The organism is Acinetobacter sp. YH12102, assembly GCF_013419125.1.
Lineage (GTDB): Bacteria > Pseudomonadota > Gammaproteobacteria > Pseudomonadales > Moraxellaceae > Acinetobacter > Acinetobacter pseudolwoffii.
The window spans coordinates 55261-104951 of sequence record NZ_VPAS01000012.1 but is presented as its reverse complement, the minus strand read 5'-3'; the positions used below and the strand labels follow the sequence as shown (position 1 = coordinate 104951).

54 protein-coding genes, 4 tRNA genes and 1 pseudogene (1 of these 59 running past the window's edge) are annotated in these 49691 nt (G+C 43.8%); 18 read left to right on the top strand and 41 right to left on the bottom strand.

The genetic code is table 11. The features are described from left to right. Positions 1–209: 209 nt before the first annotated feature. The 3 genes from FTU42_RS12020 to FTU42_RS12010 are packed head-to-tail and all read right to left on the bottom strand — an operon-like array spanning position 210 to position 3022. A complete protein-coding gene (locus FTU42_RS12020; RefSeq protein WP_180083445.1) occupies positions 210–1286 on the bottom strand; it encodes a DUF6670 family protein in 1077 nt (358 codons plus the stop codon). Positions 1287–1304: 18 nt separating this feature from the next. Beyond that, complete coding sequence (pssA, locus tag FTU42_RS12015; protein ID WP_005094042.1) at positions 1305–2126, bottom strand: CDP-diacylglycerol--serine O-phosphatidyltransferase; 822 nt, start codon at positions 2124–2126, stop codon at positions 1305–1307. A 38-nt stretch (positions 2127–2164) separates the two neighbouring features. Continuing rightward, entirely contained in the window at positions 2165–3022 is an 858-nt protein-coding gene (locus FTU42_RS12010; RefSeq protein WP_180083444.1) for a 23S rRNA (adenine(2030)-N(6))-methyltransferase RlmJ, read from the bottom strand. A gap of 117 nt (positions 3023–3139) precedes the next feature. On the opposite strand from FTU42_RS12010, the gene FTU42_RS12005 reads away from it, so the two are divergent. Then, positions 3140–3742, top strand: coding sequence for a 2OG-Fe(II) oxygenase (locus tag FTU42_RS12005; protein ID WP_180083443.1), 603 nt, complete (start codon positions 3140–3142; stop codon positions 3740–3742). Between the two features lie 70 nt (positions 3743–3812). After that, on the top strand, positions 3813–4340 hold the full coding sequence (locus tag FTU42_RS12000; protein WP_180083442.1) for a hypothetical protein: 528 nt from the start codon (positions 3813–3815) through the stop codon (positions 4338–4340). Between the two features lie 90 nt (positions 4341–4430). Here FTU42_RS12000 and FTU42_RS11995 read toward each other — a convergent pair whose 3' ends face one another. From FTU42_RS11995 to FTU42_RS11970, 6 genes are all read right to left on the bottom strand, one after another. After that, a complete protein-coding gene (locus tag FTU42_RS11995; RefSeq protein ID WP_005094049.1) occupies positions 4431–4688 on the bottom strand; it encodes a DUF2789 family protein in 258 nt (85 codons plus the stop codon). 115 nt (positions 4689–4803) lie between these two features. Continuing rightward, positions 4804–5058 (bottom strand): DUF2789 family protein, encoded by a 255-nt coding sequence (locus tag FTU42_RS11990; RefSeq protein WP_034608346.1) that lies wholly within the window; start codon positions 5056–5058, stop codon positions 4804–4806. 88 nt (positions 5059–5146) lie between these two features. Further along, the gene (locus FTU42_RS11985) at positions 5147–5407 is read right to left on the bottom strand and encodes a DUF2789 family protein (RefSeq protein ID WP_005094053.1); all 261 of its coding nucleotides are present in this window, start codon (positions 5405–5407) and stop codon (positions 5147–5149) included. Positions 5408–5581: 174 nt separating this feature from the next. Next, positions 5582–6568: a malate dehydrogenase gene (locus FTU42_RS11980; protein WP_180083441.1), complete on the bottom strand. Its 987-nt coding sequence runs from the start codon at positions 6566–6568 to the stop codon at positions 5582–5584. A 167-nt stretch (positions 6569–6735) separates the two neighbouring features. Then, a complete protein-coding gene (locus FTU42_RS11975) occupies positions 6736–7374 on the bottom strand; it encodes a ribonuclease I (RefSeq protein ID WP_074383563.1) in 639 nt (212 codons plus the stop codon). Positions 7375–7405: 31 nt separating this feature from the next. Beyond that, the gene (locus FTU42_RS11970) at positions 7406–9340 is read right to left on the bottom strand and encodes a lytic transglycosylase domain-containing protein (protein ID WP_180001741.1); all 1935 of its coding nucleotides are present in this window, start codon (positions 9338–9340) and stop codon (positions 7406–7408) included. A gap of 334 nt (positions 9341–9674) precedes the next feature. Here FTU42_RS11970 and miaB point away from each other — a divergent pair, with 334 nt between their 5' ends. From miaB to ybeY, 3 genes are read left to right on the top strand one after another with little or no spacing between them, the layout of a single operon-like run. Further along, positions 9675–11132, top strand: coding sequence for a tRNA (N6-isopentenyl adenosine(37)-C2)-methylthiotransferase MiaB (gene miaB / locus FTU42_RS11965; protein WP_005094063.1), 1458 nt, complete (start codon positions 9675–9677; stop codon positions 11130–11132). A 38-nt stretch (positions 11133–11170) separates the two neighbouring features. After that, positions 11171–12247 carry a PhoH family protein gene (locus FTU42_RS11960; protein ID WP_005094064.1) on the top strand — a complete coding sequence of 359 codons (1077 nt, stop codon included), beginning with the start codon at positions 11171–11173 and terminating at the stop codon, positions 12245–12247. A gap of 22 nt (positions 12248–12269) precedes the next feature. Further along, positions 12270–12752, top strand: coding sequence for an rRNA maturation RNase YbeY (gene ybeY, locus FTU42_RS11955; RefSeq protein WP_005094076.1), 483 nt, complete (start codon positions 12270–12272; stop codon positions 12750–12752). 178 nt (positions 12753–12930) lie between these two features. Here the strand turns inward: ybeY and FTU42_RS11950 are convergent, their stop codons facing one another. Beyond that, positions 12931–13788, bottom strand: a complete 858-nt coding sequence (locus FTU42_RS11950; RefSeq protein ID WP_005094077.1) for an energy transducer TonB — start codon at positions 13786–13788, stop codon at positions 12931–12933. 261 nt (positions 13789–14049) lie between these two features. Between FTU42_RS11950 and FTU42_RS11945 the strand changes: the two genes are divergently transcribed. The 3 genes from FTU42_RS11945 to FTU42_RS11935 all read left to right on the top strand — a co-directional run bounded on the left by FTU42_RS11945 (position 14050) and on the right by FTU42_RS11935 (position 16274). Further along, entirely contained in the window at positions 14050–14736 is a 687-nt protein-coding gene (locus FTU42_RS11945; protein ID WP_180083440.1) for a hypothetical protein, read from the top strand. Positions 14737–14926: 190 nt separating this feature from the next. Next, the gene (locus FTU42_RS11940; RefSeq protein WP_373686737.1) at positions 14927–15610 is read left to right on the top strand and encodes a DUF3108 domain-containing protein; all 684 of its coding nucleotides are present in this window, start codon (positions 14927–14929) and stop codon (positions 15608–15610) included. A gap of 88 nt (positions 15611–15698) precedes the next feature. Further along, positions 15699–16274 carry a xanthine phosphoribosyltransferase gene (locus FTU42_RS11935; RefSeq protein ID WP_005094083.1) on the top strand — a complete coding sequence of 192 codons (576 nt, stop codon included), beginning with the start codon at positions 15699–15701 and terminating at the stop codon, positions 16272–16274. A 310-nt stretch (positions 16275–16584) separates the two neighbouring features. Here FTU42_RS11935 and FTU42_RS11930 read toward each other — a convergent pair whose 3' ends face one another. The 3 genes from FTU42_RS11930 to FTU42_RS11920 all read right to left on the bottom strand — a co-directional run bounded on the left by FTU42_RS11930 (position 16585) and on the right by FTU42_RS11920 (position 18908). Continuing rightward, positions 16585–17247 carry a hypothetical protein gene (locus tag FTU42_RS11930; protein WP_034608358.1) on the bottom strand — a complete coding sequence of 221 codons (663 nt, stop codon included), beginning with the start codon at positions 17245–17247 and terminating at the stop codon, positions 16585–16587. Positions 17248–17331: 84 nt separating this feature from the next. After that, the gene (locus FTU42_RS11925) at positions 17332–18537 is read right to left on the bottom strand and encodes a CsgG/HfaB family protein (RefSeq protein ID WP_180083438.1); all 1206 of its coding nucleotides are present in this window, start codon (positions 18535–18537) and stop codon (positions 17332–17334) included. Beyond that, positions 18531–18908 carry a hypothetical protein gene (locus FTU42_RS11920; RefSeq protein ID WP_005094089.1) on the bottom strand — a complete coding sequence of 126 codons (378 nt, stop codon included), beginning with the start codon at positions 18906–18908 and terminating at the stop codon, positions 18531–18533. Before FTU42_RS11920 ends, FTU42_RS11925 begins: the two co-directional genes overlap by 7 nt. 868 nt (positions 18909–19776) lie before the next feature. Between FTU42_RS11920 and FTU42_RS11915 the strand changes: the two genes are divergently transcribed. Continuing rightward, positions 19777–20190, top strand: coding sequence for a hypothetical protein (locus tag FTU42_RS11915; protein ID WP_180083437.1), 414 nt, complete (start codon positions 19777–19779; stop codon positions 20188–20190). 53 nt (positions 20191–20243) lie between these two features. Here FTU42_RS11915 and wrbA read toward each other — a convergent pair whose 3' ends face one another. After that, positions 20244–20840, bottom strand: a complete 597-nt coding sequence (wrbA, locus tag FTU42_RS11910; RefSeq protein ID WP_180001125.1) for an NAD(P)H:quinone oxidoreductase — start codon at positions 20838–20840, stop codon at positions 20244–20246. A gap of 114 nt (positions 20841–20954) precedes the next feature. On the opposite strand from wrbA, the gene FTU42_RS11905 reads away from it, so the two are divergent. Continuing rightward, positions 20955–22202, top strand: coding sequence for a YihY family inner membrane protein (locus FTU42_RS11905; RefSeq protein ID WP_005168686.1), 1248 nt, complete (start codon positions 20955–20957; stop codon positions 22200–22202). 30 nt (positions 22203–22232) lie between these two features. Here FTU42_RS11905 and yddG read toward each other — a convergent pair whose 3' ends face one another. From yddG to FTU42_RS11885, 4 genes are all read right to left on the bottom strand, one after another. Further along, positions 22233–23120, bottom strand: coding sequence for an aromatic amino acid DMT transporter YddG (gene yddG / locus FTU42_RS11900; RefSeq protein WP_180083436.1), 888 nt, complete (start codon positions 23118–23120; stop codon positions 22233–22235). Next, complete coding sequence (locus tag FTU42_RS11895) at positions 23117–24055, bottom strand: DMT family transporter (RefSeq protein ID WP_180083435.1); 939 nt, start codon at positions 24053–24055, stop codon at positions 23117–23119. Before FTU42_RS11895 ends, yddG begins: the two co-directional genes overlap by 4 nt. A 155-nt stretch (positions 24056–24210) precedes the next feature. Further along, positions 24211–24852, bottom strand: a complete 642-nt coding sequence (locus FTU42_RS11890) for a fumarylacetoacetate hydrolase family protein (RefSeq protein WP_180083434.1) — start codon at positions 24850–24852, stop codon at positions 24211–24213. Positions 24853–24894: 42 nt separating this feature from the next. Continuing rightward, the gene (locus FTU42_RS11885) at positions 24895–25392 is read right to left on the bottom strand and encodes a YcxB family protein (protein ID WP_005168696.1); all 498 of its coding nucleotides are present in this window, start codon (positions 25390–25392) and stop codon (positions 24895–24897) included. A gap of 160 nt (positions 25393–25552) precedes the next feature. Between FTU42_RS11885 and FTU42_RS11880 the strand changes: the two genes are divergently transcribed. Next, positions 25553–26851 (top strand): hypothetical protein, encoded by a 1299-nt coding sequence (locus FTU42_RS11880; RefSeq protein WP_100357811.1) that lies wholly within the window; start codon positions 25553–25555, stop codon positions 26849–26851. A 105-nt stretch (positions 26852–26956) separates the two neighbouring features. Here FTU42_RS11880 and FTU42_RS11875 read toward each other — a convergent pair. The 4 genes from FTU42_RS11875 to FTU42_RS11860 form a co-directional block, all read right to left on the bottom strand. Then, positions 26957–27033, bottom strand: a tRNA-Arg gene (locus FTU42_RS11875). A 295-nt stretch (positions 27034–27328) separates the two neighbouring features. Beyond that, a tRNA-Arg gene (locus FTU42_RS11870) sits at positions 27329–27405 on the bottom strand. A gap of 48 nt (positions 27406–27453) precedes the next feature. Then, a tRNA-Arg gene (locus tag FTU42_RS11865) sits at positions 27454–27530 on the bottom strand. Between the two features lie 16 nt (positions 27531–27546). Continuing rightward, a tRNA-Ser gene (locus tag FTU42_RS11860) sits at positions 27547–27636 on the bottom strand. Positions 27637–27899: 263 nt separating this feature from the next. Between FTU42_RS11860 and rnr the strand changes: the two genes are divergently transcribed. From rnr to FTU42_RS11830, 6 genes and pseudogenes are all read left to right on the top strand, one after another. Further along, positions 27900–30347: a ribonuclease R gene (gene rnr, locus FTU42_RS11855; protein WP_180083433.1), complete on the top strand. Its 2448-nt coding sequence runs from the start codon at positions 27900–27902 to the stop codon at positions 30345–30347. Between the two features lie 79 nt (positions 30348–30426). Next, the gene (locus tag FTU42_RS11850; protein ID WP_252357268.1) at positions 30427–30897 is read left to right on the top strand and encodes a hypothetical protein; all 471 of its coding nucleotides are present in this window, start codon (positions 30427–30429) and stop codon (positions 30895–30897) included. 139 nt (positions 30898–31036) lie between these two features. Then, positions 31037–33091: a M3 family metallopeptidase gene (locus FTU42_RS11845; protein WP_180083447.1), complete on the top strand. Its 2055-nt coding sequence runs from the start codon at positions 31037–31039 to the stop codon at positions 33089–33091. A 40-nt stretch (positions 33092–33131) separates the two neighbouring features. Beyond that, complete coding sequence (locus FTU42_RS11840) at positions 33132–33341, top strand: YheV family putative zinc ribbon protein (RefSeq protein ID WP_171063315.1); 210 nt, start codon at positions 33132–33134, stop codon at positions 33339–33341. Between the two features lie 18 nt (positions 33342–33359). Continuing rightward, the gene (locus tag FTU42_RS11835; RefSeq protein ID WP_159138624.1) at positions 33360–33794 is read left to right on the top strand and encodes a hypothetical protein; all 435 of its coding nucleotides are present in this window, start codon (positions 33360–33362) and stop codon (positions 33792–33794) included. 53 nt (positions 33795–33847) lie between these two features. Beyond that, a pseudogene (locus FTU42_RS11830) lies at positions 33848–34494 on the top strand (DMT family transporter). A 59-nt stretch (positions 34495–34553) separates the two neighbouring features. Here the strand turns inward: FTU42_RS11830 and FTU42_RS11825 are convergent. From FTU42_RS11825 to FTU42_RS11805, 5 genes are all read right to left on the bottom strand, one after another. After that, positions 34554–36836, bottom strand: coding sequence for a TRAP transporter large permease subunit (locus tag FTU42_RS11825; RefSeq protein ID WP_180083432.1), 2283 nt, complete (start codon positions 36834–36836; stop codon positions 34554–34556). Between the two features lie 197 nt (positions 36837–37033). Continuing rightward, the gene (gene rrtA / locus FTU42_RS11820; protein WP_100329352.1) at positions 37034–37606 is read right to left on the bottom strand and encodes a rhombosortase; all 573 of its coding nucleotides are present in this window, start codon (positions 37604–37606) and stop codon (positions 37034–37036) included. 67 nt (positions 37607–37673) lie between these two features. Continuing rightward, positions 37674–38714, bottom strand: coding sequence for a hypothetical protein (locus FTU42_RS11815; protein WP_180083431.1), 1041 nt, complete (start codon positions 38712–38714; stop codon positions 37674–37676). Between the two features lie 536 nt (positions 38715–39250). Then, positions 39251–39637 (bottom strand): hypothetical protein, encoded by a 387-nt coding sequence (locus tag FTU42_RS11810; protein WP_005094124.1) that lies wholly within the window; start codon positions 39635–39637, stop codon positions 39251–39253. Beyond that, positions 39630–39887, bottom strand: coding sequence for a succinate dehydrogenase assembly factor 2 (locus tag FTU42_RS11805; RefSeq protein WP_005094125.1), 258 nt, complete (start codon positions 39885–39887; stop codon positions 39630–39632). The genes FTU42_RS11810 and FTU42_RS11805 overlap by 8 nt, the downstream gene beginning before the upstream one ends. Positions 39888–40070: 183 nt before the next feature. Here FTU42_RS11805 and FTU42_RS11800 point away from each other — a divergent pair, with 183 nt between their 5' ends. Then, positions 40071–41243, top strand: coding sequence for an acyl-CoA dehydrogenase family protein (locus FTU42_RS11800; RefSeq protein ID WP_100357817.1), 1173 nt, complete (start codon positions 40071–40073; stop codon positions 41241–41243). A 60-nt stretch (positions 41244–41303) separates the two neighbouring features. On the opposite strand, the gene FTU42_RS11795 is transcribed toward FTU42_RS11800, so the two are convergent. From FTU42_RS11795 to rpsH, 14 genes are all read right to left on the bottom strand, one after another. Continuing rightward, on the bottom strand, positions 41304–42794 hold the full coding sequence (locus tag FTU42_RS11795) for an NAD(P)/FAD-dependent oxidoreductase (RefSeq protein WP_074383580.1): 1491 nt from the start codon (positions 42792–42794) through the stop codon (positions 41304–41306). 216 nt (positions 42795–43010) lie between these two features. Further along, complete coding sequence (gene rplQ / locus FTU42_RS11790; protein WP_004281488.1) at positions 43011–43376, bottom strand: 50S ribosomal protein L17; 366 nt, start codon at positions 43374–43376, stop codon at positions 43011–43013. Between the two features lie 18 nt (positions 43377–43394). Then, positions 43395–44402 carry a DNA-directed RNA polymerase subunit alpha gene (locus FTU42_RS11785; RefSeq protein WP_005094131.1) on the bottom strand — a complete coding sequence of 336 codons (1008 nt, stop codon included), beginning with the start codon at positions 44400–44402 and terminating at the stop codon, positions 43395–43397. A 16-nt stretch (positions 44403–44418) separates the two neighbouring features. Beyond that, entirely contained in the window at positions 44419–45045 is a 627-nt protein-coding gene (rpsD, locus tag FTU42_RS11780) for a 30S ribosomal protein S4 (protein WP_005094132.1), read from the bottom strand. A gap of 12 nt (positions 45046–45057) precedes the next feature. After that, the gene (gene rpsK / locus FTU42_RS11775; RefSeq protein ID WP_004281491.1) at positions 45058–45444 is read right to left on the bottom strand and encodes a 30S ribosomal protein S11; all 387 of its coding nucleotides are present in this window, start codon (positions 45442–45444) and stop codon (positions 45058–45060) included. A 19-nt stretch (positions 45445–45463) separates the two neighbouring features. Beyond that, positions 45464–45820: a 30S ribosomal protein S13 gene (gene rpsM / locus FTU42_RS11770; RefSeq protein WP_004281492.1), complete on the bottom strand. Its 357-nt coding sequence runs from the start codon at positions 45818–45820 to the stop codon at positions 45464–45466. Between the two features lie 105 nt (positions 45821–45925). Then, the gene (rpmJ, locus tag FTU42_RS11765) at positions 45926–46042 is read right to left on the bottom strand and encodes a 50S ribosomal protein L36 (RefSeq protein WP_000867907.1); all 117 of its coding nucleotides are present in this window, start codon (positions 46040–46042) and stop codon (positions 45926–45928) included. Positions 46043–46062: 20 nt separating this feature from the next. Next, a complete protein-coding gene (gene secY / locus FTU42_RS11760) occupies positions 46063–47382 on the bottom strand; it encodes a preprotein translocase subunit SecY (RefSeq protein ID WP_171063316.1) in 1320 nt (439 codons plus the stop codon). Between the two features lie 45 nt (positions 47383–47427). Then, the gene (rplO, locus tag FTU42_RS11755; RefSeq protein WP_180001114.1) at positions 47428–47868 is read right to left on the bottom strand and encodes a 50S ribosomal protein L15; all 441 of its coding nucleotides are present in this window, start codon (positions 47866–47868) and stop codon (positions 47428–47430) included. 3 nt (positions 47869–47871) lie between these two features. Then, positions 47872–48048 carry a 50S ribosomal protein L30 gene (gene rpmD, locus FTU42_RS11750; protein ID WP_005094139.1) on the bottom strand — a complete coding sequence of 59 codons (177 nt, stop codon included), beginning with the start codon at positions 48046–48048 and terminating at the stop codon, positions 47872–47874. Between the two features lie 6 nt (positions 48049–48054). Next, positions 48055–48552 (bottom strand): 30S ribosomal protein S5, encoded by a 498-nt coding sequence (gene rpsE / locus FTU42_RS11745; RefSeq protein ID WP_004281496.1) that lies wholly within the window; start codon positions 48550–48552, stop codon positions 48055–48057. Between the two features lie 2 nt (positions 48553–48554). Beyond that, positions 48555–48905 (bottom strand): 50S ribosomal protein L18, encoded by a 351-nt coding sequence (gene rplR / locus FTU42_RS11740; protein ID WP_004281497.1) that lies wholly within the window; start codon positions 48903–48905, stop codon positions 48555–48557. Positions 48906–48919: 14 nt separating this feature from the next. Then, the gene (gene rplF / locus FTU42_RS11735) at positions 48920–49453 is read right to left on the bottom strand and encodes a 50S ribosomal protein L6 (RefSeq protein ID WP_004281498.1); all 534 of its coding nucleotides are present in this window, start codon (positions 49451–49453) and stop codon (positions 48920–48922) included. A gap of 13 nt (positions 49454–49466) precedes the next feature. Further along, positions 49467–49691 carry the 3' portion of a 30S ribosomal protein S8 gene (gene rpsH / locus FTU42_RS11730; RefSeq protein WP_005094144.1) on the bottom strand. It continues 171 nt past the right edge of the window, so 225 of the gene's 396 nt are visible here — the last part of the coding sequence; its start codon lies beyond the right edge, outside the window; its stop codon occupies positions 49467–49469.

Sequence of the window (49691 nt, the reverse complement as noted above, 5' to 3'; positions counted from 1 at the left end):
TCCGTAATTCAAATTAATTTGAACTTAACCAACAAAACCCAATCTTAACACCTCGTGCTAAGTTACTGTTTTATCAGAAGTTTTAATCTTCATCACTGCCGATGGATGTGCATTCTACAGGATTTCACACCCAACACAACCCCTATTTCTAAATAATTCAGCAAAAAACCAACGACTGTTTATTTATTCTACAAAAAGTGCAGGTTTTTCTATTTTTTGAGCATTAAAGGTACAGAATTTGATAAATGAGTTAAAAGTTTGTCGGTTTTATCTTGTTCTTGAAAGCGTAAAGGACGGCAATCAATGTATTCACAGTAGCCACCTTCCCCATTTTCGTTCTCTTCATTTATTTTGACCTGATAACTAAAACTTCCAACATAGCCCGCGGCCAAACCAAATTTGAAATCACCGCGACTTTGCCCTTGTACCCAAATACAGATACCATCTTTAGCTTCGTAACACCATTCAAATTCACGTGGCAAATACATATTTTGCCCATTCGGCGTGGTGACGCGCGGATAGACACGATGAACTTTAAAATACACTTTTTGGTCAAACATCTGAGTCTGCATCTTGTTTAAATCACGCAAATACATCCGAGACTGAACAATACTATTCACTCCATCCCGAATTTGCGCCAACAGTAGCTGCCGGTTTTCACTCAGGTTAATAATTTGATAAGTCAGGAAGGCCAAAGGCAGATAAGGGAAATTGAAACTTCGTGCATATTCAAAACTTCCGAGGCTATCAATATTATATGTCTGTTGTTTATATTTTAATGTGCCCTGGCAATAGCACAGCAAAGACCAGTGCTCGGCAAGTGAAAACCTCACCTGGCTAAAGTGGGAAATGAGCTGAGTGGTATGAATGCTTAAATCGAAACTGAGTTCCGAGTCAAAACGCTGCAAACGAAAATGAGGAAAGGCCCCACTCAGTTGCTCCCGATCTAAAAACTGAAATAAGCCAGCATCAAAGTTACAGTCCTGCTGTACTGAATAACGATGCAGTTGGCCGACCATATGCGAACTCGTGCTGCAAATCACCGTAGCGGTATCCAGTGCGTTGGTTTGAATTGCACTGGGATTGGCCAGCATCGGTGCATTCGGCTGCCCGATAATGCTGAGAAAATTTAGATAGTGCAGCGGCGCCGGAAGTCCAGGAATCATCAAACCTTGATGAATAATCTTATATTTTGAGTTGGGGCCATGATAGGCAGGATAATGCGAAACAGTTGGAGTCTGATTCAGCTGTTTCGAACGATCTAAAAAATCTTGAAGAAACCGCATCTCAGACTCCTTATATTTTTATAATCTACTCGATCTTTTTGCCATAAAGGTGGTCACAAAACCAGATAAGGCATAGAGAATAGAAATTACCAGAATGCCGACAGGAATATTATAAGTCATCGCAGCAAAGACAAATACGGCAATTGGTAATACAAAAAACGGAACGCGTTTACGCTCTACAGTCTTAAATGAATAATATTTGATATTAGAAATCATCAACAAGCCCACCGCAATAATGACAACGGCGTTAATGATCTGAATGGATGCTTCACGAATATCGAAAATTTCAGGAAAATCTAAACCGACCCAGACCAGCGAAACAATCATGAGAGCTGCCAATGGACTGGCCACACCAATAAAATAACGCTTGTCTACCACGCCAATCTGTACGTTAAAGCGGGCCAGACGAAAAGCAGCACAGGCGGTATAGACAAAACAGGCGGCCAAACCAATCCGGCCTAAATCACTCAAACCCCAGCTATACATCAAGATCGCGGGAGCAACACCAAAAGCCAGCATATCGGAAAGCGAATCAAACTGTTCACCAAACGGACTTTGCGCACCAATCGCACGCGCCACACGCCCATCCAAACCATCCAGCAAAGCCGCAATAAAAATTGCATAGATCGCTTGCTGGAAATTGCCATTCATGCTGGCAATAATGGAGTAAAAACCCGCTAACAACGCAGCGGTTGTAATCAGGTTCGGCCATAGATAGATGCCTCGACGCTTAACTTTCTGCCCTTCCTGGGTATGTTCCTCTTCTTCCACCTCAAAGGTGATGCCATCAAAAGGCAAGTCTTTTGAAGAGTCGCGTTCCGGTTTGCTTATATTTGTCATTCTTGTCGATCCTAGCTATGACCTGTGCTTTGAAAAAATTATTCGCCGACTAACCAGCGAACTGCAGCGTGACCACCATTTTCACTCATACGAAGATGTGGGAATAACCATTGTAGTACTTCATCTGCATCTTCAGAGAATTTCCAAGGCGGATTAATCACCAGCAAACCACAACCATTCAAGCCGACTGGGGTGTCATCCGGCCATACACAGACTTCACACACCAGTTGACGGCGGATGCCGGTCTTGAACATTTTTTTCTCGAAGCGTTCAATCATGGCACGGTCTTTAATTGGATACCAAACAGCAAATACACCTGTCGGCCATTTCTTATAAGCGGCAACCAGTAATTCTACCAATTGTGGAAAATCTTTACGCTCAAGCTCATAAGGTGGATCGATCATCACCAGACCACGTTTTTCTTTCGGCGGAATCACCCCCAAAAGACCTTCATAAGCATCACGCTCATGCAAACCGGCACGCTTGTCAAAAATATTATGACGAAGTTGCTGAAACACATCACGCTGCATTTCAAAAATAGTCGCTTTATCAATCTCGCGCATGCCTTCCAGAGCAAACCAAGGTGAACCGGGATAAGCACCCTTACCAAAGTTTTCACGCATTTTCTCAACAACTTTCAAATATTGTTGTACGCCTTCAGGTGCGTTACGCTTGATCGAATCATCCAGTTTAACAAGACGATGAATACCGTTTAAGAACTCACCTGATTTTTGCGCTTCAGCAGTCGATAAATCATATTTACCCGCACCACCATGTGTATCTACATAGCGATAAGGTTTGTCTTTTGCATTCAGTCGAGTCAACAACTGAAGCAATAAAACGTGCTTCATGACATCGGCAAAGTTGCCTGCGTGGTAAGAGTGACGGTAATTCATGTTTCATTAATTCCTAATATCAACAGCTATTTTAACATGAAAAATAGTTTCGTTCAGGCACGATTCTTACACTAAAATAGCGAACCTGTTTTGCCACACTATCGAGAATTGAAAAAAATGGAAGCTGTTATCATCCCAGGGGATTGGAATGTTGATCAAATCTTAGATGATTTAGATCAACATGGCTTTAGTATTGTTGACGATGCTTATTCTAGTGAATATCAACATGCGGTAAGTCAGGAATGCTTAAGCCACTTAAACGAATTTCGTAATGCAGCCATTCAAAATGGCGTCGTCAGCAACATCCGTAGTGATCATATTCTTTGGTTACGACCTGAATTTAAAATTTCCCACCTACACACCCAAACCCTGCAACAGTTTTCTCAAGCTTTAAACCGCGCGTTTTATTTAGGCATTAAAGAAATCGAAGCACATTTTGCCTGCTATCACGCTGGCGAGTTTTATGCGCTGCATCGTGACAATCCTCACGCTAAAAATGGCCGAATGATTTCCAGTGTGTATTATCTGCATGAACAATGGCAGGCAGATTGGGGGGGTGAATTGCGTCTGCAAGATAAAAATGGCCAGTGGCATATTATTCAGCCACAGCCGAACCGGATTGTACTGTTCCAGAGTGATTTGTTACATGAAGTTTTAATTTCCAAACAGCAACGTCTATCCATTACGGCCTGGTTAAGAAGCGATACAGCCTTAATCTAATGCTCGCTCATGCTTTAAATTTATTTTTTTAACCTCATATAGCCATTATTGAGAAATGAGGATTGCGTTGATGCGATTAACAACCAAGCAGATTATTGAGCGACTGGGTGAAACTGACCAATTGTACTTAAAAAGCAATACGCCAGAATTAACGCTTGAACGTGCTGATCTTCGTTTACAGCTGGTGACTTTAAGTGAGCTGCGTCAGGAACAGCGACATTTCCTGCAAGAAGCGATTGTCTTACTTGAACAAGGCCGGGTGGAATTTGAAGAAATGCCGCTGCGCATGTATATCAATTTATCCTTGCATCTGGCCAAGGCTTATATGATGTTTTTTGAACTGACCAAAGAGCAGCATTTTGCCCTGATTACCCAGCAAATTCTTAAGCCGATGGCCAGTTATGAACATGGCGATATTTATTTCTTCCTGGCTTATGCCAGTGCCAGTAAAAATGAGCCAGCCCTGACACGTCACTGGTTAGGTAAATACACCAAAACGGTTGAATGTGAACTGGAATTGTTGCAGCAGCATCATGCCTTTAGTGATTATCGTCAGCAGGAATGGTTTATCAAAATATTAAAAAGTAAAATGCATTAAGCTTAACAGCGTCAAAGAAAACGCCTCATTTGAGGCGTTTTCTTTTGAGCATCACTTTCATTTTTTAAGTAATACCAAGATATAACACAGTTAAGCAGGCTGACGTCTGTAGGCATCCATGTGTAATTGCTGGTTCAGCTCATCCACCCAGATTGCCCAATCATCATCCTGTACCAGATGACTAATCAATAATGAACGCTGGGATTTATTCCAGAATGGTGCCTCATGCAAGGACAGGCCTGCTGGAAGTTGATGAGTCCGGATATACAACTCAATGGCAGCAGCGCTATTGGCCAGACCGAGTTGAGAAAATAACATTTCTAAGGATGGTTGGTTCTTCATGAGCATGTCGCCCTCCTTATATCAGATAAATTGTAATTATTTATAGATCTAACTTATAAGATAAGACAAAAAAAACCTAGTCATTTGACTAGGTTTGTTGTTTCTTTTTGTAGACTATAATTTAAACACCTTGCTTGTCACTTTCGACATGTAACAGCTGGTTCAGTTTATCAATAATCACAATCCATTCATCATCTTGATGCCAGTGCTCGCGTAAGAATGCACTTTGGCCCTCACTCCAGAATTCGGCATCCGGTAAAGCGACTTCAGATGGCAACTGATGGGTATGGGTGAATTCATTAATTGCGGCTTCATCAGAAGGCAAACCCAATTGTTCAAATAATAATTCTAAAGTTGGCTGTTGTTCGAACATGATCCACTTGCTCCTGTTATATGCTCTAAACTAAAAATAAGACCTTTACCATCCCTAAAATAAGAACTGGCATAAATCCTTAAATACTCATTTATAAATCACATGACCCAGAACCTTGGGCTTCGCTATGTAATTGTTCATTCAGGACATCAACTAAAATTGCCCATTCATCATCTTTTTTCCACTGACCAATCAGGAAATCATGCTGGGATTTCGACCAGAACGGCGCCTTGTGCAAAGGCACGTCCATGCCAATTTGATGGGTCTTGATAAACTCATCAATCGCCTCGGGACTCGAGTCCAATCCAAGTTGCTGAAAAAACATTTCTAACGTTGGGTGTTGATCAAACATCTTCTTCACCTCGCCTTTTATTGGATTATTTATGTTTTTTAGCTTAGTCCAAGCTTAAGCAAGATTCAGTTGCTGCTGCATCACAGCATGTTATTTTTTGTTCATCAAAAAAATAGAGAGATAAAAAAAGCACCCCGAATGGAGTGCTCTTTCAACTTAATCTAAACGATCAAATTATTTAAGCATGTCAGCAATCGCTGCGCGCTCTTCTTCAAGTTCGTTCAATGTAACATTGATACGCTCACGGCTGAACTCGTCGATTTCTAGACCTTGAACGATTTTGTATTCACCGTTCTCAGTCGTTACAGGGAAACCGAACATAACGCCTTCAGGAATACCGTAAGAACCGTCAGAAGGAATACCCATGGTTACCCATTCGCCATTTGTGCCAAGAGCCCAATCGCGCATATGATCGATTGCAGCGTTTGCAGCAGAAGCAGCAGAAGACAAACCACGCGCTTCAATGATGGCAGCGCCACGCTTACCAACAGTCGGAAGGAATATGTTTGCATTCCAATCTTGGTCGTTAATCATGTCTTTAACGCTTTCGCCATTAATTGTAGCGAAACGGTAGTCAGCATACATTGTTGGAGAGTGGTTGCCCCAAACTGTAAGATTTTTGATGTCTTTAACCGCTTTACCGGTTTTAGCAGCAATTTGAGATGCAGCACGGTTGTGGTCAAGACGTAACATTGCAGTGAAGTTTTTCGCTGGAAGATCTGAAGCAGATTTCATCGCGATGTAAGCATTCGTGTTCGCAGGGTTACCTACAACAAGAACTTTAACGTCACGGCTCGCAACTTCGTTAAGTGCCTGGCCTTGACCGATAAAGATTTCGCCGTTCACTTTAAGCAGATCAGCACGTTCCATACCTGGACCACGTGGACGTGAACCAACTAATAACGCGTAGTCAGCATCTTTGAATGCAACTTTAGGATCATCAGTACCGATCATGTCTTCTAGTAGCGGGAATGCGCAATCTTGAAGCTCCATCATTACGCCTTTAAGCGCTTGCTGAGCTTTCTCAAAAGGAACTTCGAGCAATTGCAAAATCACTGGTTGATCTTTACCTAGCATTTCGCCGCTTGCGATACGGAATAATAGGCTGTAACCAATTTGACCTGCAGCGCCAGTAACGGCAACACGAACTGCTTGCTTCATCTAATTATCTCCAATTGAGGATATTCAACGCGATTAAATAGTTAGTATTTAATCTAATAATCGTAAACGCGAAAGATTGTACTCCAATCCTTTGCCGGATGCATATAAAAGAGGACGGATTTCATCTAAAGTCTGATAGGAAATATAAATTAAACCGGCAAAAAAGCTCAGTATGTTCCTTTTATTGTGACAGTTTTTGGGCATGTATTAATAATGTTGGCAGGACAGGATTTATAATTGCCATTTTTGTGATAACAGACTTTGATTGAGGTCAACACGCTGCTAGCTTGAGTAAGCTGGCAATTAAATCTCAAAGCATTGGCGGGTAATTGCGGATTAATTCTCACAAATTTCACACGCAGCGCATCGACTGACATGGTGATATTTTCCTGTTCAGTCAGCTCTGCCGGCACTTTAAGCCGGTCTGCATAATTGATAATCGTCCGGAAATATTGGCTGGCATTCATCGGAACGCAACCGCCGATGTTGCGCCACAAAATGGTCCGGGTATTTTCATCCGGCATGATTCTGGCCACCACCTTGGACTGAAGCGGTGAAAGTTTTGCAGAGCTATTGGTTGTACAGTTTTCTGACGTAGCCTGAGGATATAAGCCGGAAATATTCAAGGAATAACCTTCTAGACATTTTCGTTTCTTTGCATATTCAGGGTACAGGCTACACAAAGCCGGCACCATTTCTACATCCATAACATAGTCTGTCGGCATGGCGAATGCTGCCGGACTGCTGCCCAAGAATACAAGCGCTGCCCATTTCCCCCAAACTCGACGATCCTTCATTATTTTCATGAATAAATCACCATCCCCAATAATTTTAATTTTATTGTGTATTACGTAATGGTATCAGTTGCATACGCTTACCCACGGACTGTGCACCCTGTCCCAACAAGAGACCGTAATGTGTGGCATTGGTCATGACATGTTTCACATAATCCCGAGTTTCAAGTAAAGGAATACTTTCAGTATATTGATCTGCTGCCATGCCCTGAAATTCCGGCTGCCAACGGCGGGCACGGTTTGGTCCGGCATTATAGCCTGCGGTTGCCAAGACTGGGCTGTTGCTGAGCTGACGCTGAATGGTCGATAAATAAAAGGTGCCGTAACGAATATTGGTATTCATATCGGTCAAAGCTGCCGGATTATAAGTCTCACCCATTTGACGTGCCACCAGCTTGGCGGTATCTGGCATGATTTGCATCAGGCCACCGGCACCCACATGTGAACGTGCCACGGTATTGAAACGGCTTTCCTGACGCATCAAGCCATAAGCCCAAGCCGGATCGATCCCGGCATTGCGGCTATGACTGACCACGTAATTCTGGTGCGGCATTGGATAACGATAATTGTAGTTATGTTTGTTCACGGTGCGGTCAGCTGCATAAATGGCCCGATCATGCCAGCCCATGTCCATGGCACGCTTTGCTGCGGCCAGCAACAGCTCATCATCTTTCTTCAGATAGGCCTGACGCACTGCCCAGTTCCATTCACGGTTAATGTAGTTATTCGGTGCACTGATATTACGTAGCGTGAACGCACGACGGAAATGAATATCCTGATTCAAACGTTGCATGGCCTGATTCGATGGCTGAATTGGATTGGGTGTGCTCGCAGTCAGCTGTCCCAACTTGTCGCGTGCCAGAAGATTGTGATAATCATCCCCGGCGGCCAATGTACGATAAATACTCTCTGCAGTTTTCTTTGAACTACGATCTGCACGCTGCTCACTGGCACGGGCCAGCCAATATTGCCAGCGATCTTCCTGTTTCTGATTGACGCTCATGGCATCAATCGCACGGATTAGGCTTTCCCACGCACTAAAACGGATGGCCTGACGCGCATAAATCTCAGCTTCTTCCGGACTAAATGGCAGACCATAACTGGCATCAAAGGCATTTAACACTTCCCGGTTAAAGTTGTTCTTCATGACTGTGGTTCCACCGACATAACTCACAGCTCGGTATAAGGCACGTTGTACTTGTACCGGTGTGCCTTCAGCAGTCCGTTTCACAATGGATAACGCCGAGTCCAGATCACTATCTGCCAGACGTCCCAGTGCATATATCAGATAAGCATGTTCTGCCGCACTGTTTTTCGGTGCAGACCATAAATAATTGGTTGGATTGGCCTGAATCGAATTGAGTTGTGCTAAAGACAGATTCAGACCGATTCCTTGCGCAGTAGCAATGGCCTGACCTGACTGACCGGCACGCAATTGTACCCAAAGTCGCTGTTGGCGGTCTTCTGCCGTCATTAAAGGACTAGAAAGCATCATTCGACCAAGTCCAGTACAAGAATCCGGTTGGCTATTGGTGGTTAGCCAGACCTCTTTAAACTCGGCATAAACCAGCTCATCACCGGCTTTGGCACGAACTTGTGCTACGGCACAGGCTTCAGCTGGATCAGCATTGGTCACATAAGGCAATACCGGTTGAGCCGTGGTGAAATCTGCCATTTTGACTTTTTCTTCGACATAGTCCGCTGCCAGCTTTTCAGCCATCGCAGATTGCGGGTAGCGCTGAGCAAAACTGACAATTTGGCTGGCAGGTTGCAAGGCAAGATTCTGGTTTAAAATCCAGTATTCCGGATAATAGCCTAAAGCATCATTCTGCATGGACAGGCGATATTGTTGTAATAATTCAGTATTACCTGCATTGGCCGCACGTAAGGCATCGTTAAATTGCTCTTCAGCTGCATATGTACTTGCTGAACAGATACACGCCACACTTAACGTAATTAATTTATAATATTTATACATATTTTCAGTGTGTTTCAACATCCCTTTGCCTTCTCTCATCGATTCTGTGCCTAGCCTATGTTGCTTATCATAAGAGCTTTGTTGAAATATTATAAGCAACTGTATTGTTCAGTTATGTAACCTTATGATTAAGCAATATTAATCTACAGACAATTTTTACCCATAAATCAATATTTTTCCACGTTTAATTTAAGCTATAAGTTTAAGCGACTTTCCTGCTAAAATATGCGCCTTCCCATATTTCAGTCCGTGAATTGAATTGTTATTCACCTGTTTGATGCGTCAATCAGGCTGTTCGTTCACTCTTTCAACGTATTACCTTGTAGGAGCCTACATGACGGTTCAAACCTTCATTCCGAATGGTGCCCCAGCTGCCTCAGAAAACACTGTTACCCAGCCAGCGCACACCCCTGTCCATGAGATTGCAGTAAAAAAACTGTATATCGAAACGCAAGGGTGTCAGATGAATGAGTACGACAGTCACCGTATGGCAGACCTGTTAGGCGATTCTCATGGCTATGTGCTGACCAACGATCCTAAAGATGCCGATATTCTGCTGATGAATACCTGCTCGATCCGTGAAAAAGCCCAAGAAAAAGTGTTTTCCGAGCTGGGTCGCTGGCGCAAACTGAAAGACAAGAATCCGGATCTGATTATCGGGGTTGGCGGCTGTGTGGCGTCTCAGGAAGGCGACAACATCCAGAAACGTGCCAATTATGTCGACATGATTTTTGGCCCGCAAACCCTGCACCGCTTGCCACAAATGCTGGATCAGCATTTTGACCAGATCGAAAAACCGAAAAAAGAAAAAATCAAACTGGTAGATATCTCCTTCCCGGATATCGAAAAATTCGACTTTCTGCCTGAACCGCGTGTTGAGGGCTATAAAGCCTTTGTTTCGATCATGGAAGGCTGTTCAAAATATTGTTCGTTCTGCGTGGTGCCTTATACCCGTGGTGAAGAAGTGTCTCGCCCACTGGATGATGTATTGGCTGAAATTGCGGGTCTGGCAGAAAAAGGCGTGCGTGAAATTTCCCTGCTGGGTCAAAACGTCAATGGCTATCGTGGTGAAACCTTTGAAGGCAATATCTGTACTTTTGCCGATCTGTTGCGTTTAGTCGCGGATATTCCGGGCATTGGCCGGATTCGTTATACCACTTCGCATCCACTCGAATTTAATGATGACCTGATCCAGTGTTATCGCGACCTGCCACAAATGGTTTCGCATCTGCATTTGCCGGTACAAAGTGGCTCGAATGATGTGCTTCAGGCCATGAAACGTAACCATACCATCGATGTCTATATCGAGAAAATTAAAAAGTTACGCTCAGTTCGTCCCGATATGCATTTATCTTCAGACTTTATTATTGGCTTCCCGGGTGAAACTGATGAGAACTTTGCAGAGACCTATCAATTTATTAAAGATCTGGATTTCGATCATTCTTATAGTTTTATCTATTCAAAACGTCCGGGTACGCCTGCGGCAGAACTGGAAGATACCATTCCGGAAGATGTCAAAAAAGAACGTCTGGCCAAAGTTCAGCAATGGATTAAACGCTCGAGTATTGACAAAACGGATGCCATGCTCGGTAGCATCCAGCGGGTACTGATCGAGAAAGTCTCTGATAAAGATCCGAATATTCTGGTGGGTACGGCGGACAACACCCGTTATGTCAACTTTATTGGTGATCCTGCCTGGGTAGGTCGCTTTGCCGAGATCGAAGTGACCGAAATTAAAACTTTGAATTTAGTTTATGGTGAACTCTTGAATCTTGAGCCTGACGTGGCGTAATGTAGAGCATATAACGTACACTTCATAAGGAATACTCTTTGACTGCAGCGATTCGACGTACAGTAGCTTTTCCTGGGATTTCAATGGACCGTATCCAAGCGATGTTAGGTGCTTATAACGGTCATTTGAAGCAAATTGAACAACGTTTAGATGTCAAAATCTCCCATCGCGGAGAGAGTTTTATTGTGGATGGTGGAATCGATGCCGTTGAAAGAGCCGAAATGCTCTTGCAACGTCTACACGAAGAATCTGAACAGAGCCAGCAGATCAGCGCAGATACCCTGCACCTAATGATTCAGGGCAGTCAGACTGACCGTGAACTCCAGCAAGATCTAGAAGACCAAGAACATACCGGCCTGGACAATGTCTGGTTACAAACCCGTAAAGGCCGGATCAATCCGCGTGGTGCCAACCAGAAACGTTATGTACAGCGTATTCTGCAAAGTGATATTTCTTTTGGTATAGGTCCTGCCGGAACCGGTAAAACTTATCTGGCTGTCGCTGCTGCTGTGGACATGCTGGAACGCAATGAAATCCAGCGCATTCTACTGGTGCGTCCTGCGGTCGAAGCAGGTGAAAAACTGGGTTTCTTGCCAGGGGATTTAAGCCAGAAAATCGATCCTTATTTGCGTCCATTGTATGATGCTTTGTATGAAATGCTCGGCTTTGAAAAAGTGGCCAAGCTGATTGAACGTCAAGTGATTGAGGTGGCGCCACTCGCTTATATGCGTGGCCGTACCTTGAATCATTCTTTCGTCATTCTGGATGAGGCACAGAACACCACCCCAGAACAGATGAAAATGTTCCTGACCCGTTTAGGTTTTGGTTCACGAGCGGTCATTACTGGTGACGTGACGCAGGTGGATTTACCGCGCGGCCAACAGTCTGGTCTTTCACATGCCCTGCGTGTGATTGATAAAATCCCTGAAATTCATATCACCCGTTTTCATTCGCGTGATGTGGTTCGTCATCAACTGGTACAGAAAATTGTTGAAGCCTATGAAGGCTGGGACAGTGATCAGCAGCGTTTAAGTGCAGAAGCACGTGCCGAACGTAAAGCACGTCAGGACGCCCTGATCGCTGAAAATAATGCTGCCGCAGATGCACAGCATTAAGCTTTCAATTTAAGGATTTGTGTTGAAACTTAGTCTTTCCTTACAGCAGGATTTTCAGTCACCTGAACTGGTACTAAAACGTGCCTCTATTAAAAAAGTAGTCGAAACCACTTTAGGTCATATCGGTACGCAAAGTAATTGCGAAATCGGAATTGCCTGTGTCGATCATGATGAAAGTCATAAACTGAATCTGGAATATCGCGGCAAAGACAAATCGACCAATGTCCTGTCTTTTCCGAGCGATCTTCCAGATGAAATGGCGCAATTTCTGGATGCCTTTCCCATTGGCGATCTGGTGATCTGTATTCCTGTGGTACTTGCTGAAGCGCTTGAGCAGCAAAAAGCGCCGTTGACGCATTTCACCCATATGCTGGTGCATGGCACCTTGCATTTAATGGGTTATGATCATGAAACATCAGATGAAGATGCGGAAGAAATGGAAGGCATTGAAATTGAAATTCTGGCCAAGCTGGGTTTTGAAAATCCTTATCTGGAACGAGATTAAGATTTAAAAGAAAATGAAGGAAGCGAGCTGAGGCTCGCTTTTTTAATGCTTTATATTCGCTCTTCCTCTAGGAGATGAGAATCCTCAGAATATATTCTGAGTTCGCAAGGGAGAGGTTCTAATACCTGTTAAAACCCCTCTCTAACTCTCTCCCAAAGGGAGAGAGAACTAGAATGAATTAACGTACTTCAAACTCTGCTTCAGCCGGATCAAAACGCCAGGTTCGGATAATCCGCAATTCAGAAATTTCCTTCATTTTGGCATCAAACGCACCAAATGGCGCCGCTTTACGTACAGAAGATTTCGCAGCCTCATCCAGCATGGCATGTCCTGAACTGTCAATTAATCGGATGGCACGAATCCCTCCATTCTGATTCAGGATCACCATCAGACGAACTTCACCTGCCAGATTCTGCTGCTTGGCAGCTTCCGGATAATACTGATTGCCATAAAACTCTACTTTCTGACGGAACTTTTCCAGATAGGCTGCGGAGACATCCTGCTTGGATTGAATACCATCCACAGTTTTAATTTTTTGCTGACGACTAAAATTTTGCTGACGCTGTAAATATTGCGCTTCCAGACTGGCCACCATGGCTGCTTTGGCCTGAAACTGGCTTTGTAACTGCTCCTGCATTTTTTTACGCTGATTTTCTTCTGCCTGTTTTTGCCAGCTCAAGGTGGTCATCAGCACTTTTTCTTCAAAACTGAGTTCCTGTTTCTGTTGCAGCAGATCCGGACTTTCTTGTTGTTCTTCCCCTGCCTTCTGCTCTAACAAAGGAGATGGCATATCACTCGACATCCGGTGCGCTTCTCGAAACTTGCCAGAACCTTGCTGGTCTGTCTGGGCCAGAAAATCAGCGTGTTCAATTTTTTCATCTGTTTGTCGCAAGCTGACTGCAATTTCTTTGGTGCTGGTCTCCCGATCTTGCGGCATACCAAATTCCAGTGTCAATACGATCAAATGCAGAATGCCTGCGGTGAGCACGGCACTGCTAAACACTGGATCTTTCCACCAGGTTCTGACCAGAGGCATTAATATCATTGCTTATCACATTACCCAAACTCAGTCCTGAGTTCAGTTCCCCAAAAAAGTATTTTAAAGATTAAAAATAAACAAATTGGGCATTTCTATTTTAAAAATGCCAAATCCATCAAATCTTCAACGTTACATAACTAAAACTATAAAAATGGTGCTATTTATTTTGCTAAACTTCAAGCTTGAATACTTGTATTTTTCATACAATTCGACAAGATACACTTCGAGTCAAAAATAAAGTTGCTAGGATGCTTCAATATGCAAACGCTAATTTCCAATATTTCCAACCGAATCCGCCAAGTGTATCAGAGGGCGGAAGGATTTATTGAGGATGAGCGTGAATTCCCTTTATCGCAAGTCTTCTTAAATGCAACTTTTCAACGCTTTGTCACCGACAATGTCGATGCACTGAAAGACTTACACGCAGACCTGCATGAAGACTGGCTGCGTCTCTACGCGACACTAGACTATAAAGGCTTGAATATCACTTTGTCGGTAGACTTGAAGCTGGTTCAGATGGAACTGAATAAGACCACCCAGCTGATTGTATTCGAGCAAATCAGTGATACACAGCTTATTGAAGCCAAATATCCAAATCTGTTGTATAAGCTTGGGGTGCGTTTTGCCCTGTTCTTCTATCAACGCATCTTGAACAAAGATCCATTGGGCATGATTCTGGAAAAACTTGGCGTTATTAAAGTCATTGATGACTTGCTGTATCTGGACTTGAACCGCTGGTTAGGCAAAAACCGTTCGATTATTGATACTCTAGGAAAAGTTCATGTGAATCATGCAGTGCTTCGCGAAGCTGAACTGGTGGTGATTGGTAATGTGAATCTGGCAGCCCTGTTTAGGAAACTTTCTCAAGACAGAGAGGAAAATTGGGATGAAGACGAAATGGATGATAACCTGGTGACCCCGATCAAACAGAAAGATCCGTCTTGAATACTATTCAATCTCGTTTTTTGAACTTTTGTTGAAAAAAACTACATGAAAGATACATTTTTGCTAGAAATATCCCTTAAATTTCCATATTTTGCCTAAAGAATAAAAGCTACAACAAGTAAGATATTTTGCCCGTTTAACCAATATAGGAAAATGACTAATGGTGAAGACTGTATTTAAGACTTTAGCGATGACCACAGGTCTAAGCGGTGCAATACTGTTGACTGGTATTTCTAGCCAGGCTTTTGCCATGACGCCTTTCCAAGCCAATTATCAATTTAGCTATAATGGCAAGAATATGGGTTCTGCCACCCGTACTCTGAGTAAATCCGGCAATAACTGGACTTACGTCTTTGCTGCAAAAGCCGGTGGTATTGCTTCAGCAACTGAAACCAGCCGTTTCACCTTTAATAACGGCAAGATTGGCTCCAGCAGTTTCAGTCGTAGCAGTAAAATCCTGGTACATAACAACACCATGAGTATTAACTTTAATCCTTCCAGCAAAACCATCAATACCAGAAAAGATGATGAAAAGCGTTCTTTTGCCTGGAGAGCCGATGTTCTGGATGAACTGAATGCGGAATTACAAATTCGTGAAGATCTAAAAAATGGTGGCTTAAAATCGAATTATTATCTTGCTGATGCTAAAGAGGTCGAAGGCCGTAAGTTTGTTCGACAAGGTTCAGAAATGGTCAGTACTAAATATGGTTCTTTTAATACCATCAAGGTGGTGATGAAGCATAGCAAGCCGGGTCGTGAAACCATCTTCTGGCTGGCACCGAAACTTGACTATCTGCCAGTCAAAGTTTCGCATGTAGACAAGAAAACCTCTTATGGTTTGCTATTAACTGACTATAAAGGTGCAAGCAACTAAGATTTTGGTGAATTTCACTTGATTTTTTCCGGGTGCTTTTTACAATACGCTTTTGCTTGAAAAAGCACCTGCTCTTGAGGATTCTCCCGTGCATGCACTAGAACAGAAAATCTTGGCCGAAGGCATCGTTCTCTCTGAAGAAGTTTTGAAAGTGGATTCTTTCCTAAACCACCAGATTGACCCAGTCATGATGCAATTAATTGGTCAAGAATTTGCGCGTCTGTTTAAGGATGCTGGTATCACCAAAATTATTACGATTGAAGCATCAGGTATTGCACCTGCAGTGATGGCAGGTTTAGAACTTGGTGTACCTGTCATCTTTGCACGTAAATACCAGTCTTTGACCCTGAAAGATGATTTATACCGCTCTAAAGTGTTTTCATTTACCAAACAGACTGAAAGCACCATCGCAATTTCAAATAAACACATCAGCTCAACCGACAAGGTTTTAGTGATTGATGACTTCCTGGCGAATGGTCAGGCGGCGCTGGGTCTGGCCGATCTGATTCATCAGGCCAATGCAGAAGTGGTCGGGATTGGTATTGTGATTGAAAAATCATTCCAGCCTGGTCGCGACTTGCTGCTTGAAAAAGGCTACCGTGTTGAGTCACTGGCACGCGTAAAATCTTTGGCAAATGGCACAGTTGAATTTGTTCGCGACTAAGCTCGACAATCAATTTTAAAAGAGCGCTTATGCGCTCTTTTTTATTTTGTCTATCTGATGAAATAAATTAAAAATATTCAAAGCTCGACTCTAGTTCAATCTAATGTGTTATTCATGATTCCTGACTTGATCCTAGATGAATGGCTTACTTTTAAATTCGAAGTGATTAAACCTCTAAAATAGATCGTGTCATAAAATAAATAATTTTTCTATCCGATGAATAAACAACCAGTTATAGCAATTTTATTATAAGATAAAGAGGTCTAACTATCTGCAAATAATTAGACCTCTGTTCACCTTGAACAAGAGTTTATTTAACCGTCACAGTAATACTGCCGCTATTTACAGCACCGATAGCGGTAGTTGTGATGCTATTGTTAATAGCAGTTTGAGTTCCTTCTGCAATCGCATTGACAGAGGCATCAATGGTACCCGCATTATAGGCAATGTTCGCTACACTATAATTGCTTAAAGTTTCATTGATCTGCTCACTATAGTTGGTAGACAGTGATGAACTTACAACTTCCGATAGATCTGAACTATCCGCAACCTCGGATAACTCTTCTAAGGTTTCAGAATTATTCGTTGCACTGGTGACTTGACTGAAATCATAGTCATATGTTTCATCTGATACGTCTGATATCACCTGATTGAAGCTACCTTGCTCAATCGTGATACTACCTGTGTTCGCTGCACCAATTGCAGTAGTTTCAATTGTCCCTTCAATTGAACTAATCGCATCTGGTACTTCTCTTACTGCTCCTGCAAGTGCTTCTAAATCAACGCTTGCATCAACATCACCTGTATTCACTGCCAGATTCAGCGCAGAACCATTTTCAACCTGCTGAGAAATAGAATCCAGAGTAGCTTGTAAACCGGTATCTACTTCCACATTGGTTTCTTGAGCATATGCCATCCCCGCACTAGACAGAAAGGCGACGGATAATGCGACTGTTTTGATCGTGTTTTTCATCATTGTTCTTCCTACTGTTATTTTGAAGTACCTCTCGCTAAGTACTTCTTCTGACAATGGGAGCGAGCCCATTTTCAAATCTTTTTAATCACGTTGAGTATTTGACCAGTAATTCTCTACTGCCTCTGGATTGGCATCCCATAAACTGGATGACTTCTCCTCAGCTTGCTCTTTGTCAGCTTGTTCTTGACTATCTTTTTTGTCATTTATTTTGCTTGTCGGGGATGGGCGCTTAGTCTTACTAATATATTTAATCAGTTCCTGTTTGCTCATTTCAGGCTCGGCTTCAGGATTCTGAATCACCTCAGATTCTTTCTGCTTAGGCGGCTTGGTATCTTTGCTGGGTGAATTGGTCGACTTGTTTTTTTCATTGGATGAATCTGCCTGACGTGAGGCCGATTCCTGAACAGGGTTGCTGGAATCGGTACTGATTTGTTGCTGATTTTTCTTATATTTATGCAAGGCAACAGAACTGCGAGTGAGATCTAAGCGACCAAATTCAGGTGGAATTTCCGCACGGCAACTTGCAAACACTGCCGGTGGCACGACCTGACTGAGTAATTCAAAAGTGGCCAGGTTCAACATTTGGCGTAAGGCAAAATTAGTCGCCTCTCGTTCTCCCTTGCCAATTTGAATATTTAACAGTGTACGACCCTCGAACCTGCCCGCACTCAGACCATAATCCTGTGCAGCAATCTGCTTTTGCAAGGAAACATTACCCACCACTTTACTGCTGCGGGTATCGGTCAGAGATAAATCCAAACCGACCATAATACGGGTTTGACTGTAATTCGGGCCGACTCCGGCAATTTGCATGTCAACCCCCCCGCCCGGAATAAAATCCAGACTGTTAATACTGCCGGTGACATAATAATCGGAGGCCTGAATTTGCCTTGGATCACGAATCCCCCACTTGGCTTCACTTTCGATAATCCGGGGATCACGTCGGTTCATTAAACTGACGCCTGCCTGAAACAAGGCAGACTGCACCATATCTCCCGCACCCTGGGTCACCATTTTGCCACTTCCGCCATTGGTGACTACATCTTTACCGGTTTGATCCAGAATCGCGCCAACAGAAAAACTCACATCACTACGTAGTTGCCCTTTGAGGCAGGAGAGCGCCATATCAAAAGGGGTAAAAATATCGGTAATGGGTGGTCCTTGCACCAGACTAACTGCTTTCTTGTTTGAGGGAGCTAAACCTGTACAACCTGTTAGAAACGAGCTAAAAAAAACAGGAATACTCAGAGAAAATATATATTTTCGGGTTAAGGAGAAATTCAGCATAGCGACTCTCCTGATTGAGTACTTAAATTAGGACAGCGCTGAGCGTTTTGATTGGTATTTGAATTGACAGGTGCTTCATTGAGTAATTCACTCGAAATATCGATGTTGTTGTCTGAACCTTCGACATTGATATTGTTGGTGGGTGTATTTACGGTACCTATAGAGGTGGTTGAGGTACTGTAAATAGTGGTTCTACCTAATCCAGAATAATAATCGGACTCCTTGAGCTCGATCAGATTGGCTTGAACTAGATTTTCATTGGAGCGGGCACTTGATGATTTCCAACGCTGCGTCCACTCATCAGATGTGGCATAAGCATTGTTTAAAAAACAAAAACATAATAAACCCAGATTGATGACTAATATTCTCATAATCTTAATATCCTCTGATCTAAGATATTTATTTAATTCTTGGGTTGAGTAAGATTAAATTTATCTGAAAAATATTAAATCACATAAAAAAATGAAAAGTAGAATCCAGCATTATTCACATATTTATTTATATTGATTAAAAACCCATATATTTGTTTTTATTTATAATAATTATTTTTGTTATATTTTGTGATTTGTAAGAAATCATTATATCGAAAATATATGAATATAATAATCATCTAAAAAACTTGATTAAAATAATATATTTTTTATCTTATCAATAATAAATAAATTATCTAATCACGACCCAAATTATTATTTATTTTAATTTTAAAAATCTGTAAATTTTTATTTTATTAGAACTTCTCATTAATAATAATAAATATCACACTTTATTAAAAATACAATTAATCAATGAGAATGAAAACCACTTATAAAAAAATGCCGATTTTAAGCTGTTTTTTTGATAAAAAATGCCAAATAGCTTTAATGATTCCTTTCTGTTTGCAAGCTTTTGAGAGCAGCCAGCAAACCATCAGCTGCTTTGAATATAAAGAAATGACCAATCAGGCCTGTGTATAGATAGAGTACTGAGGAAGAAAAACCTCCAAAATCTTATAGTGTCCTGCATGATCGAAATAATTCAAAAATGACTCAAGCAGATAAAAATAAATATATTTACAGCTGAAATACAATGTTTTAGCATTAATTCAACTAGAATCAGGAAAGTAGGAAATGCTCCTGATCTCAGGATTCAGCATGTATATATGCTGTTGCAGCATATTATGAAGAGCTGCTGATCTAGAGAAAATTGCATCTCCTCCATAAACTTAAAACAAGTGAATACCAATCCTTGATGGAAAAACCTATGCAATGTCCTAAATGTGGTTCCACTGACATCGAACAGCGTGATCACGAACAGAATTTAAAGAAAATTGGTGGCATTCTCATGAGCTCGGCAGGTGCTACTGCGGGTACAGTCGGTGGTGCTGCTTCTGGCGCATCCGTTGGCGCAGCGATTGGTACTGTTGCTGGCCCCTTAGGTGTAATTTTAGGTGGGACAGTGGGTACTTTTGTCGGGGCAATCAGTGTTGGCATTACCGGTGGCGTAATAGGGAATTTCCTCGGCAAAAAAGCCGGGATTTCCGTCGACCGTAATTTATTCTTGGATTATCAATGTTTAAAATGCAAACATAGATTTATTCAAAAAGATCAAAAAGATCAAAAAGATCAAAAAGATCAAAAAGATCAAAAAGATCAAAAAGATCAAAAAGAAGATTAATATCATGAAGGAAATGAAGTGAGTGAGTTCTTCATTTCCTTCTGAGTTAATGCTTAAGACTGATTGAGTTTTAAAGCCACTTCAGCCAGTCGTTTGCCCTGTACTTCGCACAAAACTTTTTCATCTGGGCTTAAACCCTGATCATGCCGTGGGCCACTGACATGACTGGCACCGTACGGCGTACCGCCAGTCTTGGTATTGGACAAGGCAGCTGTAGCATTACTGAGCCCCATAATCATCATACCGTGGTGGAATAATGGTGGCAGCATAGTCAACAAGGTACTTTCCTGTCCGCCATGCATGGAACCCGATGCGGTAAAGACACAGGCCGGCTTACCGTGCAGCGCGCCATTCAGCCATAGACTGGTGGTCTGATCCCAAAAGTATTTCATTTCTGAGGCCATATTGCCAAAACGGGTCGGTGAACCTAAGGCCAAGCCAGAACACTGGGCCAAATCCTCTAAACTGCAATAAATATCTCCTTCTGCCGGAATACTCGGCTCGGCTACGGTTACGACGCTAGAAATATTCGGGACAGTCCGAATTTTTACCGCCATTCCTGTCGATTCAACGCCATTGGCTATCAGATGTGCCATTTCTTTCGTTGAGCCATATTTGCTGTAATATAAAACAAGAACATAAGGTTGCATGAGGCTTCTTATTCATTACTTAAAAAAATAAAACTATACGATATTCTGTAACTTTTTTGGTTAAGCTAATGGATGAAAATTCATGATGATTAAAAAAATTGAGATTGGATGCACATGATTGTTGAGTATTTAAAAAAGTTACCCTTTTATGAGAAACACTGGTTTCAGTTTATTTTATTCGTACTCCGACGCTTTGAAGCAGACCGTTGTCGTGAGCAAGCCGGTTCCCTGACCTATACTACGCTTTTCGCAGTCGTGCCGATGTTGACGGTTTTCTTGGTCATTATTTCATCGATTAAAGCCTTAGAGCCTGCACGACAACAATTGCAACAGCTGATCTACAGTAACTTTCTACCCAAAACCACGATTGCCTTTGATAAAGCGCTGAATGCCTTTACCGATAAATCCAGTAATTTAACCGTGATTGGTATCCTGTTTTTATTTATTACGACCGTATTGATGCTCACCAGTATCGAAACGGCCTTTAACCGAATTTGGCGAGTGACTCAGACCCGAGGTGGAATCATCGGGTTTATGCGCTACTGGACTATCATTTCGCTGGGACCGATTTTACTGGGTAGTGCCTTCGTCATTTCATCAACCGTGGCTTCCATGAGTGTCCTCAGCAATAACTTTGCCGGGTATGAACTTAATGGTGCTTTTGTCCTCTGGGCCATTTCTTTTTCTCTGACCGTACTCGGATTTTTCATTCTAAACTGGACCATCCCCAATCGCAGTGTGCCACTCAAGTCTGCATTTATTGCCGGCCTGTTTAGTGCAGTGGTGTTTGAGCTGCTTAAAAACCTGTTCGGTTTTGTGATGTCAAACTTTACCAGTTATGAGATTGTCTATGGTGCATTCGCCGCTGTGCCGATCTTTCTACTGTGGATTTATTTATCCTGGAATATTGTCTTACTCGGCGTTGAGATCAGTTATGCCCTGACGGCCTTTGAATCTGGCCAGGATCATAAACGTCACCCAATCATCATGCTGCTGGATCTATTAGAGCTGTTTCATAAAAAGCAAAAAACTGGTGAGAGCATTAGTGAAGCAGAAGCATTAGATGCTTTGGGTCGTGATGAAATTGGTCGCTGGCCAAACTATGTGAGCATGTTTGAAAAACAAAATCTGATCAAACGTACCGATGACAATGAATATGTCTTGGTACGTGATCTGGATCAGGTGAGTTTTTGGGACTTTTATCTGCAACTTCCTTATCCATTGCCACGTAAGCATCACTTCACCGAGGCACATACCGAGGAAATCTGGATGCAGAAATTCTCGCCTAAACTACAGGAAACCGATCAATATCTGGAAGAAAAGCTGAGTTTTCCACTTTCTGAATTGTTCCGGAATAAATAATCCTAAATCCTCTCGCTTGAGAGGATTTTTTTAAGTTGTTTGCGTAGACTTCCAGCAGACGATCGCACCTGCGGTCACCAAAGCAGTACCAATCCAAAAACTCAGCTCGGGCCGAATATCCAGAATCAGCATCGACATAACTGAAGACAGAATTGGCATAAAATAGGTGGCCAAAATCAGTACCTTGATATTGCCGTACTGCATGCCCTGATTCCAGTTACTATAAGCAATCCCGATCAGACTGCCTACTATGGCGATTTCCAGCCAGAGCTTCAATGAAGGCATCCTGAAAGGCTCATCCAAGCCCAGATGTAAGCCCCATAACGCAATGACGGCGACCACAAAAAAAATCGGTACGCCGTTTTGTCCACGACCATATTTTCTGGTCAGAATGCAATAACATGGCCATAACAAGGCACCGATAAAAGCAAAGCCATAAGCCCAAGGATTTTCAGCTAAAACCTGCATAAGTTTCGATAGATTGGTAATTTCAGGATTGACCACCAACATCAGACCGACTACAGCAAGCAAAAATCCTGGAATGACCCAAAGACGCGCCTGCAATTGCCGGGCAAATATCGAAAAGACAATCATCAAGGGTGGCCAGAGATAATTGATCATCGCAATCAGCATCACCTGTTCACGGTGATCCGACCAGGCAACTGCAACAAGAAATAGAATTTCATAAGCAACGAACAAAGCCCCACACCCCAATAGATAGCGCTTGGACATTTGCCTGATTTTAGGAAATCCAATCAATGCCAGAATCGCCAGACTACTAAAACTGTAAATCAGGGCAATCCCCTGCACCGGACTGGTAGATTCGGTAATCAATTTGACCCCAGCCACCAGACTGGCCCAGATCAGAATGGAAGACAGGCCAATCCAGGTGGCCAGTTTCATCGACCAGACGTTCATGTTTGCTCTTGAGGATTGTTCGTTGTATTCGGTTTTTTCAGCCATCCCTGCAAGCTCACCAGAATCACGCCCAGCATGACCATACAGGTTCCAACAATAAAATTCAGTTCGATCTGTTCATCCAGAATCAGCACCCCAAACAGCATGCCAAATACAGGCGTTAAAAAAGAAAATACGCCCAAACGTGAAGCCAGATAATGTTTCAGCATCCAGAACCAGATCAAATAACTGGCAAAGGAAATCAGCACGGTATGAAAGATCAGACTGGAAATAGACAGGGTCGTCCATTGAATGGTCGCTTGCCCACTAAAAAAGGCCAAGGGTAGCAATAATATGCCACCCATCAATAATTGATAGAATAAGGTCTGGGTGGCAGGTGCTTCAGCCAGTCGGCTCAGACGTACACTGACAGTGGTGGCTGCCCAGAATATGCCACCAAGTAAGGCCAGAAAATCTCCCCACAAAGCATCGGTTTGTAAAGTAGAGCTTGTCTGTGGTCTGAGTAAAAAACTGACCACAATCCCGCTAAATGCCACGAAGATACCGCCCCATTGCACACGCGACAAACGCTCTGCCGGCAATTTCCAGTACAGACCCAATGCGACAAAAATCGGCGCAGTATAAAGCAAAACAATGGTATGCGAAGCTGAGGTATAGCGTAGTGCTTCCCCAATCAGATAAAACTCGGTTGCGAACAGTATTCCGACCAGCAATCCTGCAGGCAAATAGCGGGTGCTCAAAAGCTGACGGCGCACGCTCTGCTGAATCAGGGGATACACCATGATCGCAGACAAGGCTGAACGCAAGGCAATTTGCATCAAGACTGAAATATCACTGGCCGCCCATTTCAGCACGACCTGTTGTAGCCCCCACAACATACATAATACAAACATGATGGCAGATGCTTTGGCATCTAGCGCCTGACGTTGCTTCACCCCTACTCCTGTGACCGCTTTAAAGTGCCCACTATAATCTTCTCTGCGGTAAAACAATACTTTTCTATTATTTTGCCAGCGCTGTAAATATTTTAAAACTCGATAAAAAAGGACTGCGTTCGCAGTCCTTTCAATCAAAAAATAAACCGTTCAGCTTATTTAACCCAAGTCGTCCAGATATAATCCTGAGACTGGCCTTTCAGGGTCATTTTTAACTGATCGCCTGCATGCAATGCCGCCACACCTGCGGGTGTACCCGTCATCACCACATCACCTTCTTCTAAAGTGAATACCTGGCTGATATCTGCCAGTAAAGTCGCGATATCAAAAATCAATAAAGCGGTATCGCCTTTTTGACGCAGTTCTTCATTCACCTCCAAAGTGTAATGCACATCTTTCCAGTCCGCGACCACATCATTCACAGGAATCCAGTCTGACAACAGACACGAACCATCAAAGGCTTTGGCACGTTCCCAAGGCTGGCCTTTTTTCTTGAGATCATCCTGCAATTCACGCAGGGTCAAGTCCAGACCTAAAGTCACCGCACCCACTGCTTGCAGTGCTTTTACAGGATCATTTTCTTTGCTTAAAGTCCGGTCAATACGCAAACTGAGTTCACATTCATAGTGGCAGTTGCCCCACTCCGGATTCCATTCAATCCCTGCATCGAGCGAGCCTAAGGCACTCGGTGGCTTAATAAATAAGACCGGACGATCAGGGATCGCATTTCCGAGTTCTTTGGCATGATCGGCATAACTGCGACCAACGCAGACAATTTTGGATGGGCGTGTACTCATGATCAAAACTTTCCTTTATTTGTCTTTATATCGATCTCTGGATTATTTTTTAAATGCATTCTCAAAAATGTTTTGCTCAGTCGCATCTTTAAAGGCACGTTTTGGCACAATGATGACGGTACGGTTTTTCAGTTCCAGCATATAGGTCAGTTTGCCGGCAGCAAAATTCTGCACTTCACTATACGCTACCAGCTTGCTACGCTCATTATTAAAAATCTCCGCATAGTCCTGATACAGATCAAGGCCTTGTTCACTCTTACCAAACTGATATTTGACGAACTGGCGTTTAAACATCATCGGCAGAAACCAGTAACGCATGATGCCTTGCAGGATCAGGAAGAATGCCCCCAAAGCCACGTAATAGCGTCCTACCCCGTCAAAGCCCATCGAAAAGCCCCAAAGGATAATCCCGATACTGACCAGAGGCGTCAGAAAACGTGAAATCTGCTTTTTGCCAAAAGTCGCCAAGGCAAAACCATCCTGAGATTCTTCTAAAGTCAGAAAATAACGGGTCGATAAAGTCGGTGCTGACTCAGTCATAGCATCACATCAAAAAAATAAAATCTTGCCCAATACTATAGCAAAATATGCACAATGCTTATGGCCTGACGCATCAATTACATAACTTTGCTTTGGAAAAACGTGTATTTAGTTTTAAATAAACAGCAATTAAAACAAAAAATATGCAACAGGATGTTGAATGAAAGGATTCAAGCAATGTATTGCAATCGGTATCTGTTCGGGTCTGTCTACTCTATCACTGGCCAAGATCATTCCCTGGGATGCAGAATTACCCAGTAGCCTGAGTGCGTATCCCGGCAATGCCCAACAATTGGCAGAATTGACAGGCGAAAGGATTTTGATTTATGCGCATCCGGTGACTAAAACCCAGCTTCCCACCTTAAACAGTAAGGCCACCAGCAAGGCACAATTTTATAGTGCCGCCGTGGTTTTGCCTGTGGCTGAAACACAGGTCGAGAAATTGCTACAGCATTATCCGGATTATGTTGGCCTGTTTCCGACTTTAAAGTCAGCCAAAATTCTAGAACAGCAAGGCTCGATTCAGCAGGTCAAATATCAGGTGCATATCCCCACACCAATTCCGATATTGAACTTCAAAGAAACCGTGGTGATGCAGCATCATCTGGGCAATAACAGCATCAGCACTTTAATTATTGATGCACCCATTCCTTATGGCGCGGGAAAACTGGAATGGTTCGCGCTTGATCCGCACAGAACTCTGGTGACAGTGACCCAGTGGGGCGACCTGAACCAGCCCAAAGGTTTTCTATTCAGTAAGATTCTCAATGCCCTGCCTGAAGCCAAACTTGGCATTCCTCCCGGTACCAACGCATTTCTACTCGAAGCACTGCAACAGCGCTTTAAAACCAGTCATGCCACAACACTCACCGCCCCGACTCCACAACTGAAATTTAATTCACAACAGCTACAGAAGATTGCCCAGCTTAGTCAAAAATCCGGCCAACCGGTCAGTTTTATTTTGCCCAGCTATCAGATTAAAGAAGGAAAAGCGTCAGAAAATTTGAGATTTAGCAGCACCTATCAATACTTTCCGCATTCGGTAGACCAGCTACGACCGTGGTTGGCTGCACAAGCCAGTCAACAGCTTTTCCCGCGCCAGATCAAGAAAGTCGAACTTAACCCGATCAATACCCAAAGTGTAGATGCCAACTATAAAATTTCAGTGGGTTTAGGCGTGATTCAGATTCCATTTAACTTCAAGATGCGTTTTTACCAGCCCGATCCCTTGCAGAATCAGTTCAATGCCAATGGTGGCGACTTAAAGTTTGTCAAAGGCGGCATGAAGCTATTGCCGCAATCACAAGGTAATCTATTCCAAATCACCAGCAGCATGAAGATTCATGATCAGGCACCGTTTTTATTAAGGGCCATGCGCAGTCTGCCCTATCACGATGTATTACCTGCGGTGGGTGGCAATACCGTCTATGCACTCAAGGTACAGCAAAAATTAAGATAATCAACGAATCGGTAGTTATTAGTTTTTTATATGAAAAAGCGTTAAATATCACAGACGTAAAAAAACCGCATCAATGTGCGGTTTTTTTAGAATTCTTATCAAGATTGGTGCGCTCAGAGAGATTCGAACTCCCGACCCCTTAGTTCGTAGCCAAGTGCTCTATCCAGCTGAGCTATGAGCGCGACGTCTTGATGGGGTGCATTATACGGCTTTTTTAAGGCTTGTTAAGTGTTTTTTAATAAAAGCACAACTGAATGTATAGTAATTAAACGATACAGCAGTATTGACAGTTTTCTGTGAGAATTTCTGCACATTTAGAGCTAAAAACAATTAATACCATCCGGACTTTGACGCTGTATTCAATGTGGCGACAAGCTCCATTTCATCCTGATGAAAAGTACACAGCAAATACCAAGAAAGATGTTCCCAAATTTCAGGCACAAAAAAACCGCTATGAAAGCGGTTGATTGTTCAAGTTGGTGCGCTCAGAGAGATTCGAACTCCCGACCCCTTAGTTCGTAGCCAAGTGCTCTATCCAGCTGAGCTATGAGCGCGTAACTTGTGTGCCTAGGTTGGCAATACGTTTTTCTGCTTAACTTACTTGGTGCGCTCAGAGAGATTCGAACTCCCGACCCCTTAGTTCGTAGCCAAGTGCTCTATCCAGCTGAGCTATGAGCGCGCGACATAAGTAAGCGTGGCGGTGAGAGAGGGATTCGAACCCTCGATACAGTTACCCGTATGCGTCCTTAGCAGGGACGTGGTTTCAGCCACTCACCCATCTCACCGTAACGTGCGGCCATAATACAAATTTCGGCATGGCACTGCAAGCGCAGCATCGAAAAAAAGTGCATATTTTTGCTCGTTTAAATACTTTTTAAGCAATTCAGCGATTTTTCGTACATTTTCCTGCTCAAAAAACCGAATAAATTTCCAGTTATCTAAAATGAACAGAAAATTGAAAACTTAAATGGATTATTGCAATCATTTACGTGCAGTCTGCGCACACATGTTTTATGCTAAACCTATCTCCTAAGATAAATTTAAAGACATGATGAAAAACTGGGTCGATCCTGAAGCAAAAGCTGAAGCCGAACGTTATGACAACCCTATCCCAAGCCGTACGCTAATTTTAGAAACCATAGAAAAAAATAATGCCCAGTCTCATGCCGACCTGGTAGAACATTTCGAAATCGCAGATCAAAAAAGTATTGATGCTCTCAGCCATCGTTTAATTGCGATGGTGCGTGACGGGCAATTGATGAAAGATGGTTATAAATTCCAGATTGCCGTCGAGCAGCCTGAATCCGAAGCGACGGTTTATATCAATTCCCGCGGGATGGGAACTGCCAACATTTCTGGCCAGGACGATCTCTTACTGGCTGAGCGTGAACTACGGCTGGTCTTTAATGGCGACCGTGTCAAAGTACGTCAAACTTCAGTAGACCGTAAAGGTAAAGCCTGGGGTTATGTGACTGAAGTTGTGCAGCACCGCGTTAAGCAGATCATTGGTAAAGTTTCCCTATATGAAGGTGAATACTTTGTTCAACCTGCCAGCCCAAATGCGCATCAGCCCATTACTCTTGAAAAAGAACTGATTGAACATGCGCAAGTCAATCTGGGTGATTCGATTCGCGTGGCGATTGATACTTATCCGACCCGTGAAGAATTTGCGACCGGTCATATTGTCCAGTCCATGGCAGATAAAGCCGATACCGAAATCATCATTCCACAAACCATTTTAGAATATGGTTTGCCCTATGAATTCCCGGAAGAAGTGATTCAGGATGCAGAAAGCTTTAAAGAACCAACAGAGAAAGACCGTGAAGGTCGTGTGGATCTGCGTGATTTAGCTTTGGTCACTATTGATGGTGAAGATGCACGTGACTTTGATGATGCAGTATATGCTGAAAAACGTCCGGGCGGTGGCTATCGCGTGGTCGTAGCGATTGCCGATGTCAGTCATTATGTACGTACAGGCAAACCGCTGGACGATGAAGCTCAGGAACGCGGAACTTCTGTCTACTTCCCGCACTTTGTTTTACCAATGCTGCCTGAAGCCTTGTCGAATGGCTTGTGTTCTTTAAATCCGGCTGTTGATCGTCTCTGTATGGTCTGTGATTTAAAACTGTCACGTGCCGGTCGTGTTACCGGTTTTGAGTTCTATCCATCCGTGATGCACTCTAAAGCACGTTTGACTTATGATCAGGTTGCCCAATATCTGGAAGGCGACAGTCAGGCCATTACCGAAGATCGCGAAGTTCGCAAGTCGATCAACACCCTGTTCCAACTCTATCAGGTTCTGAAAGGCTTACGTGCTGAACGTCATGCCATGGAATTTGAAACCGTTGAAACGTATATGACTTTTGATGAGCTGGGCGGAATTAAAGAGATTTTGCCGCGTAGCCGTAATGATGCGCATAAGCTGATTGAAGAATGTATGTTGCTGGCCAACGTGGCAGCCGCAGAATATGCATTGAAAAATGAAATTCCGATGTTGTACCGCGTACATGAGCCACCTGAATTCTCGCGTATTCAAAAAGTCCGTGATTTCGTCAAGCTGCTTGGTTTGAAATTCCCGGAGCAACCGACCCAAGCAGATTATCAGGCGGTGATTGAAGCGACCAAAGACCGCCTAGATGCACCAAGCATTCATGCGGTGTTATTACGCTCCATGATGCAGGCTTATTACGGCCCTAACAATGCGGGGCACTACGGTCTGGCTTATGAGGCGTACACACATTTCACTTCGCCAATTCGACGTTATCCAGATCTGTTATTGCATCGTGCCATTAAAGCGCATTTAAATAAAAAGCCATCTCCGCTTTCAGGTGGAGCTTTAGATGAAGCAGGAACACATTTCTCTGCCACTGAACGCCGTGCCGATGAAGCCTCTCGCTCGGTGACGACCTGGTTGAAATGTCATTATATGCAGCAGCATCTGGGCGAAGAATTTGTTGGCATCATTAGTGCGACAGCAGAGTTTGGCCTGTTTGTGACGCTAAAAGACCTGTATGTGGATGGTATGGTACATGTCAGCCAGTTGGGCGATGACTTCTTTGTCTTTGATCAAGTCAGCCAGAATCTGGTCGGCCAGAATCGTGGTCAGGTCTTTGGTCTGGGCGATGAAGTCAAGATCAAGGTGGCTGGCGTCAATCTGGAAGAGCGCAAGATCGACTTTGAACTGGTACAGCAACTCAGTCATGCCGGCCGTGCGATCCGTGCTCGTGCGCCGCGCGTGAGCGAGAAAAAACCGGCAGTACGTCCAGCAGCAACAGAAGAGGTTTTTAGCAAGAATGAGCGCGAGTCTAAATCCAGCCTGAATGCCGATGGAGAACAGCCCATACGACGCAAAAAAGCCAAAGGAAAACCCAGCTCTTACAACAGCAAGTCTGTTAAAAAATCTGCAGCAAAGCCTGAAGCAAAGGCTAAAGATAAAGTAAAGAAAAAGACCAAGATCAAAAAGAAAAAGTCCAATGCAAAAGCCAAGACTGAATAATTTTTGACAGTATAAAAAGAGCGCTACGGCGCTCTTTTTTATTTATAATCAAAATATTAAAATAGGAAAAATTATAAGAATGAATACCATAACTATTTTTACTTTGATCATTTCTTTAATGGCTTTGCTTGTGACTTATGCCGTATTTAAATCTGATCAGCAACCACAAATTATAGTTTTTGCTCTTCCGCATTACGGTAAGCAATCTTTCATTCAACTACAGATAAAGAATATAGGAAAATCCATTGCCTATAATGTACAAATATCGAGTGATCAACCCATTCCTAAACGGGCCTTCGGAATTAAAAAATTAAATGCTTCGAAAGATTATTTTGATAGCGGTATTTTCAAACATGGAGTCAAAGTATTTCCACCCAATCAGAGCTATATATACGATTGGGGACAATACGGCGGCCTCAGAGAGGCTTTAGATAATAATCCTATCACCATGAAAGTCACGTATTGGTATCAGCACCCTTTAAACTTATGGAAAACTCAAATCACTGATATTTCCATCATCGATATAAATGAACTAGAAGCCTTACCCTGATCTGATGGTGGATTTATTGAACAGCTTCAAAATATTAATAAAGAATTGAAAATATTAAATACAAAGCTAGAGAAAAAACTTTAACTACCTTGATTTCCCCCACCAAAGGCCCTACATCTAGACTGAATATAGAAAATTAATTTGGCAGACCGACATGACTTTAGAAAAGGCAACTTTGCCTGTTCCACAATTTGATCAGATTACCCTGGCCGATCTCAAAGAAAAAATTGAAACAACCATTCAAGCCGGACAAAAGTTTTTAAATGAACTGACTGACACGCCAGACTCGGTTCAGGCCCAACTTGAGATTCTGGAACAGGTCGATACCCTCGAAAATAATATGAGTGAATCCTGGGGCGTGTTATCGCATCTGAATGCCGTGATGAACAATGCCGAAACCCGTGACGTCTATCAAGCCTTATTACCGGGTCTGAGCGAATACTATACACAACTAGGTCAACATACGGCGCTGTATCAAACTTATCAGCATGTTCATGATGCATCAATTTTTAATGAATTACCTGCAGCCCAGCAAAGTGCCATCAAACTGGCCTTACGTGACTTCAAACTGTCTGGTGTGGCCTTAGAAGGCGAAGCGAAGAAACGTTATGCGGAAATTTCTGCACGCCTGTCCCAATTATCTTCCGACTTCTCCAACCATGTGCTGGATGCGACTCAGGCTTATTTCAGACCATTAGCTGAAGATGAGTTAGCGGGTCTCTCTGAAAGTAATATTGAGCTGTTAAAACAATATGGCCAGCAACGCGAGCTGGATCAGCCGGTGGCTACGCTAGATTTCCCGTCTTATCTGGCAATCATGACCCATGCGGAACATCGTGAACTGCGTGAAGAGCTGTATAAAGCCTATACCACGCGCGCTTCAGATCAGTCCGAACAGACTGAATTTGACAATACCGCCTTAATTGAAGAAATCCTCAGCTTACGTCAGGAAATGGCCAAGCTGCTCGGCTTCAACAATTATGCAGAATTGTCCCTGGCCAGCAAAATGGCGCCAAGTGTAGAAGCAGTAGACGAATTCTTGCGTGATCTGGCAGAGCATGCCCGTGCGCCGGCAACCAAGGAAATTGCAGAACTAAAAGCCATTGCCGCTGAAGATGGTATTGATGAACTGAAACCTTGGGACAGCAGCTATTATTCAGAAAAGCTGAAAATGCAGCAGTTCAATCTGTCACAGGAAGCGCTGAAACCTTATTTCCCTGCACCAAAAATCCTGCAAGGCCTGTTCAGTATTGTCAATCGCCTGTATGACATTCAGGTGATTGAACGTGAAGCGCCGGTTTGGCATCCAGAGGCGCGTTATTTCGAACTGGAAGATCAAGGTCAGGTGATTGGCGGTTTCTATTTTGACCTGTATGCGCGCCAAGGCAAACGTGGTGGTGCCTGGATGAGCGGTTTCCGTTCGCGCATGCAGACCCGTGATGGCCTGCAAAAACCGATCTGCTATATGGTGGGTAACTTTACTCCACCTGTTGGCAACCGACCTGCACTGCTCACGCATGATGAAGTGATTACCCTGTTCCATGAATTTGGTCACGGCCTGCATCATATGCTGACTGAAGTGGACAATATCGCGGTGGCAGGCACGCATGGCGTGGCTTGGGATGCCGTGGAGCTGCCAAGCCAGTTTATGGAATTCTGGGCTTGGGATCAGGACAGTCTGAATCTGCTCAGTGAACATATTGAAACCAAGGAATCTTTGCCGGCCGACCTGCTCAAAGCCCTGCTCGATGCACGTTTCTTCCAATCCGGCATGCAAACCCTGCGTCAGCTTGAATTTGCCTTGTTTGACTTGAGTATTCACCGAGCCAATCCGGCTTTAAATGCAGCACAGGTTCAGGCTACTTTGAATGAGATCCGTGAAAAATATGCGGTTCTACCGACCACCGACTATAACCGTTTCCAGCACAGCTTCAGTCATATTTTTGCCGGTGGTTATGCAGCGGGATATTATTCCTATAAATGGGCCGAAGTTTTGGCCAGTGATGCCTTCGACCGTTTCGAAAATGAAGGGATTTTTAATACCACCACTGGAAAACAGTTTCGGGAAAATATCCTCGCAGTTGGCGGAAAAGATCAAGCACTTGACGCATTTATCAATTTCCGCGGACGCGAGCCAAAAATAGATGCATTGCTACGTCATCAAGGTTGGACGAACCGCTCTAAAAACGCTTAAACTAGCTTTTTAAGTTGATCACAAGGTGAGTATGATGACCATTAAACGTCGTTTCATTGCAGGCGCAAAATGTCCAAAATGTCAGGCGTTAGATCGTGTCGTCATGCTGACCTCTGGTGAAGATGAGTGGATTGAATGTATCGAGTGTGGTTATGAAGAAAATCGTCCCACACATGTTGACCAACCAGAAACACCAGCTGTTCCAGATGAAATTGGCGTGATTCAGTTTAAACCTCGTTCAGCAAAATAAAAAATCAAGGTTCAAGCTATGTCAGTAGAACAAAGAAATAACCCCAAACTTTTAATGGGGATTATGGGGGCTTTAGTTACTGTCGTTGTATTAGTGCTGCTATATCAATGGTTGAATGCACCTTCGAAGGAGACACAACGCATGCAACAGGAGGAAATCGCAGCTGTTCCGGCAACCACATCTACAGCGACAACTGAAGAAGATACAGATGCAAGCAATGCGACTGAGGCACTCGAGACCAAAGCATTAATCAGCGGCAGCCTGTTAAAAGCGCCAGTGCCGGAAAATGCTACTTTGGCCAATGAAGAGATGGCCAAATTAGCCGATATTCAAGTTCAGCTCAATGAGCAAAAAGCCACGCTAGATGCGCAGCACAGCGATGCTGACCAGCTCATTCAATTGAAAGAGGAACAGATCAAGCTACTCGAAGCACAACTGGCTCAAGGCCAATAATCTTGATGCATTTTGGCTAGAAGATCTGCAGATCTTCTAGCCAAATTGGCTCCCTGTCTACCACAGCCACCTCACCACTATTCAAAGCCATTATTTTACTGACCTGCTCTGCTTTTTTATTTTCAGTGATGGGCGTATGTATCCGTTATGCCTCACAAACGGTTGATCATGCTACTGTGGGTTTCTTCCGTAATGTGGTCGGGCTGTTTATTTTCCTGCCTTTCATTTTTAACCAAGGTCGCGGATTTTTTAACACTGAAAAACTGTGGATGCGCACCTGGCGTGCGGTGGTCGGTCTGATTACCATGTATGGCTTTTGTTACAGTTCGAGCGCTGACCAAAACCGAATCTCCAGAAAAAATCGTATTTTATTTCTGTTTGATTGGCAGCCTGATTTCAGTGATTCCGATGTTTTGGGTGTGGCGGCCCTATACTCTGACAGAACTTCAGCTATCTGATTACTGCCGGCATTCTAACCAATTTCAGTCAGTTATTGATGTCAAATGCTTACAAACTGGCGTCGGCAGGACAAATTGGCCCGGTGAATTATGTGGCGATTTTCTTTGCCGGCATATGGGGTTTTCTGTTCTGGCAGGAGGTTCCTGATCTATATAGCCTGATCGGATTAGGGTTGATTTTCTGCGCGATTCTGCTGTGTAGCCCAATCCTGCAAAAGCGCCTGAATTCATCTAAAATCTGAGCCAAGAATTCAGATTAAATTAAAAAAGCACCCGTAGGTGCTTTTTTAGTGTATATCTTTTATGGATACCAGCCGAACAGCTTAAAGACATAAGGCACATAGGCGATGATCAGCATTGCAGGCAGCAGCACAATCACCGGTAAAATCCAGCGTTCATAACGGTAGTAAAAAGACAGATGGCGTACTTCTGCATCCGCTTCAGCCACTTCGGCATTGCCAATGGATTGTCTGGCCAACAGATGGTTCAGTGCCACCGGTGGCGTCACATAGCCCAGTTCAAAGCCAATCAGGGTGATCATCCAGAAATGCACCGGATGAATGCCGTATTGATAAGCCACTGGAGCAACAGTCGCCGAGATCAGAATCACCGCACCAAACGGATCCATAATCATTCCGACAAAAATCATCAAGCCGACAATCAGGGAAATGACCAGAATAGTACTGCTGATATCGGTTGGAAACGCTTCCATAATTTCCATACGTTCCAGCAAGCCACCGACACTCACAGAAAGTGCCATCAGGATCACCAGCGCACCAATATGCCCCACGGTTTCACTGGTGGAGATATGCATTGACTTCCAGAAACCCACCTTGCGCAGGATTTCTGTAGCATTTGAACGCTTTACACCATGATCAACAGCCAATTCTTTATCTCGCTGCCCCGCATGCTCTGCTTCACGATATTCTACATTGGCCACGCTAGCAGCTGTCGCCAGTTCAGGAGTATTTCTCGAATGTAAGGTCGCATTCAAAGTCTCATCCCAATGACCGACCGGTGGCAACGGTGCCGGTTCATGACGTAATTTATCATATAAGACAATCATCAGCAGAATGACCGGCATCATCACAGGGGCGGTAAATTCATTCAGGTCTGTCGACAAAGCATATTTGTAGAATAGCCAGATCAGAATAAAAATCACGATATAAGGAATAATCGCAAGGAAGGCACGACCTGATTGAGGAGCTGCGATGGTTGGTGCGGCAATCCGGAATTTATTTTCTGCAAAGAATAAAGAAATTACCAGGAATAAAGTCGAGCTGAGCAGGAAGACATAAATTCCATAGTGATAGAGCAAATCAGTAGTTACTTCTTTATTCAGTGATGCTACCACGACGATCAGCAAGCATGGACGTAAGACCACACCCAGCGAACCGGACATTGCAGTGGCGGCCAGTGCAAACTGACGGCGTCCACCTGCATTCCAGACTTCCTTATAAAGGATCGCACCTGCGGCAATCACGAAAATTCCTGATGCACCGGTATAGGCAGTCGGTAAGGCAGCGGCCAGCAGAATTAACCAGGTCAAGGTTTCAGGGGCCAGATTCCATGGACGCAGAATGTTCAGGAACATATCTACCACACGGGTCTGTTTCAGTAACATACCGGCCCAGATAAACAAGGCCAGATTCAGGAAAATACTGGAAAACTCGACCAGTTGCCCCAGATAAATCCCCTGTCCCATTGGATAATCCATAAAGAAGGTGAAGTTTATTCCGGTAATAATGGCCATATAGGCATACAGTGGCACACTCAAAAAGGCCAGACCAAAACTGCCGCCCTCACGCGTTGGTTTTGGTTGTTTAACCACCTGATATAAACTGATTAAGGTTAAGCTGCTAAACAGAATCATCCACAGCCAGTAGATGTATTTCATCTCGCCCATCGGTACGCCCGAGTTCAGCACAGACTGGTATTGACTGTAGGATGAGAATGCCAGAAAAGCATTACCCAGCAGCATGGCGACCGAATAGACTTTAAAATCGATACCTGTACTTGGACTACGCAGACCAATATGATGGGTTTTTAGGGTGGCACTGATCGCAGCGAATACCACCATGATGACCAAGAGCAAGGCCCGGTTCTCAGTGCCAAACTTGAATATTCCAAAGAAAGACGTTTCAAAGGCCCGATAAGCCCGAATACTCGGTTGTGCTTCGACATGTTGAATGGCTTTATCGTAGAACAGATAAGATTCTTCACAAACCTGCTGTGCCTGTAATACCGCAGCCCGGACATCCGCTTGCGAGCGCACGCCGAAGAAATCAGCATATTCATCGGCTGCATCGGCTTTCATCTGCTGCTGAACACGCTGATCGACATTGATATTGCGTTCACATTGTGGACGTGTCGGTTCAGCACGTAAAAATGAATATTGCATCCCGGTTGCCGGATCGCCATAGAGACGCTCCCCCATGCGCAGCAACTGGCCGTGAATCATTTCTCCAGTACCAATAATCAGTGTGAGCAAAAGCAAGACCAGCACCACGAAGGTCGAGATCCACTCTGTCCAGATATAACGCAACAGACCTAATCCTGATCTGTTTTGATCATCATTTTGCATGTATATTCCTATTTTTATTTTAGCGGCCTGTGTTTGTTCTAGGACGCTGATCTTCCCTTCTGTCCCCGAAAATTCCTTTTCAAAGGTCAGGATTTTTATTCTATGTTTTGACTCTGCATCAAAATCAGCACAATAAAAATGACAATTTATATTTTCTTTTTGTTTTTTCTGCCAAGTGCTTTATTCATTGCTTCACTTTAGCTATCCCGAAAATAGTTGCTGACAATATAGGCCAGCGCCAACATCACTCCCCAAATTACCCCGAGCAAATGTGCTTCGACCAAGACCGGACTGCCAATCAGCTGTGCAGTCCCCACATTGCCAATGGTATTTTCCCAGACCAGTTTGCCAAAGATCAAAAATAACACCAGTGCAGCAAAACTGCGTTCCCGCTTATACAGCAAATGTACACAGGCAACGGCAACATAGGCACCATGCAGTACACCCGACAAGCCAGCGTAGGCTTCAATATTGGGTAAGAAAAAATAAAAACTTAAACTGATCAAAGGTGGCAAGATCAGTAAAATGGCAGAAAAGTGCCATAGAGTAGCGCGTGGAAAAATAAAAGGCAGACAGATAAAAGCGAGAATATTCAGGAAATAATGGGTCCACCCCACATGTACCCAATGTGCCGTCCACAGTCGCCAAAACTCACTGAGCAAACTCTCTTGCCAGTAGATGAAACTATCCTTGAAAATTTGCAGACATGCACAGAGAGAGACAAAAGCCGCTAGAAAAATAATTTTTCGTCGAACATGTTGATCTAGCATCAGCTTATGCTTCTCCCTAACCATCTAGTTTAATTTCATCCTTAAAATTCTATGCAGGCTATCTGGGTTACAGGTCTGAACTGAACAGGTCATCGAGTTCCGAAGAGCTGTCTGATTCATCCCAGAAACGTTGCATGCCATCATCGGCGCTGCGCACACCAGTATTTTCTGTCCAGTAACGGTCTGAAATTCCACCAACCATAATCGCTGCCATACTGTCGATCAGTTTGAATTGTGGATTTACCGGCTTTTCCTCGGTACGGGCCTGCGCAAAGGTTTTTAAAGCATCGCGGATTTTGGCATCGTCACCGCTGGCCTGTGCTGCTACAGCATATAAAGCATGCGATAAACGTACACCTTTTTGCTCACCAATTTGTGTAGATTGTTTTAATGTTTGGTAAGGATCAGGTTTACCATCGCTTGCACCTGGTAATAAAGTCCAGATCACAGCACGCGTAGCATTCGGTGCTCCCCAGAATTTGGCATTATCCAGACAGGTCATACCACGTTCCACCACGGCAGCGATATCTTTGGGTACATGCACTGCGCCGCCGGAATTAATATCATTGGTCATGGCTTGTAAACCGCTGAGCATGCCCAGCAGATAAACCGTTTGCTCCATATCACTGCTCATGCGCGGGCATTCTTCACCCAAGGCTTTTTGATATTTTTTTTCATAACGGCTCTGGAACAATTGATAACCGGTATATTGACGCTGTGCCGCTAGAGCCGCCCAGCGCTTCTGCTCGATTCGCGCATCTTGGGCTTCCGCTACCTGGTTGGATTTTGAAGCCCGCAAATAGCGTAACTCAGCTTCCAGCGCCTTTTGCTCGGCACAAATGCCGGCAGCTGAATACATCAGCACGGCTACTCGCGTCGGATCCGCTCCCATTTCTTTGGTTGCCATGATGGCCGGAGTTAGAGAATTGCCTGAATTACAGACCATCTCGGCATCATCCATGGCTAAAATTGGCGGGACAATATGGTTTTCGGTAAAACCCAGTGCGACATTGGCACCGGTTTTAATGACATGGGAACACCCCGTTAATACTGTTGTTGTTATTGCAATGGTCGCCATACCTTGGCATATTTTACGGACGCCTGACATTTTCCTGTCCTCTATAATTGTGATTATGTCCATCTTTCTGCTAAAGATATCAGAAGCATTTTGTGAATAAAAGAGTATTTACTCCAATCCAGACCAGACACTGTGCCATCAAACTGGCCGACTGCAATTGACTTGATCTGTTGAATTCCCAAATTTTGGGCAAAAAAAAGTAGCATTGCGACGGTTCAGCACATGCTACTTATTAACTGTACAAACAGAGAGGCGGTAATAACTCTGCTTGATTAAGATGAAAATTTATCCTTTAGCACCGTCTCGAGTCGTCCAACCACCTAGGCTGAAACAATCATTACGATCAAAAACATCCACACTAGAGATTCTATTGAGTTCTCTCGTATTTGCTGTTGGTGCGTTCAATGTACAGGCTAAAAATAAAACATAGGCGGGAAATTGTCATACAATTTATCTTACTGATAAGTCATTATTATTTTTTGTCTGACAATGAAAGCGCGTTAATGATCTAAGTATCTGTTTTATTGAAATTTCAATCAAGTGATTAAAATAGCGTTGTCTGACAACTAGATAAGTTTGGTCAGAACTTTCAGGGATTTCCATTGTTTTAGCGGCAATTGGTCACACCAGATCAATAAAGGCTGAGCCTTGGCGTGCTGAAAATACACCACAATATAAGCTTGATGATCAATCACATGACTAACACATACCCGACAGGTGGGCCGAGATTTGGCCGTCAATGACCATTCACGTCCATCCAGATATTCAAACTGTTCAATCTGGGGCGTCTTGCGATAAAACAGCTGATAAATCACCAGTCCAATCGCAGCACACAGCAGCCAAATCGCAATCGGCAATAGCTGGTATAGGAGGTACATCAACAGTGCAAAAATAAAAAGCTGAAACGCCAGTGCACAATAACTGCGTTTCAGCTTGAAACAGCGATTATCCATGGACGTAAAATTTAAGCTTCTTGATCAAATCTTTTAATTCAGGACGCGGCGGCTCAGAGACTTCCATAAACCAGTCCAGCAGATCTGGATCTTCCTGATCGACCAACTCAGCAAACATCTGCTTTTCAAATGGATCAGCAGTTAAGTAGTAGTTTTTTACGTAGGGATCAAAATACACATCCAGCTCTTTTAGGCCACGACGCGCGCGATAAATCACTTTGCGCTCTTCTAAGGTGATGTCATCAGTCATCGAATTTCCCCAATTCGTTATAAACCGGAATAGTTTACCTGAAGCCATCGCTGAATTTCGAGGGATTTCATACAAATGACCAAAAGCATCAGCATATTTAAGTTATTTGAACATTCCGCTCATTGTTGCTGATCTATGCTTGACCTACTTTAAAGCAAACAGATCAGAATAAGGAATAACAAGATGCAATCTGCAGCCATTCGCCCGCTTGCCCCGATGCTGCCCCGCCAGCTTTTTACTGCCGAACATGAAGCATTTCGTCAAACCGTACGCAAGTTTTATGAAAAGGAAGTTATTCCGCATAGCGAGCGCTATGAAAAGCAACAGCATGTGGATCGAGAGCTCTGGACTAAAGCGGGTGAACTGGGACTACTCTGCGCCACCATGCCAGAGCAATATGGCGGCTCTGGGGTAGACCGGCTGTATAGCATGATTCTGATTGAAGAACAGGCTTATGCTGGTGATTCAGCCACAGGTTTTTCCCTACATTCAGATATTGTCGCCAATTACCTGCTGAACTTTGGCAATGATGCTCAAAAACAGCAGTGGTTACCCAAAATGGCTTCCGGGGAAATCGTCACCGCGATTGCCATGACCGAACCGGGAACCGGCTCTGACCTGCAAGCAGTACGTACCTCTGCAATACTGGATGGCGATGACTATGTGATTAATGGATCCAAGATCTTTATTACCAATGGCTATCTCTGTGATATGGCGATTGTGGTCTGCAAGACCGGTCATAGTGACAAAGGCTCGGCCAATCTCTCATTGATTATGGTCGAAGCCGACCGGGCCGGATTTAGCAAAGCTAAACCGCTGAATAAAATCGGCATGAAAGGCCAGGATACTTGCGAGCTGTTCTTTGACGATGTACGCGTACCACAAGAAAATTTGCTCGGTCTGGAAGGCATGGGCTTTATGATGTTGATGAAAGAACTGGCCTGGGAACGCCTGATTGTGGCAATTATGTGTCAGGCTGGCGCTGAAGCTGCTTTCGCACATACAGTGAAATACACCAAGGAACGTCAGGCCTTTGGCAAGAGTATTAGCCATTTTCAGAATACCCGCTTTAAACTGGCAGAAATGCGTACCGAAATCGAGTTTTGTCGCGCTTATCTGGATCGCTGCATGGAGCTGCAACTCAAGCAAGAATTAGGCATCGATGCCGCTGCTGCGGCCAAATATAAGATTTCAGAAATGTATAGCAAGGTGGTAGATGAATGCCTGCAATTGCATGGTGGTTATGGCTATATGCTGGAATATCCAATTGCCCGGGCCTATATCGACAACCGCGCCAACCGGATTTATGCCGGTACCAACGAAATTATGAAAGAACTGATTGCACGTTCACTGTAAACTGGACGCATAAAAAAGGAGTCACTCAGGACTCCTTTTTCTTTAGTTCGATATCCGACTTTAAGAGACCAGACGCGGTTTATGTTTGAGAGCCTTGCTGTTTTTTTTAAATTTCAGCACCCTATCTTCAAACGAAGCCTGTTTGAGTTCCTTACGATCTGCCAGATAATTGTTGCTGACTTTCCACGGTGCATGTTTACCTTGTTTTGGCATCACATCTGCGGCACGGGCAATATAGCCCGAACTGAGACTACCCATCACAGTATCCTCTAGCAATTCAGTCTGATCACCCTGAGCGATGACTTCAGCATAGCCCTGCTGATCCATATAGTTCAGCAAACGGCAAATGTACTCAGCGGCAATATCGACTTTTAAAGTCCAAGAGGCATTGATATAACCAATAATTAGCGCCATATTCGGCACATCACTCACCATGATGCCTCTATACAGCATATGTTGTGAGGTATCGACAGGTTGACCATCAATCGTCGCCTGAATTCCACCAAGAATCTGGATATTTAAGCCTGTGGCTGAAACGATAATATCTGCCTCCAGATGTTGACCCGATTTCAGCTGAATGCCGGTTTCAGTCAAGCTTTCGATCTGATCGGTTACAACTGATGCCTGCCCTTCACGTAAAATTTTAAACAGATCACCATCCGGCACCACGCATAGGCGCTGATCCCACGGCTCATAATTCGGGGTAAAGTGTTTCATATCCACTTTACCTTTGAGCTGAAACTGCACGGATTTAAGTAACAGCGTTTTTAACAGTTTTGGCTGTTTTTGTGCCAGGGCATAAATTCCGCGCTGCATCCCAATATTCCGGGCACGGGTAATTTTATAGGCCACATCTTCTGGTAGATACTGCCGCATCTTTGCATAAATCATATCAATAGAGGGCACTGAAGCGATATAGGTCGGAGAACGCTGTAACATGGTCACATGCCCGGCGCCGCCTTTGACCATCGCTGGAACTAAAGTAATCGCGGTGGCACCACTACCAATGATCACCACTTTTTTGCCCTGATAATCTAAATTTTCCGGCCAATGCTGCGGATGAATGAATTGACCTTTAAAAGCCTCCTGATTTGGAAACTCGGGCTGAAAACCTTGGTCATAGTTGTAATAACCGGTACAACTCAGTACGAAATTCGCAATCCAGATCTGCTTCTTGCCGTGTTCATCCTCAATCTCTACTGACCATTTGCAGGCCATAGAATCATAGTTGGCGGTTAACACACGGTGTTGATAATGAATTTTCGATTCCAGATTAAATTCATCTACTACTTCGGCCAGATAACCCTTAATCGAAGCGCCATCGGCAAGTACACTGGCTTTTTTCCAAGGTTTAAAATTAAAACCAAAGGTCGACATATCCGAATCAGAACGAATTCCCGGATATTTAAATAAATCCCAGGTTCCGCCAATGCTGGCACGTCGCTCAATAATTTCAAATGAGCGCTGCGGACAATGTTTAGAAAGATGTGCTGCCAGACCAATTCCCGAGATCCCCGCACCCACAATTAAAATATCGATTTGCTTTTCCATATTGTTCTTTTACCTAAGCGATACTATCTGTTTTTATTAAATCACAAAATTGACAATACACAATGTCAAGTTTAATAAAAAGCCATTATTTTTTTTATCTTTTCAGGCCAGATTAGTTCTGCATGATGCAAATACCTGAAAATAAATTTCAGACATTAAAAAAGGCCGGTTTATTCAACCGACCTTTTCGAACAACTTGCGTTATTCTTCACGAAATTAGTTAACTTCGCGATCTACTAGCTCAACGTAAGCCATCGGTGCAGCATCACCTGCACGGAAGCCCGCTTTAAGAACACGTAGATAACCGCCGTTACGCTCTTTGTAACGAGGGCCAAGAACGGTAAATAATTTACCAACAGTTGCTGCTGAACGAGTACGAGCAAACGCCAAACGACGGTTTGCTACTGTATCGTTTTTAGCTAAAGTGATTAAAGGCTCAGCTACACGACGTAACTCTTTCGCTTTAGGCACAGTTGTTTTGATCAACTCGTGCTCGAACAAAGAGTTAGCCATGTTTTGGAACATCGCTTTACGATGGCTGCTTGTACGGCCTAATTTCACACCACTATTACGATGACGCATGGTGATAGTCCTACTTAATTAACGGCTACGATAGGCGAAACGATCGTCCATACGGAGACTAGCCGGTGGCCAGTTCTCTAAACGCATGCCGAGTTGTAAGCCTTTAGAAGCCAGAACATCTTTGATCTCAGTAAGCGATTTTTTACCCAAGTTAGGAGTTTTAAGCAACTCAACTTCAGTACGCTGTACAAGATCACCAATGTAGTAAATGTTTTCTGCTTTCAAACAGTTAGCAGAACGAACAGTTAGCTCTAGATCATCTACTGGGCGAAGCAAGATTGGGTCAACTTCTTCACGCGGCTCTTGAGCCACAGGTGCTTGATCTTTCTGAAGGTCAACAAAGATTGCAATTTGTTGTTGCAAGATTGTTGCCGCTTTACGGATTGCTTCTTCAGGATCTACAGTACCATTGGTTTCAAGATCAATGACCAATTTGTCAAGGTCAGTACGTTGTTCTACACGAGCGTTTTCCACTGTATAAGACACACGTTTGATTGGGCTATAAGAAGCATCTAACTGCAAGCGACCCACTGGGCGAGTTTCGCCTTCTGGGAAGCGTGAATCAGAAGTCTCGTAGCCACGACCTTGAGCAACTTTCAGACGCATTTTCAATGAGCCTGAGGCACTTAAAGTACCGATCAAATGTTCAGGGTTAACCACTTCAACATTATGAGGTAAACGAAGGTCAGCCGCAGTTACGTCGCCTGCACCTTGTTTCTCTAATGTTAAGTATGCTTCATTTTGATCGAACAGCTTAATCGACAATCCTTTTAGGTTCAGCAAGAGCTCGACGATGTCCTGCTGCAAGCCTTCCAAAGTACTGTACTCGTGCTCGACCCCTTCAATCTCAACTTCTACCACAGCTGCGCCAGGTAGAGAAGAAAGAAGGATGCGACGTAAAGCATTACCCAGAGTATGACCAAAGCCACGCTCTAAAGGTTCTAGAATAACTTTTGCCGAGGTCCCGCTTGCCGCTTCGACCTTGATCGCTTGCGGAGTTAGAAACTCATTTGCAGTACGCGTCATATTGCTTCCTCAAGGATTATTTAGAATACAATTCTACAATCAAGCTTTCGTTGATTTCAGCAGGTAAATCAGAACGATCCGGTGCAGCTTTGAACGTACCTTCTAATTTAGAATGGTCGATTTCCATCCAAGAAGGCATGCCACGTTGAGTTGCTAATTCAATTGCGTTTTTGATACGTAATTGTTGTTTAGCGCCTTCGTGAACTGCGATCACATCACCCGCTTTAACTTGGATAGACGCAATGTTAACACGACGGCCATTCAAAGTGATGCTGCGGTGAGATACTAACTGACGAGCTTCTGCGCGAGTAGAACCGAAACCCATACGATAAACAACGTTATCAAGACGGCTTTCAAGTAGCTTCAACAAGTTTTCACCAGTTGCGCCTTTAACACGAGCAGCTTCTTTGTAGTAGTTACTAAATTGACGCTCTAAAACACCGTACATACGACGTACTTTTTGTTTTTCACGTAATTGTAGTGAGTACTCAGACTGTTTACCGCCACGAGCTCCACCATGTTGGCCAGGAGCTTTAGCGTGTTTTTTAGTTTTTACATCAAACGGTTTAACGCCTGATTTAAGTTGCAGGTCTGTCCCTTCGCGGCGAGAGAGTTTGCATTTTGGACCAATATAACGAGCCATGAATGTTTCTCCTTACACGCGACGTTTTTTAGGTGGACGGCAACCGTTGTGCGGGATTGGCGTCACATCGGTAATGCTGTTAATTTTATAACCCACTGCACCTAAAGCACGAACCGCAGATTCACGACCAGGACCAGGACCTTTTACAAGGACGTCCAAGTTTTTCAAACCGTAGTCTAAAGCAGCTTTACCAGCAACTTCAGCAGCTACCTGAGCAGCGAACGGAGTTGATTTACGTGATCCACGGAAGCCTTGTCCACCTGAAGTGGCCCAAGCCAGTGCATTACCTTGACGATCGGTAATAGTCACAATGGTGTTATTAAAAGAAGCGTGAATGTGTGCGACACCTTCAGAGACGGTACGAGTGACCTTCTTGCGTGCGCGAGTATCTTTAGCCATCTTTTAGCTTCCAGAAATCTTATTTCTTAATAGGTTTGCGCGGACCTTTACGGGTACGAGCGTTAGTTTTGGTGCGTTGACCGCGGACAGGCAAGCTGCGACGATGACGAAGACCGCGATAGCAGCCTAAATCCATTAAACGTTTAATGTTCATGGAAATTTCGCGACGTAAATCACCTTCGGTCGGAACCTTAGCAACTTCTGCACGAATCGCATCAAGCTGAGCGTCATCTAATTCACGGATCTTAGTCGTTGGAGCAATACCCGCAGCAGCTAAAATAGCTTTTGAAGTATGGCGACCAATACCAAAGATATACGTTAGAGAGATAACAGCGTGCTTGTTATCCGGAATGTTTACACCGGCAATACGAGCCATTCAATTTTCTCCAAAAAGGCAGTAGATAATCAACCGCCCCACAAAAATCTTGAGGGGCGGATAATAACCCAATTTGCCTACAGAAATCAACAGGTCTTAATCAGATTAACCTTGACGCTGCTTATGACGAGGTTCTGCGCTACAAATTACGCGGATAACCCCATTACGACGGATAACTTTACAGCTACCACAAATTTTCTTAACAGAAGCTTGTACTTTCATGATGAAACCTCTAAGTGCGCTTATCCCTTAGGATGAGCTGTCGTTTTTCTCATTAACGTTTGATTATCATACTGGTGCGAGGTGAGGTGTGACTGCAGCTGAGCCATAAAGTCCATCACTACTACCACAACAATCAGCAAAGAAGTACCACCCAAATAGAATGGAATACCAAATGAACTTTGCAACACCATCGGCATCAAACAAATGACGGTGATGTAAATCGCGCCAATAAATGTCAAACGACTGAGAATATGATCTAAGTAACGAGCAGTTTGCTCACCTGGACGTATACCAGGCACATAAGCTCCGCTGCGTTTCAAGTTCTCTGACACTTCTTTAGGACTAAATACCAGTGCTGTATAGAAGTAACAGAAAAAGATAATTAACGCACCAAAGAGCACCAAATACAACGGCTGACCAGGCGACAATACCAATGCTACATCTTGCAGGCTACGCTGAATAAATCCGGCATTCGGATCTGCACTACCCACCCACTGGCCTAAGCTCGCAGGGAACAACAGCAATGAGCTGGCAAAAATTGCCGGAATCACACCCGCCATATTAATTTTCAATGGCAAATGTGTCTGCTGTGCAGTAAATACACGACGACCTTGTTGTTTTTGAGCATAGTTGACCGGAATACGACGTTGCGCTTTCTCGATAAACACGATGGCTGCCAAAACACCCAGAGACAACAGACCAAAAATTACCAAGCCAATCAGGCTGGTCTGGCCATTATCTACAGATGACAAAGATTGCATAATTAAATTAGGCAATCCGGCAACAATACCCGCGAAGATGATCATGGAAATACCATTCCCCACCCCACGTTCGGTAATCTGCTCACCCAACCACATCAAGAACATGGTTCCCGCAACCAATGAGGTTACTGCAGGAATATAAAAAGCCAAACCAGTATTCAGGGTAATCCCCTGACTGATCAAGCCTGCACACATCCCGATCGCTTGTACAAGCGCCAGAAATAATGTGCCTTGTCGTGTGTATTGATTTATTTTACGTTTGCCTTGCTCGCCTTCTTTTTTCAAAGCTTCCAGCGAAGGAACCACTGTCGACATCAGCTGCACGATAATCGATGCAGAAATGTAGGGCATGATCCCAAGAGCAAGAATAGACATTCGTTCTAATGCACCACCGGAAAACATGTTAAACAAACCAAGGATAGTACCTTGGTTTGCATTAAACAGGTTTTCTAGGGCCGCATTATTGATGCCCGGTACTGGAATATGCGCTCCTAGCCGAAACACCAACAACGCACCAATGAGAAACATCATTCGACGAATAATTTCACGGTATTTCACATGAAATGGTTGGCCTTTCATCATGTTGACATGACCTGAAGAACTAGGAGTCATAGACACTGGGGATTACTCCTCGACTTTGCCGCCAGCAGCTTCAATAGCAGCTTTAGCGCCTTTAGTCAATGCAACACCTTGAACAGTGAATGCACGAGTAATTTCACCAGAAAGTACGATACGAGCACGGATCATGTCTTTACGTACAACGTTCGCCGCTTTTAAAGTTTCTAGAGACACGATGTCGCCTTCAACTTTAGCAAGCTCAGATAAACGTACTTCAGCAGTTTTCAAAGCCAATTGGCTAGTGAAGCCGAATTTAGGCAAACGACGATAAAGTGCTGTTTGACCGCCTTCGAAACCTGGACGAGTACCACCGCTCTTACGTGAGTTTTGACCCTTGACACCACGGCCACCGGTCTTACCAACGCCAGAACCGATACCACGGCCTACACGAAGGTTGTCACGTTTAGCACCTTCTGCAGGTGCAATTGTATTTAAACGCAGAGTCATGGCTTATTCCTCTACACTAACCATATAGTAGACTTGGTTGATCATACCACGGTTAGAAGGCGTATCTTGCACTTCTACAGTATGACCAATACGACGCAGACCTAAACCTTGCAGGCTCAGCTTATGATTTTTCAAGCGGTGCGATGCAGATTTAGTCTGGGTAACTTTAATCGTTTTCATGATTGATTACCCTTGAATTTGTTCTACTGAAAGACCACGTTTCGCAGCAACCTTCTCAGGAGTAGTCATATCACGCAAACCGTTGAAAGTTGCGTTAACTACGTTAGCAGCGTTAGTAGAACCACGGCATTTAGTCAAAACGTTACGTACACCTACAGCTTCTAGAACTGCACGCATAGCGCCACCAGCAATTACGCCTGTACCTTCAGAGGCAGGCTGCATGAATACGCGACTAGCGCCATGACGTGCATGAATTGGGTGCTGTAACGTACCATCAACAAGGTCAACAGTAATCATGTTGCGACGAGCAGCTTCAAGTGCTTTAGAGATAGCAGCTGGAACTTCACGTGCTTTACCACGACCAAAACCTACGCGACCATTACCATCACCCACAACAGTTAATGCTGTGAAAGAGAAGATACGACCACCCTTAACAACTTTGGCTACACGATCAACGGCAACCAGCTTTTCAACAAGACCTTCGTTTTGTTCAACTTTAGCCATGATTAGAACTCCAAGCCGTTTTCACGAGCAGCATCAGCCAAGGCTTTGATACGACCATGATATTTAAAACCAGAACGGTCAAATGCAACTTTAGTAACACCAGCTGCTTTAGCGCGTTCTGCGATTAAAGCACCTACTTTTTGAGCTGCTTCAACGTTACCAGTTGTACCTGCACGTAGAGTAGCGTCTAAAGTAGAAGCTTGCGCTAATACTTTGCCACCATCTGCAGAGATAACTTGAGCATAGATGTGACGCGGAGTGCGGTTTACACACAAACGAGTCGCACCCAATGCACGGATGTGCAAGCGTGTGCTTTTCGCACGACGCAAACGGGATTGTTTCTTTTCGTTCATAAGAACCTCGCGCCTTATTTCTTCTTAGCTTCTTTACGAAGTACAACTTCGTCAGAATAACGAACACCTTTGCCTTTATACGGCTCTGGTGGACGGTAACCACGGATATCTGCAGCAACCTGACCTAAAGCTGCTTTGTCAGCAGATTTAAGTACGATTTCAGTTGCAGTTGGAGTTTCAGCAGTTACACCTGCAGGAAGTGCATAATCGATCGGGTGAGAGAAACCAAGGTTAAGATGAACAACATCACCTTTAACCGCAGCTTTATAACCAACACCGATAAGCTGTAACTTACGTTCGAAACCTTCGCTAACACCTTTTACAAGGTTGTTAAGCACAGCGCGAGCAGTACCAGCTTGCATCCAAGCGTCTTTCGACTCTTGTACTGGAGCAATAGCCAGAATACCGTCTTCCTGTTTAAGCTCGACCAGCGCATGCAGGTTGAAAGACAATGTACCTTTAGTGCCTTTCACTTCGACCTGCCGGCCGTTCTGAGTAACTGTTACACCATTCGGTACAGTTACTGGGGCTTTAGCCACACGAGACATGAGGAATCACCTATTAAGAAACAAAAGCAATAACTTCACCACCAACGCCTGCAGCACGTGCAGCGCGATCAGTCATGATGCCTTTGCTTGTAGAAACAATTGCAATACCTAAACCTTGCTTAACGCTTGGAAGTGCATCTTTACCGCGATACTGACGTAGACCTGGACGGCTTACGCGTTTCACAGTGTCAATCACTGGCTTGCCTTCAAAATATTTTAACGTAATTGTTAAAGTTGG

Excerpts from the sequence above, each read along its gene's own strand:
- FTU42_RS12020 (WP_180083445.1), bottom strand. The coding sequence starts at position 1,286 with ATGCGGTTTCTTCAAGATTTTTTAGATCGTTCGAAACAGCTGAATCAG.
- pssA (WP_005094042.1), bottom strand. The coding sequence starts at position 2,126 with ATGACAAATATAAGCAAACCGGAACGCGACTCTTCAAAAGACTTGCCT.
- FTU42_RS12010 (WP_180083444.1), bottom strand. The coding sequence starts at position 3,022 with ATGAATTACCGTCACTCTTACCACGCAGGCAACTTTGCCGATGTCATG.
- FTU42_RS12005 (WP_180083443.1), top strand. The coding sequence starts at position 3,140 with ATGGAAGCTGTTATCATCCCAGGGGATTGGAATGTTGATCAAATCTTA.
- FTU42_RS12000 (WP_180083442.1), top strand. The coding sequence starts at position 3,813 with ATGCGATTAACAACCAAGCAGATTATTGAGCGACTGGGTGAAACTGAC.
- FTU42_RS11995 (WP_005094049.1), bottom strand. The coding sequence starts at position 4,688 with ATGCTCATGAAGAACCAACCATCCTTAGAAATGTTATTTTCTCAACTC.
- FTU42_RS11985 (WP_005094053.1), bottom strand. The coding sequence starts at position 5,407 with ATGTTTGATCAACACCCAACGTTAGAAATGTTTTTTCAGCAACTTGGA.
- FTU42_RS11980 (WP_180083441.1), bottom strand. The coding sequence starts at position 6,568 with ATGAAGCAAGCAGTTCGTGTTGCCGTTACTGGCGCTGCAGGTCAAATT.
- FTU42_RS11975 (WP_074383563.1), bottom strand. The coding sequence starts at position 7,374 with ATGAAAATAATGAAGGATCGTCGAGTTTGGGGGAAATGGGCAGCGCTT.
- FTU42_RS11970 (WP_180001741.1), bottom strand. The coding sequence starts at position 9,340 with ATGTATAAATATTATAAATTAATTACGTTAAGTGTGGCGTGTATCTGT.
- miaB (WP_005094063.1), top strand. The coding sequence starts at position 9,675 with ATGACGGTTCAAACCTTCATTCCGAATGGTGCCCCAGCTGCCTCAGAA.
- FTU42_RS11950 (WP_005094077.1), bottom strand. The coding sequence starts at position 13,788 with ATGCCTCTGGTCAGAACCTGGTGGAAAGATCCAGTGTTTAGCAGTGCC.
- FTU42_RS11945 (WP_180083440.1), top strand. The coding sequence starts at position 14,050 with ATGCAAACGCTAATTTCCAATATTTCCAACCGAATCCGCCAAGTGTAT.
- FTU42_RS11940 (WP_373686737.1), top strand. The coding sequence starts at position 14,927 with ATGACCACAGGTCTAAGCGGTGCAATACTGTTGACTGGTATTTCTAGC.
- FTU42_RS11930 (WP_034608358.1), bottom strand. The coding sequence starts at position 17,247 with ATGAAAAACACGATCAAAACAGTCGCATTATCCGTCGCCTTTCTGTCT.
- FTU42_RS11925 (WP_180083438.1), bottom strand. The coding sequence starts at position 18,537 with ATGCTGAATTTCTCCTTAACCCGAAAATATATATTTTCTCTGAGTATT.
- FTU42_RS11920 (WP_005094089.1), bottom strand. The coding sequence starts at position 18,908 with ATGAGAATATTAGTCATCAATCTGGGTTTATTATGTTTTTGTTTTTTA.
- FTU42_RS11915 (WP_180083437.1), top strand. The coding sequence starts at position 19,777 with ATGCAATGTCCTAAATGTGGTTCCACTGACATCGAACAGCGTGATCAC.
- wrbA (WP_180001125.1), bottom strand. The coding sequence starts at position 20,840 with ATGCAACCTTATGTTCTTGTTTTATATTACAGCAAATATGGCTCAACG.
- FTU42_RS11905 (WP_005168686.1), top strand. The coding sequence starts at position 20,955 with ATGATTGTTGAGTATTTAAAAAAGTTACCCTTTTATGAGAAACACTGG.
- yddG (WP_180083436.1), bottom strand. The coding sequence starts at position 23,120 with ATGAACGTCTGGTCGATGAAACTGGCCACCTGGATTGGCCTGTCTTCC.
- FTU42_RS11890 (WP_180083434.1), bottom strand. The coding sequence starts at position 24,852 with ATGAGTACACGCCCATCCAAAATTGTCTGCGTTGGTCGCAGTTATGCC.
- FTU42_RS11885 (WP_005168696.1), bottom strand. The coding sequence starts at position 25,392 with ATGACTGAGTCAGCACCGACTTTATCGACCCGTTATTTTCTGACTTTA.
- FTU42_RS11880 (WP_100357811.1), top strand. The coding sequence starts at position 25,553 with ATGAAAGGATTCAAGCAATGTATTGCAATCGGTATCTGTTCGGGTCTG.
- rnr (WP_180083433.1), top strand. The coding sequence starts at position 27,900 with ATGATGAAAAACTGGGTCGATCCTGAAGCAAAAGCTGAAGCCGAACGT.
- FTU42_RS11850 (WP_252357268.1), top strand. The coding sequence starts at position 30,427 with ATGAATACCATAACTATTTTTACTTTGATCATTTCTTTAATGGCTTTG.
- FTU42_RS11835 (WP_159138624.1), top strand. The coding sequence starts at position 33,360 with ATGTCAGTAGAACAAAGAAATAACCCCAAACTTTTAATGGGGATTATG.
- FTU42_RS11825 (WP_180083432.1), bottom strand. The coding sequence starts at position 36,836 with ATGCAAAATGATGATCAAAACAGATCAGGATTAGGTCTGTTGCGTTAT.
- rrtA (WP_100329352.1), bottom strand. The coding sequence starts at position 37,606 with ATGCTAGATCAACATGTTCGACGAAAAATTATTTTTCTAGCGGCTTTT.
- FTU42_RS11815 (WP_180083431.1), bottom strand. The coding sequence starts at position 38,714 with ATGTCAGGCGTCCGTAAAATATGCCAAGGTATGGCGACCATTGCAATA.
- FTU42_RS11810 (WP_005094124.1), bottom strand. The coding sequence starts at position 39,637 with ATGGATAATCGCTGTTTCAAGCTGAAACGCAGTTATTGTGCACTGGCG.
- FTU42_RS11805 (WP_005094125.1), bottom strand. The coding sequence starts at position 39,887 with ATGACTGATGACATCACCTTAGAAGAGCGCAAAGTGATTTATCGCGCG.
- FTU42_RS11800 (WP_100357817.1), top strand. The coding sequence starts at position 40,071 with ATGCAATCTGCAGCCATTCGCCCGCTTGCCCCGATGCTGCCCCGCCAG.
- FTU42_RS11795 (WP_074383580.1), bottom strand. The coding sequence starts at position 42,794 with ATGGAAAAGCAAATCGATATTTTAATTGTGGGTGCGGGGATCTCGGGA.
- rplQ (WP_004281488.1), bottom strand. The coding sequence starts at position 43,376 with ATGCGTCATCGTAATAGTGGTGTGAAATTAGGCCGTACAAGCAGCCAT.
- FTU42_RS11785 (WP_005094131.1), bottom strand. The coding sequence starts at position 44,402 with ATGACGCGTACTGCAAATGAGTTTCTAACTCCGCAAGCGATCAAGGTC.
- rpsD (WP_005094132.1), bottom strand. The coding sequence starts at position 45,045 with ATGGCTCGTTATATTGGTCCAAAATGCAAACTCTCTCGCCGCGAAGGG.
- rpsK (WP_004281491.1), bottom strand. The coding sequence starts at position 45,444 with ATGGCTAAAGATACTCGCGCACGCAAGAAGGTCACTCGTACCGTCTCT.
- rpsM (WP_004281492.1), bottom strand. The coding sequence starts at position 45,820 with ATGGCTCGTATTGCCGGTGTAAACATTCCGGATAACAAGCACGCTGTT.
- rpmJ (WP_000867907.1), bottom strand. The coding sequence starts at position 46,042 with ATGAAAGTACAAGCTTCTGTTAAGAAAATTTGTGGTAGCTGTAAAGTT.
- secY (WP_171063316.1), bottom strand. The coding sequence starts at position 47,382 with ATGAAAGGCCAACCATTTCATGTGAAATACCGTGAAATTATTCGTCGA.
- rplO (WP_180001114.1), bottom strand. The coding sequence starts at position 47,868 with ATGACTCTGCGTTTAAATACAATTGCACCTGCAGAAGGTGCTAAACGT.
- rpmD (WP_005094139.1), bottom strand. The coding sequence starts at position 48,048 with ATGAAAACGATTAAAGTTACCCAGACTAAATCTGCATCGCACCGCTTG.
- rpsE (WP_004281496.1), bottom strand. The coding sequence starts at position 48,552 with ATGGCTAAAGTTGAACAAAACGAAGGTCTTGTTGAAAAGCTGGTTGCC.
- rplR (WP_004281497.1), bottom strand. The coding sequence starts at position 48,905 with ATGAACGAAAAGAAACAATCCCGTTTGCGTCGTGCGAAAAGCACACGC.
- rplF (WP_004281498.1), bottom strand. The coding sequence starts at position 49,453 with ATGTCTCGTGTGGCTAAAGCCCCAGTAACTGTACCGAATGGTGTAACA.